Consider the following 57,671-nt stretch of genomic DNA (forward strand, 5'->3'; position numbering starts at 1 on the left):
TGTACAGTAAAAGCGAGGCGGCCAGGTACGGCTTGTGTACAGTAAAAGCGAGGCGGCCAGGTACGGCTTGTGTACAGTAAAAGCGAGGCGGCCAGGTACGGCTTGTGTACAGTAAAGCGAGGCGGCCAGGTACGGCTTGTGTACAGTAAAAGCGAGGCGGCCAGGTACGGCTTGTGTACAGTAAAAGCGAGGCGAAAAGGTACGGCTTGTGTACAGTAAAAGCGGTCAGGTTCCGGTCGGCGCAACGTTAAGGACAACAGCCGGCTTCGGCTCGCGTGCGGCCAAAGGCAGCCGCCCGCGGCTCGGCCAATTGATGGGATGCGAAGGAGGAGCAGACGTGAAGGACCCTTTTTTCTTCCCCGGCTTTTTCACTTCGTTCCATGTGTGGAGCGTCCTGTATCGAAATGCGGACAAAGGCTGGGTGTATCCGAACCATAAGCACCCGCTGTTCGAAATTTTGTATTGCGAGAGCGGCGAGATGAGCGAGTGGGTGAACGGCGTGGAATACCGGCTGCAGGCCGGCGATCTGATCGTCGTCAATTCGGGGGTGCTGCACTATCCCGAGGCGCACGAGGACAGCCGCTACTTCAATTTCCATTTCGACATTGAGCCGCGCGAGGTGCATTCCTTGTTCCACAGGCTGCCGAGGCCGATCGTGAGCGCTGCGCAGCCGCCGGACATTCGCCAGGAGCTGCGCGCCTGGATGGACCGTCTGATCGGCCTGTTTCCGTCGGCGGAAGGGCCTGCCTTCACGCAGAAATTGATGCTGCAGTCGGCTATGCTGCAATTTTTGGCGTTCATGCTGGAGAAAATTGTCATCCCCGATATCGAGAAGGGGGAGGGCGCCACCACGTCGCAGCGGCACATCGCCAGCGAGACCGCTTATTTGCTAGAGACGTGCGGCGGCTCGGAATCCGTGCAAATTTCGGCGCTGGCCGACCGGCTGAATGTGCACCGCAACTACGTGACGAAGTGCTTCAAGCAGGTGTACGGCATCTCGCCCAAGCATTATTTGAACAAGGTCAAGATCGAGAAGGCGAAAAAGCTGCTGCAGGAATCGACGCTGTCGATCGAGGCGATCGCCGAGACGCTTCATTTTTCGTCGGCCGCTTATTTTTGCAAGTTTTTTCGCGCCCATGTCGGCAGCACCCCGCTGCAATACCGCACCGGCGTCAAAGCGTAAGCGCATCCGGTGTCGGCTGAACCAGGGCCGACCGACGAGGCGCTATTCGTTCGCTATAGGCTCCAGCGCGAAATAGAGCTGGGGGCCTTGCCTTAGGTGGGGCCGATCCGCGCTCCTCGCTCCAGGCTGGCTCCCGTGCCTCAGGCTGGGGCACAGGACCCGACCAGCTGTGCGCTTTTCGAGGCGACGCCACGAAGCTCCCATCAGCGGCTCGAACAGGCGCCAAAAGCATCCTGCCGAGTCCGAGACGGAATCCGACCCGCGAGGAGAGTCGCTTATGACGGGCGGTTCCTTCCGCCATCGGTCGCCACCTGCGGTGCCTGAAAATTCAGCGTGTGGATACCGCCGAATTTTTGAGAAGAGCCGTCTATCACGAGCGATTCCTATCGTTATCGGTCGTCACCTGCGGTGCCCGAAAATTCGCCGATGGACTTCGCCGAATTATCAAGATAGCCCCCCGTGCCGCTGGCGCATCACCATCAGATGATGAAAACGGGCCGCCCGCCCTGGGCTATTTTCAAGATAGACCCCCATGCTGCTGGCGCATCACCATCAGATGATGAAAACGGGCCGCCCGCCCTGGGGGTTATTTTCAAGATAGACCCCCATGCTGCTGGCGCATCACCATCAGATGATGAAAACGGGCCGCGCCCCAAGCGCTATTTTCAAGATAGGCGCAAAAGTTGTATTTTGTACAACAAAAACGGGGGGATAACCCCTGTTTGCGACTCAATGTTGTACTTTGTACAACATTTTTGGCAATATTTCCGGTTTTGAAGCCAATCACGCCCAAATTGTTGCACAAAATGCAACATTCTCCTTCCTTTTGTGCGAAGGGGGCAGAAAAAGTTGCATTTTTTGCAGGATTTGTCGCCTCATGTGCCCGAGTGTGCCCAGGGAGGGGACACGCTAACGCGGATTTCGAATGCTGACATGGAACGTCTTTTCATGCTCGTTAGCCCAGGGTGCTGTTTCGCCGGGCTAACGCTAGCCAGAGAGCTTATTTCCCTCGAAACGATCGTTTTGACATTCTAACGCAAGTAAGCAGCCTTACTTCGGCATTTTGAGCGACCAGATTCAGCGTTTCTGGCCAAATAGCGTTACTACGTTTCGTTACATTTTAAAAACGGTGCGATTCAGCAAAATAGCGTTTGTCACGAGCGTTAGAGATTTGAAGCTTCGGCAGGAGCGCAGGAAGGAGCAGCGAGTCCCGGGCTATTTTCAAGATAGGCGCAAATGTTGTATTTTGTACAACAAAAACGGAGGGATAACCCCTATTTGCGACTCAATGTTGTACTTTGTACAACATTTTTGGCAATATTTCCGGTTTTGAAGCCAATCACGCCCAAATTGTTGCATTTTTTGCAGGATTTGTCTCCTCATGTGCCCGGGGCACGGTGAGGGGCAGCGCTAACGCGAAGTTTGAGCGCTCAAGCGGAGTTCAAACGCCACGCGGAATCAAACGCTCAAGCGGAGTTCAAACGCCACTTTCGGAGTTCGACCGCGACGCACAGTTCGACCGCTAAACGTGCAGTTCGAGAGCCTTCGGCTGAGCGTCCCCGATCCGCAAGCCTTCTCTTGCTGATTGTCTTTCGCTAACGCTTGCCACAGGGCTTATTTCATTCGGGCTTGACATTCTAACGCTAGCGAGCGGCCTTAGTCCGCATTTTTGGCTATCAGATTCAACATTTCTGACCAAATAGCGCTGCTCAGTTTCGTTACATTGTTAACGATGGGCGTTTCAGCAAAATAGCATTTGTTACAAGCGTTAGAGATGACTTGCAGTCCGGAAGCTTCCGGAAGACCCGCCTGGTCCGCTTTTAGCTGCTGGGTTTATGCTGCCTGAGACTATGCCCTGCGGCCTTCAGCTCTGATCGCAGCCCCCAAATGCGAAACCGCTGGTGACTCGGAATAAGTCATTGAGCGGTTTTCATAATTTCCGAATGAGCCTGCAATGTGTGCAAAAATGATATTTTTCGATTCTTTTGTAAATTGTTTCACCTTTCCGGGCCGTGATATGATTGGTTTGAAGCGCTTACACAAAAAGACGGCGCAGCGATTCGCAATGCGATGGAGGGGACGCGGGTGAAAAGACATTTTTGCACACTGGCGGCATCGGCCTGGTTGCTATTGGCGGCCGCCGGATGCGGCGGGGATGGGGGCGCGAGTGCGCCGGCCAATCCGGACGCCTCTGGGCCGCACAATGCGCCGCAGCAGGAAGAGCCGGTCAAGCTGCTGATGGCCCAAAAATGGTCGGAAATCAACGAAGCCGATTTTCAAACGTTTATTGTCGAGCCGTTGAAGCAGAAGTATCCGCATATCGAGATTGAGCTGCTGAAGGGAGAAAACATTCCCGAGATGATCGCCGCAGGTCAGGTCCCCGACCTGGTCGCCACCTGGGTGAACCTGCTGCCGGATTACCAGGACCTCGATCTCGTGGAGGATATGACGCCGCTGATCAAAAAGCATAACTTTGACGTGACCCGCCTGGGCGACGTGTACGTGGAGACGATCCGCAAGTATGACAAGGATGGCGGTCTTGTCGCCCTGCCATATGACAGCAATTTTAACGTCATTCATTACAACAAGGATATTTTCGATAAATTCGGCGTCGCTTACCCGAGGGACGGGATGACGTGGGAGGAGACGATCGAGCTGGCCAGGAGCGTCAGCCGGACGGAAGGAGGCATCCGTTACCGCGGTCTGGAAACGGGAGGCTACGGCAACCTGGCGCTACAGCGGGCGCTCCCCTCTATCACGGAGGCGGGCTCGAATCTCGGCGACGAACGTTGGAGAAGCGTGCTCCAGCTTGCCAAGACGATCGAGAAAATCCCGAACAACGAGCCGGTGCCGGACGTCCATCCGCGCAACCAGTTCATCAAGGACCGCAATTTGGCGATGTTCGTGACCGGGTACAATTTTAACCTTCTGAACGGGGAAGCGGCTCGAGGACTCAATTGGGATTTGGCGCAGGCCCCGAGTCTCGCGGATCAGCCGAATGTCGCCGGGATGGTCGACGTGCACGTCATATTCGTCACCAAGACGAGTCCGAACAAGGACGCCGCATTCAAGGTTGTGGAACTGCTGACCTCGGATGAGATTCAGCGGAAAATGACGCGCTCCTCCGGCAAATTGTCGGCGCTGAAGGATACGTCCATCCGCAAGGAGCTGGGCGCCGATATGCCGATTTTGCAGGGCAAGAACCTGGAGGCGATCTTCAAGGGCGAATATATTCCCGCTTATACGTCCGTAAGAAAATATCCGGATGCCGGCAAAATATTGAACGAGGAAGTGGCGAAGTTTTTGCAGGATGAGCAGGATTTGAATACGGCGCTGCGCATTGCCGAGGAGCGTCTGCAAAATCATATTCGACAGATCGATGCGGGAGGCGGAGGCCAATGACGCAGCTGAAGGAAGGCGCAGCGGATCGGCGGACGGCGCTTGTGAACGGAGCTTTATGGACAGACACGTCCGGGCAGCCGATTCACGCACACGGCGGCGGCATGCTTCAGGACGGCGGGTATACGTATTGGTTCGGCGAGGACCGCAGGGGCCACCGCCGCGTGTCCTGCTACCGGTCGGCCAATCTGATCGACTGGGAATTTCGCGGCGACGCGCTGACGTTGCATTCGCCGTTCCGGCCGCTCGAGACGCGCACCGATCCGCGGCTGATTACCGACCCGGATACGGGAAGGGGCGCCAATATCGAGCGGCCAAAAGTCGTTCGCAACCCGCGCACCGGCCAGTATGTGATGTGGATGCATTGGGAGAACGGGAAGGATTATGCCGATGCCCGCTGCGCGGTCGCTACCTGCGATACGGTGGACGGGGAATACGTATACCGCGGCAGCTTCAATCCGGTCGGCCATATGTCCCGCGACTGCACGCTGTTTGTCGACGACGACGGCACGGCGTACTTCATCTCCGCCGCGAGGGATAATGCGGATTTGCACATCTATCGGCTGAGCGAGGATTACCTCGCGATCGACGAGCATGTGAAGACGCTGTGGCCCGGCCAATACCGCGAAGCGCCGGCGATGATGAAGCGCGGCGGCATCTATTTCCTGGTGACGTCGGGCTGCACGGGCTGGCTGCCCAATCAAGGCAAATACGCCTTCGCGGACAGCATCACCGGCCGCTGGTCGCCGCTGTACGATTTGGGCGGGCCGACCACCTTCGATACACAGCCGACATACATCTTGCCGGTTCACGGCAAGGAAGCGACAAGCTGGCTTTATATCGGCGACCGCTGGGACCCGACCGATTACCACCGCTCTTCTTATGCGGCGCTGCCTCTCACGTTCCCGGACGAGAGGACGATGCGGCTCGCATGGGCCGATTCCGTCGCGCCTCACGAAGCGGCAGGCATCATGGCGGCAGCGGCGGGGGAAGGCAGCGGGCGCTGCCGCATTCGCACGGCCTCGCACCGCTACCTGGCTTCGCAAGCGGCCGCAGCCGGACCGGAACCGCAGCGCAGCCGGTCGCCGCAAGCGGCCGCAGCCGGGCCGGAACCGCAGCGCAGCCCGTCGCCGCAAGCGGCCGCAGCCGGGCCGGAACCGCAGCGCAGCCGGTCGCCGCAAGCGGCCGCAGCCGGGCCGGAACCGCAGCGCAGCCGGTCGCCGGAGGCGGCCCTGGCCGAGCCGGAACCGCAGCGCAGCCCGTCGCCGGAGGCGGCCCTGGCCGAGCCGGAACCGCAGCGCAGCCGGTCGCCGCAAGCGGCCGCAGCCGGTCCGGAACCGCAGCGCAGCCGGTCGCCGCAAGTGGCCGCAGCCGGGCCGGAACCGCAGCGCAGCCGGACATCGCAAGCGGCCGCAGCCGGGCCGGAACCGCAGCGCAGCCGGTCGCCGCAAGCGGCCGCAGCCGGTCCGGAACCGCAGCGCAGCCCGTCGCCACAAGCGGTCGCGGCAGGCGCGGCCTCGCCTCCGCAGGGTGCCGCGGTTGTCGCCGCGGCGCTCTCATACGCCGCTTCCGGGCAGCTGTGGACGCTGGAGCCGGCGGAAGGCGATTACGTCTTCATCCGGCACGCGGATAGCGGCGGCTATTTGACGCTGCTGGAGGCGGGGGAGGCGGCGATTTCGCCGGTCGCGCTTGCCATGCGGCGGGATGGCGAGCGGCAGCAGTGGCTTCTCGTCCCGGCCGGAGACGGAGCGCGGCATACGATCCGCAGCCGCGCAGGCGGACTCGCGCTGACGCTGAACCGGGAGCATGACGGGCTGCTGCATGCGGCGGCGCTTCGGGATGACCGGGACGGCCGGCAGGCGCAGACGTTTTTGATCGCCGAACATTACGGAGTGCAATGAAAATAGCGAGCGCATGGGCAGCAATAGCGATGGGAACCGCGATGGCGCTGCTTGATGGTCCGAACCGCTGAAGCCTAGCAGCAGGAGCGTGATGTGCCCCGAAGGGAAACCTTCGGGGCTAGCCTGTTTCCGGCGGGACCTGCGGGCGCGCCTCCCCGGCAAGAGCGTCACAGAAACTTTTTGTTCCCTGCATAACGTCTTTGCGATAAAATAATAGCTTCACCAGATAAAAATGGAGAGGGAGAGCGTTCCCTTCCTCCCATCCGCTTTTTAAGGAGTGAGACGATTGCTGACCGATGTGAAAACGAATTTGAACGATCCGGCGATTTTGGAGCTGCTGGACTACGCCTCGGCCGGGGACGCGGAGCCTTTGGAAAGCACGCTGGACGCCTATCGGAGCCGCGCGGAATGGAAGCTGTACGGATTCGAGGAAGAAGGAGAATGGATCGGGCTTGTAGGCTTTTCCCTGCAGGACGGAAGGCTGGAGCTGAAGCATTTGTGCGTGCACCCGGAATCGCAGGGGCTCGGATACGGAAGAGGCCAGCTTCTGGAGCTGATCGAGCAGTTCGGCCCGAGCGAAATTGTGGCGGAGACGGATGAGGCAGGGGCCGGATTTTTCCGCGGCATCGGCTTTGAAGTCGTTAGCCTGGGGGAGAAGACGCCGGGCGTCGAGCGGTTTCAGTGCAGGTATGTCGTGGACCAGGAAGAAGAATGAAGGCGCATTGCATGGCGGCCGCCAAGCGGGGCCATTGCCGCGCAGCAAGCCGGGAGAGCGGCCGCTGCCGGCCGTTAGCCGCTGCGCCAGACGGCCTCGGCGGCGCGCGCCAGCTCCGGACAATCGGCCAGCCCGCCGTCCAGGAGCTGCTTCAGGCGAAGCAGCCTCTCCTGCGGCAGGTCCGGAATCGCGTCCGCGATCAGCGCCTCGTACCGGACGGCGTAGCTCCGCACTCGCAAGGCCGCTCCCGCCGCGGCCGCCAATAGTTTCCGCCCGTCGGGCATTTCCTGAATGCGCCAGCGGTGCTTCATGATATAGTCGAGGGCGTCGCGCTTCACGAGCTGAGGGGCGATTTTGCAAATTTCCCCGAAGTACCGGATGAAATCCGGCTCGAACCCGCTCGGCACAAGGCTGCTCAGCTCCAGATCCAGGTCTGCGCGCAGCAGCATCCGGTTCAGGCAGAGCAGCTTCAGCACCTTGACCTGATCCCCTTCGATCAAATACCCGATTTCCCTCAGCTTTTCATAGGCAGTCTTGTAATCCCCCGACTTCAGATCGTCCGCCGCCGATTCGATGTCCCGCAGCAGGCCTTCCCGGATGCCCGGAAGCTCATCCTCCAGTAGCCGCTTCAGCATGGACGTCTCCAGCGCCTCGCGAAAGCGGCCGCACCGCAGCAGGCAGGCGTACAGCACGGCGGCGCCTCCGCTCAAGGCGACGGCGGCCGCCAGCTCGATCCCGCTGCGCGCCAGGAAGCATCCGGCCAGCGCGACGGCGGCGAAGACGAGCATGTCTCTAAGCTCGGCGCGGCGGGCGCGGCGGCGGGCGATCGCGCGCAGCGGAACGTAGTTGTCCCCGGCTCCGCAGGACGCGCACGGCAGATCGTGCAGCACGGTGTAAGCGCCGCAGCGGCCGCACTGCCTCAGGCGCTCGAAGCGGTATCGGGTTCGCGCACTCGGGCGAAAGCGGACAGGCAGCCTCTCTGTCATCGGATCTCCTCCCGGTTCAATCGTCTGCGCAGGCGATCGTCGATCTGCTCCAGCGTTCCCGCTTGCTTTCGGTGCAGCACGGCGTGCCTCCAACGTACGACCGCAAACAGCATCAGCATGACAAGAACGACGACAATATTCATGCTTTCACCCCAATGGTCGTGGAATTTCCCTTTATTTTCAAAAAAATTAAGAAAAAAATAAGGTTTGTGAAGTATTATTATAAATATACAGCGTCTATTATTAGTGCTTAGTTGACACGAGTACCTATATTCATACCATCTTTTACGTTTTGCGACAAATAAAAATTCGCGTAAAAGCTATCGCGCGCTGTCGAAAGAGCGGTTGTGAAACATGCAGGGGGTTACGAGATTGATGAGGATGAGAAGGTTGCGCACCATTTCCGCCGCCGCGCTGCTGGCGATCGGGATCGGCGCAGGAGGGAGCCTGGGGAGCAGTTACGGTTCGGGACAAGCATGGGCCGCCGTGCCGGGGCTGCCGCTCGCAGCGGCTGCGGCGCAGAGCCAGGCGCAAGGCGCCGCCGGTTTGGCGGCCAGCGATACGAAGCTCGATGCCGTGCTGGCCGTGGACGTCAGCACCTCGATGGACCAAAGCGACGTCAACAAGGTCAGCTTCGAAGCGATGAAAATGTTCATCGATATGGCTTCCGTCCAGGGGGATAAAATCGGGGTCATCGCTTATACGGACAAAATTTTGCGGGAGAAGGCGCTGCTGAAGATCGGCGGTCCGCAGGACAAGCAGAGCCTGAAAACGTTCATCGACCAGTTGACGAGAGGCCCGTATACAGATATTGCGGTCGGCGTCAGCGAGGCGGTCAAGGTGCTGGAATCGGGAGCCGAGGCAGGGCATGTCCCGCTCATCGTGCTGCTGACGGACGGCAACAATTCGCTTGGCAAAGGGAGCTCGCAGCAGCAGTCCGACCAGGTGCTGGACGACGCCATACAGCGGGCCAAGGAGAAGGGGATTCCGATCTACACGATCGGGCTGAACGCCGACGGCCAGTTGAACAAGCAAGTGCTGGAGCGGATCTCCGGCGAAACCGGCGGCAAGCTGTTCGTGACGAGCACCGCCGATGCGCTGCCGGGCATCTTGAGCGAGATTTACGCCGCCCACCTGAAGCTGAAGGTCGTCCCGCTGCAAGGATTTACGGCAAACGGCGGCTTCCAGGAGGTCAAGGTGCGCATTCCGAACGACAGCGTGCTCGAAGCGAACATTTCCGTCATGTCGGGCAAGCCGGTCGAGCTGCAGCTGACCGATCCGTCGGGCCAAAGCCAAAACTTTCCGTCTGATTCGATCGTCTACAGTGCATCGAGCGCTTATTCGCTGCTCAAGCTGCTTCGTCCCGATCAAGGGGACTGGACGCTGAAGATCAAAGGGGTGCCGAAGGAAAAGGTCGAAATCAACCTGGTATACAATTATGACATTCAGGTCGTATTCGCTGCGCTGCCGTCCTCCGCTTATAAGCCCGGCGACGTCGTCCCGGTGGAGGCCAGGCTCGAATCGAACGGACAGCCGGTGACGGACGCAGAGCTCTACAAGCAGGCAAAGGCGACGCTCGTCGTCGCGGACCAGGATGCGGGAACCGTGAGAGAAGAGCCGCTCGCCCTCTCGGCTGCCGGCATTAAGGGAAGCTTCAAGATACCGGAGCCGCACCATTACGAGCTGAAGGTGAAGGTGGAGGACGCCAATTTCGTCCGGGAGTCGCTGCCGGTAACGATCGCGGCCAAGTCGGGCGGAGCCGGAGTCTCGCCCGCTGCGGACGAAGGGAAGCGGCTCTTGTCGCCGGCCGGCTGGGTCGCTGCCGCCGCGGCCGCGCTGGCGGTGATCGCCGCGCTGGTCATGGCGCTGTCCTATTACCGGAAGGCCAACCGCGGCTTCGTCGGCCAATTGGTCGTCGAAATTACCGATGAGGATACCGGCGAACGGACGAGCCCGCAATACCGCAAGCTGAGCGCCTTCAAAGGCAAGCTCCAGCTGCACCAGCTGCTGCAGCTCGCCCCGGAATTCGCCGAGACGAAGAAGATCGTATTTCGTCCCGCGCCGGGCGACATGCTGACCGTCATCAACGAGGCGGGCTGCGCCATCGAGAAGGGCGGGCGGCTCTTGGACGCCGCAAAGCCCCATCAGCTGCGGGCGAACGACCGCATCAAAATTACGCTGCAAAACGTCAACAAAACGATTACGCTCGAATATTTGAAGTAACGCTTATGCCGAATCGAAGCCGAATTCGCAGCGCCGATCGGCACGCCGCGCCAGGCGGGGCCCGTCATCGCGGCGCGCGTTACCCAAGGAGGATACCTGAAGCATGAAGGCAGTCGTCAGAGAGCATATACAGCAGCTGGACATCTCGCTGGGAGGAGGCATCATCAGCGAGAAAATCCGCGTCGATACGATCGACAATCCGATGCTCGTCATCGGCCTGGGCGGCACCGGCATCGATGCGCTGCTGCGGCTGAAGTACCAGATCAACCGCAGGTTCAAGCTGCCGGAGGACCCTTTTACGAAGAAAAAGAAGGACAAGCCCGACAACGTCGAGTTCATCGCCTTCGAGACGAACGAGCACGACCGGAACAAGAAATACAAGGGCGTCGGCCTCGATCCGATGACCGAATTCGTGCTGCTGTCCAACGCCGAGATCGGCAGCGTATTGCAAAACCGCAGCGTGCTCGAGCCGTATATTAAAGAGTGGCTGTCGCCGGAGCTGACGATCACCGACGGCATCAACGGCGCTTCCGGCGTGCGCCAGGCCGGCCGGCTGCTGCTGTTCACGAAGATCGTGCACGTCGTGCAGACGATCGAGCGCAAGATCAAGACGCTGTCCGTCGGCACCAACAAGAAGCTGATGGTGTTTCTGCTCACCGGCTTGTCAGGGGGCACCGGCAGCGGCTGCTTCCTCGACATCGCCTATATTGTGCGGGGAATTATGGAGCGCGATTTCGGCCCGGCCGGCGTCGACAAGGTGAGTCTGCTCGGCTATTTGTTCGCGCCTGACGTCAACCTCGCGAACAAGAGCCTGACCGAGCATTCGCGCGAATACATCAAGAAGAACGGCTATGCCGCGCTGAAGGAGCTCGACTACTGGATGAACGTCGACGAGCGCGGCGAGCGGTTCAAGCAGCAGTACGCGAACATTCTGAACGTCAACTCGCCGATGCCGCCGTTTAACCTGGCCCATCTGATCTCGGCGACCAATCTGGAAGGGAAGCTGCTGGAGAACGCCTACGATTACTGCATGAACGTGACGGCGGAGAACATTACGAACTTCATGGCCAGCGAGGACAAGCAGTCCGGCGAAGAGTTCGCCATCCACGATTACATCAGCAACATCCGGACGAACATCAACCAGATGCCGAAGGCGTACGCGGCGAACTATCAATACAATATACTGGGAGCTTCCTCGGCGGTGCTGCCGATCGAGGAAATGACGACGTACCTGGCCTTCAAGGTGTTCAAGCGGATGGAGCAGATGTTCGCCGCCGGGCCGCAGCAGGAGGACGTGGAGAAGCTGGCCCGCAAGCTCGGGATCGACCCGGATTCCATTCACCGCGAATTTCACAAGCATGTCCCGGAGCCGCTGGCAGGCTACCAGAACAGCGAGCGGCTCAGCTACCATAACGTCATCAAGCAGCAGATCGTGCATCTGGATACGGAGCTGGAGCAGACGTTCCTGTCGCGAGCCCGCGAGGAATATATCAAAATCCGCAAGCAGCTGCCCGGCCAGATCAAGGAGAAGTTCACGGAGCAGGCGACGAAGCTGTTCCTGCATCCCGAGCACGGGCCGTTTTACGTCTCGCGGCTCATCCTGCAGGACAAGGGCTTCTGCCTTCTGAAGCTGATCTCCTCGTACATCGAATCGCTCAAGGAAAGCTTGTACCGCATTCCGCGCGACATCGAGGCGGCGGAGGAAATATCGCAGCAGAAGCTGGGGGAAGCGCGCAGCGCGTTCATCTCCAAGGACAAGAAGAAGGACGCCTATATCGAAGCGAAAATACAGGAGTACCTGCTGCACGCCGACCGCGAGCGAATGGAGCAGATGATCGAGTTTTACGAGGAACTCTATTCGCTGATTCATCAGGACAATACCCGCATTTATCAGGTATTTACGGAAATATTGAACGAGCTGAACCGCATCTTCGAGAAAAATGGCAACATTCTGCTGAACGGCCAGGAAGAGGTGGATCATCGCGGCAACCGGACGTACTATTGGAACGTGGTCAGCGTGCCGGACATGGCCAAGCTGATCGGCGAGGCGACGGACGAGCGCAACGCCGAGGAGCTGATCCGCGATTTTACGGGCAAGCTGCTCGAGCAGTCGCACCGCTGGATCAAGGAGCAGGAGGTCGACGTGATCAGCTCGGTCTCCGACTTTTTGACAGAGCATTTCGGAGAGCTGATTACGAAGTCGATGGAGGATTACTTGACGATCAAGTACGGGCAGGACGATTCCGTCGAGAAGCTGGTGGAGCAGAAAATCGCCAGCCGCCTGTACGAGGAAGCGAAGCCGGTCTTCCATCTGACCAACAGCTCCGGCCATTTCAATTTCCCGTCGTGGGGCTTCGTCTCGGTGCCGGTCAAAGCACCGGGCATTTTCAAGGGGATACGCAATTTCCAGGATAACGCGATCGCGAACAGCCGCTTTACGATCAAGGAGAGCGAAGTGAGGAACCGGATTTTCTGGCTGAACACGCAGAACGGCATTCCGCTGTTCCTTTATACGCCGCTCAAGGTGTACGAGGAGAGCTACGAACGGACGATTCTCGAGCCGGAAGGCATCGGGCGGCACCTGGTTCAGACGGACAAGATGAACTGGACGTATTTGCCGTCGCCGATCCCGGAAAAATCGTGGGGCGATACGTACGTCAACGAAAGGGTGCGGCGGCACAACCGGGAAGTGCGCGAGCTGTTCGACCGGGCGGTCGCGTACCGCTGCATTCGCGAAAAAACGACAGACAGCGGCACGATCAACCGCTACGAGTGCGTGCTGACGAAGCCGTTCGAGCTGGACGCGTTCATGCAGTCGTTCGATCTGCAGCTGGCTTCGCCGCAGCCGAATCTCGGCGAGCTCAAGCGCTGCGCCGGGGAGCTCGGCAAGCTGCTGCAGGACGGGCTGGAGCCGGAGGGCGTCAAAGATATTTTCGGCAGCGTAAATGAGGAGATGGCGAAGGAGAACTTGATCCGCTCGCCGGAGCTGGCGCAGCGCGTGAAGGAAGAGGTGCGCAAGTGCGACGCCATCGCCCGCGCGATCGCCGAGCTTGAGGAGCGCATCCGCCAGCGTCAGGACGAGGACAGGGCGATTCGCCAATTCATCGAGGCGATGTATACGTCGACGATCCGCAAGCGGGGCGCGCTGTACGTATACGACCACGATCCGGAAGAAGATCCGTGGGAGCCTTTCGTCAACGTGATGCAGATCGGCAAATTCGTCGAGTACGAAATTTACGCCAAAATCCGCGCGCTTCCCGAGAAGCAGCGGCATCAGCTGGAGCGCAAGATCGCCAGGCGCGTGCAGCAGATGACCTCTTCCGAGGAGATCGGCGAGCTGATCGCGGCGCTGTCGGAGATGGCGGCCTCCTATCAGGAAGCCCGTTCGACGCTCGACTACGACCGCGCGGAGCTGGCGAATGGCGAAGAGCTGTACCGCTTCTACAAGCAGATTTCCACGCAGGTTAGCGACATGCTGCGCAGTCTGAAATAAAGGCGGCGGGCCGCAAGGGGTTAACAGAGCATAAAGGGGACGAAAAGGGGACGAACACATATGATGGAACGCTTGCGGAAGGAGGAGGACGCCGCCCGCGCCGTGCGCGAGATGCTTCGCCATTTTGCGGACCTTAGCGAGATCGAGCTGGCGGAGGCGGGCGAGGAAGAGGACGATCTGCGCAGCCTGAACAATCCGCTCGTCTATCTGTTTCTCGGCGATTCGTCGGCCGGGCTGCTGAAGCGGGTGGCGGAGGCGAACCGCCGCCGCTGGCGAAACAGCGGCGGCGTCGGTTACCTTTACGTCGGCGCGGACAACGGCGAGCTGCCGGAAGGGGACCAGCTGTACCGCTGGCAGCCTGCCGCGGCGGGCGAGAGCGGGGACAAGCGGACCGTCCGGCCGGAGCTTAAGCGGCGCATGTACCGCGACGACGACAAGCTGCTCGAGCTGAACGTGACGCTGCGGCGGATGAACGCCCGGATCAGCGAGTTCGGCCGGATGTACGCCAATCTGCAGCGGCTGCATGTCTCGGTCGTCGTCCGCGCGGACGATCCGTACAGCGTGCTGCTGCCGGAGCTGACGGTGCTGATGAAGGCCGTCTTCGGCGAGAGCTTCCGCTCGGTGCTGACGGACGCGTACGTGGTGCTGTCGGAACGGCAGACGGAAGCGGATTACGCCTACCGCGCATCGCTGGGCGTCGCCCTGCTCAAGGAGCTGGACCGCTGCCAGGCCAAGAACTACCGCTTCCAAGCGGAGCTGCAGCGGACGGGAGACGGCATTCGGCTGCCGGTCGAGCACACGCCGTCTCCGCTGTTTGATACCGTCTATCTGCTCAGCGACAAGGACGAGCGCGGCCTGTTCGCAGGCGATCCGGAGCAGGTGTTTTGCGAGATCGTCAGCGGCCTCAGCCTGCTGAAGAACCGCAAGCGCCCGGAGGAGGCCGATCCGGAGGCCGGCAGCTATCATCATCAGCTGTTCAAGCAGGGCATCGCCTCTCCCGACGGGGAGACGCCTACGTACGCGTCGGCCGGGCACGCCAAGGTGAGCCGGCCGAACGCGGCGATCGCGCTCAACGTGCTGTACCGCACCTACAAGCATGTGCTGGAACGCATGCAGGAGCGCAGCGAGGAGGGCGCGCGGGAGGCGGCGGAGCTGCTGGAGCTGGACCCCGGCCAATGGGACCGCCAGCTTCGGGCGGTGCTGCCGGAGCGGGAGCAGGCTCTGGATGCCATGCGCGGCCTGATGCACGGACCGGCGCCGCTCGCGGAGCTGCGGACGATGTCTTTGCGGCAGGCTGAGGCCGCGCTGTACGGCGGGCATGCGGCCGATTTCTTCGCCGCGCAGATCGCGCGTCCGGCGGCCGCCGCGCTGGAGAAGCGGGACGCGCCCGGCAAGCTGGAGCGGCTGCTGGAGGGCCGCGTCGTGGGCGATCCGCTGCACGGCTTCTACAGCGCGTATGTCTGGACGGCCGGCGGCGACGCCGGCGCGCTGCGCCAAGGGCTGCAGGCGCAGCTGAGGCAGACGACCGGGCTCTTGGAGCAGGGCCGCGAAGAGCTGGAGCGGCTGCTGGACGAGCCGGTCGCGGCCCGGCCGTATGCCAGGGGCTCGCTGCTGTCGTGGCTGAAGCCGGCGGCGCCGGTCAGGCAGCTGGCCCGCGAGCTGCTCGGCGAGATCTACGGGCTGCGGTACGAGCTGCTGGAGCTGGAGCTGAAGCAGCGCCTGCTCGCCGGCTGCCTGCGCAAGCTGGAGGAGCTGCACGAGCGGGTAAAGCCGTTCGCCGAGCGGCTTATTCGGCTGGAGCAGACGCTCAAGGAAGCGAGCCGGGCGGGCATATCCTCGCTGCAGGAAGAGGCCGGGCGCAATATCGACGAATATTACGGCCAGGTGGTCAGCGCGCTGATGGAGCAGCTGGAGAGCCGCCGCGGGGAGCGGTTTCTCTTCACGGAGCAGGGGCTCGGCAACGTCTCCATGCTGATCGCCCAAGGCGAGGCGGCGCTGCTGGCCAAGCTGGCGGAGCTCGTCCGCCGGGAGCTGTTCGGCCACCCGCTATTTCGCCGCAGCTTCGAGGACGAGCTGCTGGAGCGGGCCAACGTATCGGCCGGTTACGAGAGCCGCGACCTCTTGTCGAAGGAACAGCTGTTTCGGGATCTGTATGAGACGCTGGAGCAGGAAGCCGCCGTTCGCATCGACGTGTACGGCATGACGCACCGCCACCGGTATGACGAGAAATATTTTATCGGCGACGAGCGGAGCGAATTCATCCGCTACGCGTTCGCCGTCGATCACGGCAGCCGCACGTACAAGCTCGGCTGCGTGCATGAGCGGATGAAGAGCGGCATCGAGAAGCTGAACGTCACGGGCGGCTTCCGCATCTCGGACACGATGTATTACCGCAACGGGCTCAAATATTACGAGATGTACTGCCGGAACGGGTATGAATTCCACGATCGTTCCGGCCAAGAGGGGGATGCCGGTGAAACGGCGTAATGGAAGTGCGCTTATGACCGTCATGAGCGCCGCAGGCGGAGCCGCCGGGTTCGCGCTGGGCGAGCTTGTGCTGCAGTACGCGGACGGACGGTGGCATCCGATCTTGACGATCGGGGTCTATTTCGGCCAGCTGGCCCTGATCGTCGGCCTCTGTTGCCTGCTCGCCGAGACGATCTCGCCGAAGCTGAATGGCAGGCATTGGCGCCAGCGCTACGCGCGGGACAGCTGGAAGCTGCTTGTCCCCGCCACGCTGCTGATGCTGCTGGCCGCCGGAGCGCTGGCGCAGGCTGTCTACGGCCTGGAGATCGGCATCCGCACATCTTCGCCGCCCAAAGATTACGTGCTGCTGATCGATCAGTCCGAAAGCATGGCTTCGACCGATCCGGAGAAGCGCAGCGTGCAGGCGGTCCGGACGCTGCTGGACAAGCTGGAGCCGGATCACCGGGCGGCGGTATTCGCGTTCAACGAGGACGCCAGCATGATCTATCCGCTGACCGAGCTGCAGAACGCCGGCATCCGCGAGCGCATCGGCGCGGCCCTGGAGGAAGCTTACCGGCCTATAGGCAAAACCGATATCGGCGGCGCGCTGAGCGCGGCGATGGAGCATATCCGCGAGCAGCGGATCGCCGGGCGCGGGGTCGCGGTCATTCTCGTGTCCGACGGCTACAGCGAAACGGACGCGCAGGTGCTGGCCTCTTATGTGCAGGAGGGCGTCGCGGTACATACGGTAGGGATCGAATCGGAGGAGCAGGGCGTCCGGCTGCTGCAGCGGCTCGCCGCCGAGACGGGAGGCACGTACCAGGATGCCGGCCGGGCTGAGCGCATCGCGGAGGCGTTCGTCCGCATTTACGCCGACGAGCACCATCGGCTGCTGGTCGCCCCGCGCGCGGACGGCGGCGGACTGCACGGCGCGCTGCGGACAGGCCTCGTGCTGCTGATCGGCCTGCTGTTTGGCTTGGCGCTCGGCATCGTCTTCGACAACCGCTACTTGGCCGCAAGTTTCATGGCCGGCGGCGCCGTCGCCGGTCTGCTGGCCGGCCTGCTGCTCGAGCTCGGGCTGGCGGGCGCAGCCCATCCAAAGCTGTGGCGGCTTGCCGCCGACGTGACGCTGGCGCTCGTGCTGTCGCTGTCCACGCTCATCTTCCCGTACCGCGACGCCGCCGCAGAGCTTGTCCGCCTGCGCGGCAGAGGCGAAGGCGGGGGACTGCCGCGCGGCCGCTTCGGAACGAGGGGCCGCAGCGACATCGGCCCCGGCCGGCAGTTCCGATAACCGCCGGGAGCCGGCGATAGGGCGCAGCCGAGGCGCTGGCTCCCGGCGATCAGGCGGATTCAGAGGGGGCGAGACGTTTTGATATGGGAGGAGCCTGACGAAAGCAGGCGCATTACGAATGCATCCTGCCGGCTGCAGGACGGGATATGCACGGTCACCTGGCAGTGGTCCAGGGACATGGAATTTGTGTATGTGTACTTGTTCGGGGAGAGCGGGGAGCTTCCGCCCGAGCAGCTGTCGCATGTCGAGCTGAAGCTGGTGACGCGGGAGGAATACAAGGCGCTGCAGGGCTATACCGTGCGAATGGAGCGGATCGGGCCGTATGGCTTTCGGATTTTTCCGTGTGTATATCGGGACGGCCGGATTACGCCGGTTCGCCAGCTGGACGAGGACAACGTCGTCCGCTTCAGCGGCGGCAGAGCGCAGATTCATTACTCGGTGCAGTACGCGAGCCGTTGGTTCAGCCCTTACCGCACGGCGCGCATCCGCGTGTTCTGCGAAATTCCGGTGCCCCGGGAAGCGCTCTGCTATGTGAAAAAGCAGGGCTCGCCGCCGCGCAGCCGGGACGACGGTATCGTCTATCCGTTCGTCAGCGATTTTGCGGCGGGAACGACGACGCTTCCCGGCGTGGACATAGGCAAGGACGAGCATATCCGGCTGTTTTTGTCCGACGGAGCGAAATATGGGGGGCTCTACGAGCTGGTGTGCAAATAAGGGGGGAGTCCGTATGCTGCAGAAGCTTAAACAATGGTTTGAGAAAAAGCCGGCGCCCAAGGAACGGCCGCCATATTACAGCATTGTATGTCCGTTCTGCTTCAGCCGCTTCGAGCCGGACGAGGTGGTGTTCCGGGCCGCCCATGTGCGGGAGGACGACGACGATTTCATGCTGCAGGAGGACCGCAAGCTGAACGCCTGGCGGCGCAAGTTCAAGCTGTCCGAGGTGGACATGGAAGCGGTCATCAAGCCGTATACGGTGCCGGAGGAAAACTGGATTTTTTCGCAAAATGTGCTGGTCGGCCTCGTCGACCGCTACGGGATCGCTACCCGCCGGCGGCTGTGTCCGTATTGCCACAACGAGCTGCCGATCTCTGCCGGCAAAGGGCCGAGCAACATCATTTCGATCGTCGGCGCGTCCCAGGTCGGCAAGTCGGTGTATATGACGTCGCTCATACATACGCTGCAGACGTCGACGGCGGCGCATTTCGAGGCGGCTTGCCTGCCGCTTACGGCGGAGAACAGCCGGAAATTCAGGCAAAATTATTACGAGCCGATCTTTGAGCGGGGCAGCATGCTGCCGTCGACGAATCCGAACGAGCAGCAGGAGCCGATTATTTTTCAGTTCGTGTTCAAGGACGACCGGGAAGCGCCGATTACGCTCGTCTTCTTTGACGTGGCCGGCGAGGGCATGGTGGAGCGGGACTACCTCGATATTTATGCCGCGCATATTCAAAATTCGTCCGGCATTCTGTTTCTGGTCGACCCGCTGCAAATCCGCACGATCCGCGACCGGATTCGGCTCAGGGCGGGCGAGGAGCAGGAATTCGCCAGCCGCTACGACGAGCCGCGCGATGTCGTGATCAGCCTGTTCGAAAATTTCATCGCTCACCAGGACAGCGGCAAGACGGACATCCCGACCGCGGTCGTGCTGACCAAGAGCGACATGCTGCGGCATCTGCAGGAGGAGGACGGCGCCTACATTCGGCCGAACAGCAACGTGTTCAAGCCTGTCGTGCATGAAGGCTATCTGAATTTGACGGAGTTCGAGAATATCGACGGCGAAATCCGCCGCTTCATCGAGACGGTCGACCGGCCCTTCAAGGACGCGCTCGACGTCTATTTCTCCGATGTCGCCTTCTTCGCCGTATCGGCGCTCGGAACGAATCCGGTGAACCGTCAGATCGACGGCGTCATTCATCCGATGCGCGTGGACGAGCCGTTCATCTGGCTGCTGCACCGGCTTGACTATGTGGACGGGAGGAGAGCGCCGTGAGCGGTGATCGCCGCATTCAACAACAGTATTACACGCGCGGGAGGGAAGGCGTCTTTCGCTCCAGCGAAGGGTTCGATACGGTGGCCGTGTCGCCGGGCCTTGATCTGACTTTTATCAAATCGACGCTGCAACCGTACTGCGTCTATAAAGCGCCGAAGGAGCTGGCCGAGCGGAGCGAGGAGGACGCTTCGCACTATCCGGCGCCGCTGACGGTCTTTCACGCCAAAGGCGGCGACCTTGTCATCGGCCGCAGCGTCTACGTCGCGGTCGATTTTACCGGCCAGCGCAGCGCGTCGTTCACGCACCAGTTCGTCGTTCCGGCGGAGCGCAAGGAAGCGTTCATTCGCGAGCCGAACCGGCTGTTCCGCGTGCAGGGCTTTCAGGAGCGCTACGACGAGAGCGGCAGCAAGGAGCTGCCCGAGCTGGACGCGATCGCGTATGACCAAGCGTTCGACGCCGCGGAAGCGGACCGGCTGCTGCAGAAGCTCGGGATCGGCGACGTTCGCTTTCGCGAGCTGATTCACGCGATCTGGGTCGCGGTATCCGGCAAGCGGAAGGTCTACATCTCGCTCGGTTCCGCCGCCCGCGAGGCGGCCGAGGATGCGCAGCGTCTGCTGGAAATCGTCTACCGCTGCCTGCCGTACCCGGTGCGGCGCCGGCTCGGGTTCACGACGTTCAGCATCGAGGCGGAGAGCAAGCAGCATTTGCATCTCGTGTTCGTGGAGCGGGGAGGCATTCGCTCATCGGATCGCAGCATCGACAAAGATTTCGTCTTCGATTTCGCGTCGGATCGGTACGCCAATACGGAGCTGCCCGAGCCGGAATCCGCCTTCCTTACGGAGATGTGGGAGCTTAGAACGAAGCCGGAGCGGCTTGCCGATCTGTTCGATTTTTGCGAGGAGGCCTGGCCGGGGGCGAATCAGGCAGGAGCCGGGGGCGGCGGAAGCGGCGGAGATGGCATCGGCGGAACCGGAAGCGGCGTAGGTGGTGTCGGCGGAACCGGAAGCGGCGTAGGTGGTGTCGGCGGAACCGGAAGGGGCAGAGATGGCATCGGCGGAACCGGAAGCGGTGGACGTGGAGGCGAAGGCATGCCGATGCTGGCGGAGTACGATACGCTGGTTCAGCTGTACCGGATGGAGCAGGGAGACCTCGGCGCTTATGCGGACAACCGGAACCGGACGATGCATGTGCTGGCGGATTGCCTTGCGGCGCATTCGGCGCAAGGCGCCAAGCGGCTGAACGGGCTGCTGATCCGGCTGCTCCGCGAGGACGCTGCCAAGCCGGACCTCGTGCCGGATGCGGATTTCGTCCGCAGCCTTGCGCGCTGTTACGAGGCGGCGGAGGACGGCCCGAAGGCGCTGGCCTTGCAGTGCTTCCTCATGTTCATCAAGCGGGCCGCGGCCGCAGTGACCGGCGGCATTTGGCGCGCCGCAGAGCTGATCGACGCGATCAGGGAACGCCCCGCCCTGTTTGCCTCTGTATTCGGCGAGCTGCGCGCTTCCGGCCGGGATAAGGATACGGCGGAAGCCTATATCGCTCACTGCATCGGCAGGTCTTCGTCGGCCGCCGCGCTGCTTAAAGAGATCGACGCATGGCTCGCCTACGGGGGAGCGGAGCTGTTTCAGCCTGCTTTCGCCAATGAAGTGCTTAAGAAATGCGATGCGCTGTTGAAATCGGACCGCTCCAAGCGATGGACGGGCGCGCAGGCGCTGATCGAATATTTTGACCGTCTGCCTGAGCGGGAGCAAAACCGCGACTATGAAGATATTTGCGGGCAGCTGAAGCTTGAGCTGTGCCAGCGGCTGCTGTCGCTCGTCGACATCGGCGAGCTAGGTCTCGACGAGCTGCTGCGGGTCGGCGCTCTGTTAACCGCGAACGGTGAAGAGCTGTGGCGAAGCGCGGACCGGATGACGGCGCAAAAGCTGGAACTGCTGGAGATCGTGTACAACGTGCTGTCCGGCGAGAAGGAGCCGTCGGCGGTCAAGGAGACGCTCGACCGGCTCGGTCCTCTCGACCTTCAGCGCGTGCGCGATCATATAAAGCGGATGCTGCAGGACCGGATCGACCGATCGCAGTTCGGCAAGCTGCCTTACGCCTTCTACGACCCGCAGCCGGGCTCGGCCGGTTATGCGTCCGATTACGATTATTTTGCGCTGCTGCAGTTTATCCGTATGGCTGCCGGTGCGGAGACGGTGTACGATTTTCTCGTATGGTCCGCCGGCGATGCCCGGTTTGCGCGGAATCAGGGCATCGACCCGAACTATCGCGCGGCGATCGGCAAATATTTCGATCTGCTCGACGCCAAAGCGTTCAGGCAGAAAGCGGTGCGTGAGCAGCTGCTCTCCGTCGGCAACGAGGCGTTCGCTGCCCTGTTCGGGTCGATCAAGCGCAAGCAGACCGGACTCAGCCGTTTTATTTCGGTCGTCCGGCTGTTGGCAAGCGTTTCGAGCGCTGCTGCGGGTGCTGCGAGCCGCGGCCAGGCGGGCGGGAAGTCTGGCGGCAAGGCCAGGGGAAAGACGGCGGCAAAGGCAAGCGGGAATGCTGGCGGCGGCAAGGCCAGCGCAAGGGTGAGCGGCGGCAAGGCCAGCGCAAGGGTGAGCAGCGGCAAGGCCAGCGCAAGGGTGAGCAGCGGCCAAGCCGCCGCCCGGCCTGACCGCGTCAGCCCTGCTGCGGGATGGCCCGCTCGTCGGCGCCGCATCGTCCGGCTGGCGCTGCTGCTCGTTATGGCTGTTATTTTGGTGATGCTGGTTAGAATCCCCGTGTCGTACTGGATCGAGAGCTCGAAGCCGCCGGTGCTGACGGTCGACACGCTGCCCGAGACGGTCGATAGCCCGGTGCTGCGGCTGAAGGCCAGCGTGCCCGAAGGCGACTTGAGCGTAAGGCTGTACGTCAACGGCGAGTATGTGTCGAACGGCACGATGGACAAGCCGGTCACTTTGCAAACCGGGGTCAATCGTTTCGAGTTCAAGGCGGTCGACCAGAAGGGCAAGGAATCGGAGCCGGTCGTCAAGCAGGTGACATACACGCCGAAAGGCCCGAAGCTGGAGATCGGCGAGGTGCCGGAGACGACCCAAAGCTCTTCTCTGAAGGTAACTTTTAGCGCAGCCGATCCGTCCGATCCGTCTCCGAAGCTGTTCGTGAACGGAAAACAAGTCGGCAAAGGCAGTGTGACGACGACGATTACGCTGAGCAAGGGAGACAACCGCATCGAGTTTGCCGCCGAGAACAAGGACGGCGAACGCGGCGAGCCGGTCGTCAAAACGGTCCGGTACGAGACAGAGCAGACAGGGACGTCCGGGACTTCCGGGGGAACATCCGATACGTCCGGGGGAACATCCGGGACTTCCGGGTCTACTGGGACATCCGGAACTTCGGGATCTGCAGGTACATCCGGAACTAACGGAACATCAGGAGGATCCGGTACATCCGGAACGTCCGGGTCATCCGGGACATCAGGAGGATCGGGGACATCGGGGACATCCGGGTCTGGCAGCGGCGAGTAAAGTTCATAAGTTTTGGCGAAGGGCGCATGCGGCGTGATTAAGTTTGAACGCCGTTATGCGCCTTTTTGCGGCGGAAGCGATTTATTAGGCGGCGGTTGTTGACTTGGATGCGGGGGGGCGTCTTTAAATGGACATTTACACTGGATTGTATGAAGCGATCGTATGATAATAAAGCTTCGTTTTCCGCGAGAAATAGCGGCTAAGTGGGCGTAGTTAGGCGGATTTTGCAAGGTAAATGTTAGTGCGGCGATGCCTCGATAGTGCGTGTCGGTGTCGAAGGTTAGGCCATGTTGCGAGAGGAAGCTGTGTGCATCGTGTAGCAGAGGGGCAGGGGCGGGCGAAATGGAGCAGGCTGCGGCAAATGTTGCATTTTCTACAACAATTGTGGCTGTAATCAGCGAATATTCGTGCAAATGTTGTAAAAAGTACAACAAAAATGGACGAATTTCGTTCAAATGGGCTTTTAAGGGTGGGATTATTGTACAAAATGCAAGATTTGGGTAGAGATTCTATTAGAACGCTGAAAAAGTTGTACAAAGTGCAGAATTTGATTAGCCATTCTGCCGATAGCGAGTGCGCGAGGTACGCGGCTCATGAATTGGGCAGGCATACGCTCCGTTTATACCAATAGCGAAGGAGGGGGAACATTGCTGTTCCGCCTCCTAAGACTACCGATTGGTGGAACCGTCACAAAATGCGAAAGCTGGAGGGGGCTGTATCGAAACACCGCTACCCGTCAGCGTGAAGCCCCGCCGTCCGCCGCGAGCGCCGCGCCGCGCAGCCGCGAGCTAACGCGGGTCCCCACCCGCGAGTCAACGGCGGTCCCCACCCGCGAGCGCCGCGCCGCCCTTTACAGCAGAAGCTCCAGCATTCCTTCGTTCAGCTCATAAGAGCTCGCGTATTTGCTGCGGACGATCGGGCGCAGTGCCCCGAGATGGACCAAGGCTTGCAGCCGCTTGCGCGCCGTGCGGTAATTGACCTGGCAGGCATCGGCCACATCTTTGGCGCGGATCGGTCTGCCCAGGCTCCAGGCAAGCTGCAGCACATCTTTCTCCGCGGCGGTGATCGGCCCTGCCGAACGGCTGCGAATCAGGTAAGGGCCGATGAGCATCTGCAGCAGCATGATGCACACTTCCGGCCGCTGCTGTACATCGTCGAAGGAAAAATGAATCATTTTCCAGCCCATCCCCGTCAAAAAGGTGTCGCGATTGAGAGCATAGCTGAATTTTTCTCGATCCATCTCCTTTACATGGCTTTGAAATCCGTCGACTTCCAGGCCGAACCGGCCGAACGGCGGAAGGAAGGCAAAATCGAGAAACTGCGACTTGCGGTTCCAATCGTATACCTCGTACTCCGGATGCAAATGCTCGAAGTTGCCGAAGAGCGGCCACCAGACGTTTTGGAGCAGCAGCTTCTCGGCGTAGCGATGTCCCCTCGCCAGCCGGCCTTTGCGTTCCCCCGATCTTAACGACAGGTGACGCTCGATCCAAGCGTTGTGCGCCTGTTCGAAGTCCATGAATACCGCCTCCCAGCGAAAAAATAGAAAAAGAACGCCCTCAGGTACCCAAACGGTATCTTGAGGACGTTCTTCGTCTCTTGTGATTATACCATGAGAAGGGGCAATTCTTTCAATAGAAAAATTTCGCGGAGATCGGGTAGCTATATGAATTCAATCCGTTTAAAAAGCCTGATCGAAGTTAAGTGGTGGAGCGATGACCATTGCAATAAGTCTGAGCGAAGCTAAGTGGTGGAGCGATGACCATTGCAATAAGTCTGAGCGAAGCTAAGTGGCGAAGCGATCACCATTGCAAAAAAGTACGATTGAAGTTAAGCCGTGAAGCGGTCACAATGGAAGAGGCTAGTGGCGAATTTTGGGAGAAATATTGAGAGAAAGGGCATGAAAGATCGCAGCCCGTAAAGCGTACTCGTCTTGCCAATCGAATGATGATCCGATCAACTCGCCGTGGGATAGGATCGTTGATACCGGAGGGATAGGAGCGTTGACAATGAAACGAATGATGTACCGCGGGCAATGGGCGGCCGGCGGAGAGGAAGCGGGGAAGCAGAAGCTTGCCGAAGTGCGGGAGCGGGCGCGGCAGCTTGTGACGGACGGCGAGGTGATGACCTTTGCCGCTTACGAATGGAGGGGCCAGCTCTTTCTCTATTACGAGTGCATCCGGCGGGAGATCGAGCCGGAAGCGGTGTTCGCCCCGATCGAGGCGCATCTGGAGGATTGGCCTGGCAAGCCGCATAAGCGCAAATGGGTGCCGATGATCGACGTGTTTCATTTTAACGAACCGGCGGGATATGAGCATTGGCTGAGGAAGCAGCCGGTCGAGCGGCGGGTGGGCCGGGTGGCGCATCTGAAGCCGGAGATGATGGCCAGCTATATTTACTACCATTATCAGCTGCAGGAAGAAAGGGCGTTCCTCGGGGACAAATATGAGATCATCGCCATGCATGAGAACCTGCTGTTCGGCTATCAGGAATTTCCCCAGGTAATCGAGGAGCCGGTGCTTCCCCAAAAATTGAACACGTCCGGGACACCGGCCGATTGGAACGATTCGCGCATGGATCTTCATTTTCAGCCGTGGGAGGACGGGCATCTGTATTTCAAGCCGATCGATCCGCTCTTTGTGCTGTATTGCGGAGACGACGAATTCAAGTAACGTTCGAAGGAGATGAAGGAGCGATGCAAGTCAACATCAAGGATTACGGAGCGGTCGGGGACGGGCTGACCAAGGATACGGCAAGCATCCAGGCGGCGATCGACGCCTGCGCGGAAGGCGGCGGCGGAACGGTCGTTGTGCCGCACGGCCGCTATTTGTCGGGGACGATTATGCTGAAGTCGAATGTCAATCTTCATCTTGAAGCGGCGGCGGTCATCGTAAGCAGCATGGACGAGGAGGACTTCGCCGTTCCGGCCGGGGACGGCCAGACGTACAGCGAAGGGCAGGGCAGCAGCGCGCTGCTCTGCGCCCGTCACGCCGAGCGCGTCTCGGTGACGGGGCTTGGCAGGATCGACGGCCGCGGCGAGCAGTTTCTGGAACCGGAGGACGAAGACAGCGATCACGTGCTGCTGCCGCTCGGGCCGTTTCGCCCCAAGCTGATCGATTTCGAAGGCTGCACCGACGTCTTGTTCCGGGACGTGACCTTGTACCGGGCCTCGTCCTGGGGGCTGCATCTGACCGGCTGCCGGAGGGTGAATGTGCACGGCATTAAAATTTTGGGACAGCTGCGCGGGCCGAACAACGACGGCATCGATCCGGACTGCTGTCAGGACGTGCATATTTCCGATTGCCACATCGAGACCGGGGACGACTGCATCGTCATCAAGACGACCAAGTACGGCGCGGAACGATATGGCCCCAGCGAGAACATTACCGTCACGAACTGCACGATGACGACCCACGATTCCGCGGTGAAGATCGGAACGGAGACGCATGCCGATATCCGCAATATCGTCGTGCAAAATTGCGTCGTGCGCAATTCCAATCGTGGAATCGGCATCTGGGTGCGCGACGGAGCGACGGTGGAGAACCTTCTGTTCTCGAACATCGTCATCGAGACGAGGCTGTTCAGCGACGAGCGGGAGATTGAGCGGCCTTTGCGCTGGTGGGGCAAGAGCGAGCCGATCTTTATCACGGCCGAGCGGCGCAACGGGCAGTATCATCCGGGCTATATCCGCAATATCCGGTTCGAGCAGATCGTCATGGAGAGCGAAGGCGGCATTTATCTCGAAGGCTCGGAGGAAAGCGTCATCGAGGATATCGCGCTGCGCGGCATCCGGCTGAACATGCGCCGCAAGAGCGGCTATCCCGGCGGGCTCTTCGATACGCAGCCTTCCGTTCGCGGGGTGTTCCCGCACCATGTGCCCGCTATCTTCTGCCGGTATGCGCGGGACGTTGCGCTGATCGACGCGGAGATCGCGTGGGACAGCGAGAGGAACGAGCACTGGAGCAACGCGCTGTACGGCGAAGAGTTGGAACGGCTCACGCTGAAAGGCTTCCGCGGAGCTCCGGCGCGGGAAGGAATGAACGCGGTCGAGCTTAGCGGCGTGCGCGGTCTTTCCGTGGAAGGCTGCAAGGCCGAAGCCGGCACGGAGGCGTTCCTGTCGCTGGAGCGCGTCGACCCGGACGGAATGTTCGTCGTCGGCAACGATTTGGCCCGCGCCAAGGCCGCAGTCCGCTTCTGCGACGGGAGCGAGCCGCCCTATTTCGCCGCGGCGAACCGGCTGCCCGAGTCGGAATAACATAGGAAAATGCGTTAAGCCCTTTTTCCCAGCGGGAGAAGGGCTTTTTGCGCTGTCAGGGGCTTTCGCACGCGGCGCCTGCCGCCGCAGCAAGATGGGCGATACAAATCCCCGGGCTGGAATGGGCCAGCGATCTCGACACATGGTGCTCGGAAACCCAGTAGCGATGGTAGCCGAGCCGGTCGGCTTCCATGGCCAGCCCCGTCGTTTCGCTCAGCGCATCCGATGCGGTCCGCCCTTCGCCGATTTGGGATTGATCCAATATGCTTAAGCGAATCATAGTCGGTTCACCTCTCCATTGAATGTAACAAAATAGAAGCGACTAGTCAAAAGTCACCAACTATACATAATGTGGAGAGGCGTGGGGAAGCATAATCCGGCGCTTCGCCGCGTTATTCCAGAGCAAGCTCCTGCACCGCCTGGACAAACGACTGGCCGCATTGTTCGCAAAAGATCGAGTGGATGCATTGATGCCGATCGAGATCGTTATAGCCGTTCGTCATTTTCAAATCGTCGATGGGGCGGTACGGAGCATAAGGATCGTAGTAATCGCTTAGCCTGCCCCTGTCTTCCGCTGCCTCGCCGCATGCCGGGCAGAGCGGCGCCCATCGTTCCATGCCGTTGCATACGGCGCACACATAGAACACGGCAATCACCTCGCCCTTAGCGTTCCCGAACAGGACAAAATTCACCCATACGCCGAGGCAACGATGACAGCCGCCGAGCCTGATAAGACGGCCAACGTTTTGATCGCTCCCGAGGCGCTGAAAATATTTTTTGGCCATTGACAACCGTTAATATTGTATATATTATATATATACACAAGGTACACTAAATTTATTGAGGTGCAAATGAACATTTTTATTTCCAATTCCTCAAAGGAACCGATATACGAGCAGATCAAGAAGCAGATCAAGCAGAGCATCTACCGCGGCGAGGTGCAGGAGGGCGATTTGCTGCCGTCGATTCGTCAATTGGCCAAAGACCTCCAGATCAGCGTTATTACGACGAAGCGCGCTTACGAGGATTTGGAGCGGGAAGGCTATATTACCTCGGTTGTAGGGAAGGGCTCGTTCATCGCCGGGCAAAATATGGAGCTGATTCGCGAGAAGCGGATTCAGCTCATCGAGGAGCGGCTTACGGAGATCGTTGACGAGTGCAAGGAATTGGATGTCAGCCTGGATCAGCTCAAGGAAATCATCGAGCTATTGTACAAGGAGGAGCGATAACGAATGGAACATGCGGTTCAACTGGATCGTGTCAGCAAGCGTTACCCGGGCTTTGCCCTTCAAGATATTTCTTTGTCGGTCAAGAAAGGGTTTATTACCGGGTTTATCGGACCGAACGGCTCAGGCAAGAGCACGACGATTCGCTGCATCATGAACCTTGTCCGCAAGGACGCCGGCAGCGTGCATATTTTCGGCCGCGATATCGCCCGCCATGAGCGGGAAATCAAGCAGCGCATCGGCTTCGTGTACGACGAAAACTATTTTTACGAAGATTTGACCGTCGCGGAGATGAAAAAACTGATCGCACCGTTCTATGAGCGCTGGGACGACGGGCAGTTCCGAACCTATTTGGAGCAGTTCGAGGTTCCCAAGCGGAAAAAGATCAAGGAGCTGTCCAAAGGGATGAAGATGAAGTTTTCGCTCGCCGTCGCTTTGTCCCATCATGCCGATCTGATCATTATGGATGAGCCGACTTCCGGCCTGGATCCGGTGTTTCGCAGAGAAATATTGAACATCCTGCGCGATTTTCTTCAGGACGAAGAGAAGACCGTTTTTTTCTCCACGCACATTACGACGGATCTGGAGCAGATTGCCGATTATATCGCATTCATTTATAAAGGACGAATGGTTTTTCAAACGGATAAGGAATCGCTGGCGGAATCGTATGGCCTGATCAAAGGCCCCAAGGAGCTGCTGGACGGCGATACCAAAAAATATTTCGTCGGCCTGCGGGTAACGGACAACGGCTTTGAGGGACTGACCGGCGATTTGGCGACGGCCTCCCGGCTGTTCGGAGGGGAAGCGCTGGTGGAAAAAGCGACGCTGGAAGATATCATGTACTATACGGCAAGGGGGAATGACCGTGTATAGCCTGGTGATGAAAGATTTTCGCCTGCTCAAAAAAACGCTCCTGTTCGTGGTTATCTACACGGTAGCGATGACGATCATGCAGCCGCTGCCTCCGGCGGCGACCGCATCCATCGTAGGCTGGCTGCTCATCTTGAACGCCAACCATTTCGATGAGAAAAACAGGAGCGACATGTTCCTGAACAGCCTGCCGGTTTCCCGCAAGCAAATCGTCAGCGCCAAATATGCTTCGTTCTTCGCGTTCGGTCTGCTGTCGGTCGGCGCATCCGCCATCGTCTCGTGGGCGATGCTGTGGTTCGTTGCGCCGGATGACTTCCAGATTGTGCAGTGGCAGGACTTCGTCATCGTCATCTCAAGCGTGATGCTGGCCGGCGCCGTCTTTTATCCGCTGTATTACAAATTCGGCGGCCAATATGTCCGGATTGCGATGCTCGGCCTGCTCTTTCTGGGCATGATTTCGGCTAACATCATTCAATGGCTGGTGACCCAGCGTTTTGCAGGGACGATCGGCGGCGTGCTGCAGCTGCTTCAGTCGACTTCGCTTCCGGTCATGATGTTGTATCTCGCGGCTTTCACGTGCATCGTCACCCTTCTGTCGTGGAAGCTGTCGACGGTCATTTATCAGAAAAAAGACTTTTAATTCATGGCATGAGATGCGGGTTCCGATACGGGGCCCGCGCTTTTTTGTTTTTGTCCGGAAATTGTTAAAAAAATGTTACGACAACCGCCCCGAATATGATATACTTTGCTTGTCGTTTACAAAAAATTAATATGGGTGAAATTATGGGGGAGCTGCAACTTCAGCGCATCCGCCGCATCGGTCTGAAAGCGACCCGGCGCATGCCGCTCTTGCTTTGGTCATTATGGATTGTGCTGCCCGTCGAGCTGCTCAGCCGGGGCCGCCTGAGCGATACGCTCAGCTGGAGCTTTCATGCCTGGCCCGAGCTTGTGCTCAACAGCCTGATCGTTCTGTCCATGCTGCTGCTGCTTGCAGGAGCGACCGGCAGCGTGAGATGGTCGTTCTGGCTCGTTGCATCGGTCTGCTTGCTGTTTGCGCTCATTAGCGGCATCAAGCTGGACATTTTGGGCGTTCCGTTCCTTCCCTGGGACTTGCTGCTGACGAGCGAGACGAAGGATATGGCGTCGTATCTTCGCGGCTTGCTGAACATGACGGTCGTAACATGCATCATCACGTTCATCGCTGTCAGCCTCGTGCTGCTCTACAAGCTTCCCCGCATAGACTGGCGATTGAACTGGAAAAGGCGGATTGTCGTGGTTGCGCTTTCAATCGGGCTGTTCGCATCGGTCTGCAGCAATGAAGGCCTGTCGCTCAAGCGGCTGGCCCATGTCCACAATCTGGCCTGGGATCAGACGGAGAACATCAAGACGAACGGGTTTTTGCTGTCAACGCTCATGAATATGGAATATTTGTTCCAGGAGGAGCCGGAAGGCTACAATGCCGATTCGATCCAGGCGATCGTCTCCTCCGTGCCGAAAGCGGTGCCGGAACCGGGACAGATCAAGCCGAACATCATTGTGATCCTGAGCGAATCGTTCTGGGACGCGACCCAGATCGAAGGGCTGAAGTTCAGTCGCGACCCGCTGCCGTTCTATCATTCCCTGGTCAGCAAATATACGAGCGGCGAGCTGCTGTCTCCGCAGTACGGAGGAGGAACCGCCAATGTCGAGTTCGAGGTGCTGACAGGCAACTCGATGCGCTTCCTGCCGCAAGGCTCGGTGCCGTACAACCAGCACGTTTCGCATCCGATCGACTCCCTGGCCAGCATACTGAGGCGCGAAGGGTACGCCACGACGGCCATCAACCCGTTCCACAGCTGGTTTTACAACAGCAAGCACGTATATCGTCATTTCGGATTTTCGAAATATATTTCGCAGGAATTTATGGAGCCCGATTATGAAGGGCCTTACCTTGCCGACCGCCTCGTCGCCAAATATGTGATCGAGAGCACCGAACGGACGCCGGGGCCGGACTTTATTTTTGCCAATACGATGGAGAACCACTACCATTATTATCCCGGAAAATTCAAGGAAAATACGATCGAAGTCACCGGCGTGACCGGCGAGTCGAAGGGGCTGTTCGAGACTTATGCGCAGGGGTTGACCGGCGCGGACGAAATGCTGAAGCAGCTGGTCAGCCATTACGAACGCAAGGGAGAGCCGACGATCATCGTCTTCTTCGGCGATCATATGCCCAGCCTCGGCGACAATTATAAGGCGTATATCGACAGCGGCTATTTGAAAGAAAACGATCCGGATTTTCTGGAGAAAATGTACCGCGTTCCCGTGCTCGTCTGGAACAATTACTTGCCGGAGCATAAAGACGAGCTGAACATGAGCCCGTCGTTTCTCGGGCCGTACGTGCTGAAGCTGGCGCAAAGGCAGGGCTCCTATTACACGGATTATTTGTACCAGCTGGCGCAAAAGACGCCCGTCATCCCCCCGAAAAATTATTACGCCGAGATGGGGATCAGCGAAGAAGCGCTGAAGGTGTACGAGAAGCTGCAGTACGACATTATTTTCGGCAAGCAGTACGCCTATGGCGATTGGAAGCAGACGATCAGGGATGAGCATTTTGTGCTGGGTCTGGGCAAGATGGTCATCGAGGACGTCAAGCTGGAAGCGGAAGGGGCGGAGCGGCGGCTGAAGGTGATCGGCCGCGAGTTCCCGCATAACAGCATCGTGACGATCAACGGCAATCCGGTCGAGACGGTCTGGAACAATACGCGGGAGCTGAGCTGCAAGATCGATCCGGATAGCGCACAGCGGACGCCATGGAATATCGAGGTGGTCGTCAAGGATTCCAAAGATTTCGTCGTCGCCCGCACGAACGAGTATTCGCAGACGCAGTTCGCCGTATCGGCGCAATCGGAGTGAGCCTGGAAGGGAGAAGCCGCTTTGACGGAGGGGCTTCTCTCTTTGCGTTTATTGAACTATACTAAATGAGGCGTCCCGCGGATACATAAAGGCTTTAGATTACCCGAAAGGAATCCATTGGCCATGAACAAACACGGAATGAGCATGGTTTATGCTTTTCAACTGGCAGTTATATTTATCGGATTTATGATTTTTGTCTATACGCTGGATTGGCGGGGCATTTTCTCCGGTTCATCGGCGCTGTGCACATTCGCCGCCATTGCGGGAGGAGAAGCTTTGGCCTTTTTATTCGCGGCATCCGGCATCGGCATCGCCATGATTTATCCCACCGTGATGGCCTTTATTGCCAAACGCTACCCCAAGGGAAGCGATACCGCCATTACGTTCACCGTTACGCTGATGGGGCTGGGCAGCGTCATTGGCAATTATGCGATCGGCGGTGTCATTGAGCTGGTCAAGCGCTCCTTTGGCGCAGATTCCGCCATCGGATTGCTGCGGGGATTGCAAGCAGGCTATGGCGTTATCGGCCTGTGTGCGGCATTCAGCGCCATCAGCGGCATCATTTTGTTTGTGTACTTAAAAAGACGGCAGCAGCTGATATAACTTATATAATAGAAGCAACCATTCGGGCACGATCCGCATGACTCGCTCGGGTACAGTCGGTCAGGCGGGTCTTGCCGCGGCTTGAAGGATGCTGGCGGGAGGCGAGCACTTGGTTACAATCACTATCGAAATCTACATTCACGCTCCGATTGAGCTTTGTTTCGATCTGGCCCGGGATATCGGAGTGCATACCCGCACGGTATGGAAGCATACGCGAGAAGAGGCGGTGGCAGGAGTGACTTCGGGTCCCATCGGCGAAGGCGAGACGGTGACATTTCGGGCGACGCATTTGGGCGTGCGGCAGCATTTGACTTCGAGAATCAGCGCGTACAAGCGTCCGGTATATTTTGTCGATGAAATGGTGCAGGGCGCTTTTCGCAGCCTGCGGCATGAGCATCATTTCGCACGCCGGGGAGAAGGCACGCTGATGCGGGATGTTCTCGTCTTCGAAGCTCCGCTCGGCCTATTGGGCCGAATTGCCGAAGCGCTTGTGCTGCGGTGGTACATGAAGAAGTTTCTGGAGCATCGCAATCTTCGGTTAAAGGAGTTGGCTGAGGAAAAAGCTTCTGCCACGTCTATTCCGCCCCGCCCTTGACCATACTGGAAAGTAGCACCAGTACGATCACAGGGAGGGGGAAGCCCCATGCTTTCTGTCCATTGGAGAATGGCCGAGCTGTGGACGCTGCAGCAGAGCCGGAAGCTGACGCAGGAAGAGGAGTCCGAGCTATCCATCTGCCTGCAGTACAACGCGATGTTCGCAAGAAGGCTTGCCAGCCTCCACAATATGTCGCTGGCCGCTTCCATGACGCACGATAGCGAATGGCAGCATGAGATATGCGCCCAAATCGAGAAGCTGGAGCGGCAGTACGGATGGGGCTCCTATCCGGGCATCCATCAATAAGGCCCGGGATGGGGGCCTCCATCCGTTGGAGCCGTCAAGATACGAGCTTGAGGCCGACGGCGGCGCCGAGCACCATGACGATGAACAGAATCCGCAGCGCATTTTTCGGCTCGCCGTACAGAACCATGCCGAGGATCGTGCCGCCGGAGGCGCCGATGCCTGTCCAGATGGCATACGAGATCCCCATCGGCAATGTTTTCATCGCCGCGGCCAGCAGCAGGAAGCTGGCGCCGAATCCGGCCAGCAGCAGCACAAAAGTCTGAATGTTGCGGGTTTGATTCAGCTTGTTGATCATCGCTACGCCGAACATTTCGCACATGCCGGCAAGCACAAGATACAGCCACGCCACCTACGATTCAGCTCCTTTCTCTGCGGATTTCGGGGTCACGAGCTTGAGGCCGATCACGCCGGCCAGCAGCACCAGGATGAGGGTGATTTTGAGCGGATTAGCGGGCTCGCCGAACCATACGATGCCGGCGACCACCGTTCCGGCCGTTCCCAGGCCGACGAAGACGGCATATACCGTACCGACGGGCAGCGATCTAGTCGCGGTGACCATCAGGTAGAAGCTGATGACGATGGCCGCAGCGGTGCCGAGCCATGCCCACATGCTGTCCGCGTGCTTGAGCCCGATCACCCAGAGCACCTCGAAGACGGCCGCGACGAATACTTTGCCCCAATGCCATTGGTTCATCGTTTCATTCTCCTTTCTTTAAGCAACCGTAATTACAGGACGCGAGACCGCTTGCGATCGAAAAAAATAAAGCCCGGGAAGCATCGTTAGACGATACCTCCCGGGCTTCTATCCCTCCGTGTTACACGGCCGCGCCGCGCAGTTTCCCTCGGACCAGTCCGGCCGCTTAATGCCAATAAGAGCCGCGGAACCCTAGAAACCTGTAATATGCAATTGGCCTTATTATAAGGCATGGCGAGCAATAACTCAACCCGCGGCGAACGTCTCGGCTGAAGGCATTCGCAGGCGAGCGGATGATGCCGACGAGAGGTGATTTTTACAGTGATATAGTACAAATATGGCAGCATCATCTGGTGCCCGATCCAACGCGGCGGGAGAGGGACGCTGGGAATAACCGTCAAGAGGCCGGCCATTCAGAAGTCGTTCAATGTTAACGAAATATATTGCGAAGGCGTCATCCCTTCAAACTTCTTGAAGCTTTTGCTGAAGTAAAATATATCGTTAAAGCCGACCTTCTGCGCCGTTTCGGTGACAGAATACCCGTCTTTTAACAATTCCTTCGCTTTCCGGATGCGGATGCCCAGCAAATAATGAATGGGCGACACGCCGGTCACTTCCTTGAAAATCCCGCCAAAATAAGACGGGCTGATGCCGACCTTGCCTGCGATGTCCTGGAGCGTGAGCTGCGTATCGAAGCAATCCGTCATGTAATTGATCGCTTTCTCCACTTTGCGCACTTTATCATAGCTGAAGGTCGCACCGCTTTTCCATTGCAGCAGAAGGGTCAGCATTTCCATAAATATGGCTCTTCCCCGCGGCACTTTATTGTAGTTTCCGGATAACCACGTTCTCGTGAAATTCGCAAATAGATCCAGCAAACGGGAGAACAGAAATTCGTCATTGATTTTTTCCACCGTGGAGAAGGGGAGGGGCATGTCCAGAAACTCCCAATCGTTGCCGGACAGTACGGGACAAGTATACAGAAAATCGACCGTAAAGCACTGCATCAGGCGATCCGGGAACGTGTGTCCGAGCCGGAAATCGGACGGTTTATAGTACACCAAATCCCCTCTGGAAACCGTGAAAACGCGATCGTTGCACCTCAGCTCCGCCTCGCCGTCATAAACAAGGATCAGGTTATGCTTATCGTAAACGGTATTTCCCTGGAACTTCCAATTGGCGGTGCATTTGCGGTCGGCGACGTACGTAAATTGCGGAAACATGTTTTCCAGGACGGAAATATTCATCGGATGACCTCTCTGGGACAGTGATATATTACAAATCCAAGTATATTATATATTCCGCCGGGGAGCAATTTTCAATACAATGAAATCAGCCAAGCAATGAACAAGACATGACTTGGGCAGCAAGAAATGAAAGCGTTATTATTTTTTAGGTTCGGAGGGATGGTATGCACCACGATCAAGTTGTGTCGTCGCATTACGCAGCACCCAGAAAGCGCAGCATGTTATCATGGCTGGACGAAAGAATCCGGTTCATCCTGTTAATTCCTGCATTTCTCATTATGACACTCGTCTTCTTGTATCCGGTCGTCTATACGTTTTATTTGAGCTTCCATGACTGGACCTTCTTCACGTTAGACGATCCTCCGTTTGTCGGCCTTCGGCATATTATGCATGTCCTTCAGGACACGGGCTTCTATATGTCGCTGGGCCGCACGGCGATCTATGTCGGCGTCGGCGTCTTCCTGCAGTTTCTGCTCGGTTTTACTTTAGCGTTGGCCGTCAACCGCATCAAGCTCGGGCATGGGATCGCCACGACGCTGCTTGTCCTGCCGATGATGGTGACGCCGGTCGTCGTCGGCCTGATCTGGAAGTTTATACTGGATTATAACTTCGGCATTTTCAATTATGCGCTGACCTTGCTCGGTTTCGGCAAGATCGCGGTATTGAACTCCAATGAGCTCGCGCTTCCTTCATTAATTATGGTGGATACGTGGCAGTGGACGTCGTTTATGTTCATTACGCTGCTCGCCGGTTTGAAATCTTTGCCGGGAGAGCCGTTCGAAGCGGCCAGAATGGATGGTGCTACCGCCTGGCAGACGCTCCGGCATGTGACCTTGCCTTTGATGAAAAGGGTGATCATCGTTTCGTTAGTGCTGCGAACGGCGGGGGCGATCAAGGTGTTCGATCAAATATTCGTACTGACCGGAGGCGGTCCCGGCACGGCAACCGAAACGACCTCGATTCTGCTGCACCGCAAAGCGTTCGTCGATTTCGATTTTGGCTACGCGGCCGCGTTTGCGATCGTGCTCACGGTCTTTGTCGGCATCTTATGCTGGATGGCTATTCGGTCGCTGTATTCCGAAAAATAAAGGGGGGATAGCCGTGCAGCGCAAAAACGTCCTCGCGTACGGTTATGTTGGCATTGCATTGGTCGTGTTCTTGTTTCCGATTTTCTGGGTCATGTTTACTTCGATCAAAACGCCCGTACAGGCATTTCAAATCCCGCCGGTATGGATTTTCAAGCCGACGCTCGAAAATTATGCGATCGTGTTCAGCAGGCAGCCGTTTGTATACTATTTCTTCAATTCGTTCATTGTAACCGCGCTTTCGACAGCGCTTTCAATCGTGAGCGGAACGTTAGCCGGCTACAGCCTTGCCCGTTTTCGCATCAAGGGCCAGAAGTGGGTCACCTTCACCGTGTTTTTTACCAAAATGTTTCCGCCGATCGTCCTGGTCGTTCCGTTCTTTATTATGTTTCGTCAGGTCGGAGGAACGGACAATCTGTGGACGCTCACCTTAGCCTATACGTCGTTTAATTTGCCGTTCGTCATCTGGCTCATGTGGGGCTTCCTGAAGGAGCTGCCCGAAAGTCTGGAGGAGGCGGCTTCGATTGACGGGACGTCGCGCTTCGGGGCGATGTGGCGCATCATGCTGCCGTTAGCGAAGCCGGGTGTGGCGGTAGCAGCTATTTTTTGCTGTATGAACTCCTGGAATGAATTTTTGTTTGCGCTCAATTTAACGGGCACGCATGCCAAGACGCTGCCGGTCATGGCGGCCAATTTTGTGACGCAGGAAGCGATTCTTTGGGGGCCTGTTACGGCCGCCGGCACGATGCTGATGATTCCGATGTTTATTTTTACACTGCTGATCCAGAAGCACCTGGTCCAGGGGCTGACGATGGGCGCTGTAAAATAACCATACATGAAACCTAATAAGGGGGACTCTTCTATGTGGAAAAAAATGATTGCCGCCGCTGCGCTTCCTGCGCTCATCGCCACCGGCTGCGCGCCTGCGCCTTCGACTGATCCGGCTTCCGGTACGGGGCAGCAAAGCAAGGAGGCGATTAACGTCGTAGCTCAGGCAGGCATCCTGTATACGGCCTTGAGCGCGGTAGCGCCCGATTTTGAACGGGAAACGGGCATTAAAGTGAATGTCCAGGAGCTTGGAAGAGACGCCTATATGCAAAAGCTGTCCACCCAGCTGCTTGCGCAAGAGCAGGGTCTCGATGTGGCGTTGGTGCTCAATAACTACGTCGGGCAGTTCGCGGCAGGCGGACAGTTCGAGAATCTGGAGCCGTATTTTGCGAAGGACGGCTCGGGGCTGGAGCGGTTTTTGCCGACTTCCGCCGAATCGGTCAAATACAACGGCAAGCCGTATGCTTTGCCGCTGGAATTAAGCACGATGTTTCTAATTTACCGCAAAGATTTGATTCCGGAGCCGCCGACAACGTGGGAGGAGTACGACCGGCTCGCCGAGCAATTCACGCAGAGCAAAAACCCGGACTCGCCGACGGAGTTCGGGACGACTTTCCAAGGCAAAAGAGGGTATACCCAGCCGAAGGAATGGTACCAATATTTCTGGTCGATGGGCGGAGAGCTGTTCGACGAAAGCAATTGGACGCCGACGCTCAACAGCGAAGCCGGGGTGAAGGCGCTGACGTTTGTCGTCGACAATTACCGCAAGGATAAAGTCGTTCCGCCGGATGCGACGACGTATGAGTTCCCGGAGGTGCTGTCCGCCTTCCAACACGAAAAGGTAGCGATGGCGATCGAATGGAATGCCGCCTATTCCCGCTTGGCAGACGAGAAGCAGTCTCCGAAAGTATTCGATAAGTTCGCGATCGCCGATGTGCCCGGCGGCGTCTCGTTCATCCATTCGTGGTCCATTGCCGTCAACTCGGCGTCCCAAAAGAAGGATGCCGCCTACAAGTTCATCTCCTGGGTCACCAATCAAGGGGCCAAAAAGTACGCGCTCGCCGGCGGGGTGCCCCCTGTGAAGGCGGTGCTGCAGGACCCCGAGGTGATCAAGGCGCGCCCTGAGTTTCCGGCGATCGAGGCCTCCATCAACCGCGCCAAATTAGAGCCGAATTTGCCGGAATGGCCGCGCATTCAGGAGATGATTACCGACGGAATTTCCAAGGCGCTGGCCGGCGAGAAGTCGCCGAAAGAGGCGCTGGACGAGACGAACAAGAGCATCTACGACTTGTTGGAATCGAGAGGATACTATAAAAAGTAATGTTGCCAAACATAGATATGCGAGATTTTATTCGTGACGAGGAGAGAGGAACCATGAAGCGAATTTTCTTTGATACGATGAAAGCCGAGATTACGCGCGTGCTTATGAAGCGAGGCTTTACCGAGGAACGCGCCGGGCAATGCGCGCTGTTGTTTGCCGAAGCAAGCCTGGAAGGCGTCTATTCGCACGGGTTAAACCGGGTGCCGCGTTTTGTCGAGTATATCGATAAAGGCTGGGTCAATATTCATGCCGAGCCCACCCTCGTAGACAAAATAGGGATCATCGAGCGGTACGACGGCAATCTCGGGCCCGGCAATTTGAACGCGCAGTTTTGTATGGGGCGCGCGATCGAGCTGGCGCGCACGGATGGCGTCGGCATCGTGACGATTCGCAATACGAACCATTGGATGCGCGGGGGAAGCTACGGCTGGCAGGCTGCGAATGCGGGGTGCATCGGGATTTGCTGGACCAATACGGAATCGTGCATGCCGCCATGGGGCGCGAAGGAGACGAAGATCGGCAACAATCCGTTCATCCTGGCGGTGCCGAGGAAAGCGGGCAGCATCGTGCTGGATATGGCGATGTCTCAATTCTCCTATGGGAAGCTGGAAGTGACCCGGTTGAACAATGAAATGCTGCCGGTCGACGGCGGATTCGATATCGACGGCAACTTGACGCGGGACCCGGCGGCGATCGAGAAGTCGATGCGCATTTTGCCGACAGGCTATTGGAAGGGCTCCGGGCTCGCTATTTTGCTCGATATGATCGCGGCGTTGCTGTCCGGCGGGTTATCGACCCGCGGGATGGATGAGGCGAAGCCGGCGCCGGGCGTCTCCGGCTACCGCGGTTCCCAGGTCTTCATTGCTCTCGATCCTGCCATTATTTCAGGAGAAGGATTTGCTGAACATTTGGTCAATGAAGCGGTCGAGTATTTGCATCAAGCGGAGCCGGCGGAGGAGAACGGGAAGGTTACTTATCCGGGGGAGCGGACCGTGGAGACGAGGAAGCAAAACTTGGAGCGGGGAATTCCCGTCGACGAATCGATATGGCAAAAAGTGCTCGCTTTATAAATCGCTTTATCATTAGGAGGGAATCCCGTGATCGTCGGAGACATTGCGAATTGGGAGAAGGAACGGCAAGCGTTCTCTCCCGTGTTGCAAAAAGCGGTGGATTATATTCGAGAGACGGATTGGGAGCATGCAGCGCCAGGCAAGTATGAGCTCGACGGAGAAAATATGTTCGCCGTCGTTCAAGAAATCGAAACGGCGCCCAAGGCGAACAGGCAGGCCGAATGCCATGCCAAGTACATCGACGTGCAGTATCTTATCAGCGGGCCGGAGGAGATGATCGGGGTCGGGAGAGCTTCCGCTCGTAACGTCGTCATCGAGAACCAGTTGGAAACGAGCGACTACGCGCTTTACGGGCAAGTGGAGGGCGAATTCGATCTGGTGCTCTATCCGGGCATGTTCGCCATATTTTTTCCTTCCGATGTGCATCGACCGGGCTGCAGTGCAACCGGAGGCACGCGGATCAAAAAAGCGGTTATTAAAGTGAATAAAGCTTTGTTCGGCTGCCGCTGAATCGCAGTGTCTCACTCATTAAGTGACTTCGATGGACGTCTGTCTTAGTCATGGCTAACCCCTCAAGTGGTACCGCGACCCGCTTCTGTCATGGTATAATAGAGACGGAAATCGAGGTGAACGCGAATGGCAGCCAAAAGAAGACCAGCCGCGCCGAAGCCGGCCGCTCAGGACAAAGCAGCGACGCTGAAGGATTTGCTGAGTCCGGAGGTGCTGAGCAAGCTGAAGGCGCAGGCGGATGACTTGAAGGCCGAAGAAGCAAAGCGTAGAGAAGAAGAGAAAAAGCGAGTGGAGGAAGCCCGCCGCGCGGAACGGAAGAGGCTGGAGAACGATTTCGAGTATTTGCTCAACAACAGCAGCATGGACTGGAAAAAATATAAATAAAAAGCTCTGCATAGACAAAAGAGCATCGATGTACCCGGCCAGACTGGCCGGGTTTTTCTTTTGACGTTGCAGTTCGCGAAGAACGTTATCATAAACGGCAGACTCGCCAATCAACCTGCTGGCGCGGGGGAGAGACGGCTTATACGATCGCAACTTTCCATTGACAGAAGCCAAATTCTGTGTCTTAATATCATTAAAATTCTAATTAGTGAATATTGTTCATAATAATGAACAATATTGGAATTGGAGGGGCCCCGGTGTCTATTCATACCAGTATCATTTGTCGAGTGGAAATGGATAAAGCCAAAATTACTTTCGGCGAATTTGCAACAGCCATTAACGCTGCTGGCGGAGATGTGATTGCCGTTGACGTCATCCAAGCAGGCAAGCATAAGACGGTCAGGGACATTACCGTGCAATTGAATGTGGAAATGCATCAACAGCTGATTCATGTCATTCAATCGCTGGAAGGCATAACGGTTATCCATGTTTCGGACAGCACCTTCCTCGCCCACTTGGGCGGAAAAATTCAAGTCGTGCCCAAAGCGCCTATCAAGAACCGCGAGGATTTATCGCGCGTATATACGCCAGGCGTAGCCAGGGTATGCGCAGCTATCCGGGAGGATCCGGCAAAAGCATACACCTTAACCTCCAAGCGCAACACGGTGGCTGTCGTCACGGATGGAACCGCCGTATTGGGGCTGGGCGATATCGGGCCTGAAGCGGCGATGCCGGTGATGGAAGGGAAGGTCATGCTGCTTAAGCAGCTGGCCGATGTCGATGCTTTCCCCATTTGTCTGCAGACGAGAGACACGGAGGAAATCATCCAGATCGTCAAGGGGATTTCGCCTACGTTCGGCGGAATCAATCTGGAGGATATAAGCTCCCCCCGCTGTTTTGAGATCGAACGAAGATTGCAGGAGGAGCTGGATATCCCCGTGTTTCATGACGATCAGCACGGTACGGCCGTCGTGATGCTTGCCGGACTGCTCAACGCGCTTCGAGTGGTGGGGAAATCGATTCGCGATATCAAGGCCGTCGTCTGCGGAGTCGGTGCGGCCGGGGCGGCGTGCGCCGAAATGCTCTTGGCGGCGGGCGTGCGCGATCTGATTGCGGTTGACCGCTGCGGGGCGCTCATCCCGGGCGAGACTTATCATCACCCGACGCTGGACCGCATCGCCTCCAAGACAAATCCTAAATCCGAAGCAGGTACGCTGAGCGATGTGATTCGCGGAGCGGATGTCTTTATAGGCGTATCCGGACCAGGGGCGCTGAAAGTCGAAGATATCGCGAAGATGTCTGCGGACCCGATCGTCTTCGCTATGGCTAACCCTGAACCGGAAATCGACCCGGAGGTAGCCGAGCCGCTGGTGCGTGTGCTTGCTACCGGACGCAGCGACTTTCCTAACCAAATCAATAATGTGCTATGCTTTCCGGGCATCTTCCGCGGAGCATTGGATTGCCGGGCTGCATGCATCAATGAAGACATGAAGCTTGCCGCAGCCAGAGCCATCGCCTCGATAGTGACGGATGAGGAGCTGAATGAACAGTATATTATTCCGAGTATTTTTAACGACAAGGTCGTATCTTCTGTGCGGGACGCCGTGATAGAGGCAGCTATAAAATCGGGAGCAGCCAGGCGCGTGCCTCGCGACTGACCAACGAATAAAAGCGAGCAAAGCACCAAAGGGGCAATAAAGTCCTGAAATCGACCCTCTGTTGCACGATCAAGGACCTTGCCAAAAGGCAAGGTTTTTATGCTTGTTTTACGGAGCGATTTGACTAAGAGGATGAGCCATGATAGGATCAAATGGAAATACGGTTTTGAATAGAAACCGATGTTTATCATCGAGGACGTGTGATTATGGAGCCAAAATATTCCGTCCCCGCGCTGGACCGGGCTCACGCCGTGCTCACGCTGCTGATCGAGGAGCCCTACAAGTGGAAATTGTCCGATCTGTCCAAGCGCCTCGGTATCAGCAAGAGCACGCTGTACTCCCTGCTTCAGACGATGGAACGGCTGCAATGGGTTAATCGCGACCGCAATGAAACGTACGCGCTGGGCAGCGCCGTAGGAGACTTCGGGAGCGCTTATTTTCGCCAATATGATCTCATTGAAGAATTCCGACGCGCCGCGGAGCCGGTTATGCGCAAGCTTCAGGAATCCGTGCAGCTCGCTCGTCTTGACGGCAGCGATGTGTTGTATCTGGCGAAAGTGGAAGCCCCGTCGCCGGTGCAGATGGTATCCGGACCGGGCGTTCGTTTTCCGGCCCATGCAACCGGTCTCGGCAAATCGCTCATGACGGATATGGACGCAGAACAAGTGGAGCGCATCTTTCCTCAGGATGCGCTGCGCAAAGTGACCGTTCATACGATTGGCTCGCGGGAGGCGTTCATGCAGGAATTGGACAAGGTGCGCCGCTACGGATACGCCCTGGATGTGCAGGAAGGCGTTATGGGGTTTTGCTGCGTCGCCGCACCGGTTCGCCGTCGGGGAGCCATCGTCGCTGCGGTCAGCTGCTCGATGCCGATTCATCATTGGGAAGGCAAGAAGAGCGAGGCTATAGAGGAAATTTGCGCATTGGCCAAACGGTTATCGACGAACTTTTAAGGATGCATAGGATGAACGGAGTCCCGCTTCACTTCGGTGGAGCGGGATTTTTTGCGTTTTGTTCGGCTTGCTCGGAAACAGCATTGACACAAACGCAAAAGTGTGGGAAGATGTGATCAGACAATATACAGAATATCGTTCATAATAATGAACGGCGAAATTGAATTTACGCGAGGTGAGGCAATGCAGCCAAGACTCAAGCTGACCACCGATAATATGGAGCAGGATCTGATCGAAATGCTGGGCGATGTGGGCGCCGTGCTCATTGTCGAAGTTGACGGTATCGAGGAAGGCTGACAGGATTAGCGAATCGATCCATTCATTTCCGGTTTTTAACCATATGAGGAGGAGTTATCGATGGAACATTATATTCAAGTAGGCAAGCTGCAGGTTGCATCCGAGCTTTACCGGTTTATCGGCGAGGAAGCGCTGCCGGGAAGCGGGGTCGATGAAGGGCGGTTTTGGTCTGGGTTGGAACGGCTGATCGCCGATTTGGCACCTAAAAATAAGGCGCTGTTGGCCAAAAGGGATGAGCTGCAAAGGCGGATCAACGAGTGGCACCGGAGAAACAGGGAGAACGCTGATTTTCACGCATACAAGTCGTTTTTATCGGAAATAGGGTATTTGGAGCCGGAGGCGGGAGACGTCCAGATTACGACGCAAAACGTCGATGACGAAATCGCGCATCAAGCCGGGCCGCAGCTGGTCGTTCCGGTCAATAATGCCCGCTACGCCCTGAATGCCGCCAATGCCCGCTGGGGAAGCTTGTATGACGCCTTGTACGGCACCGATGCGACGGATGACGGGGACGGCGCTCAGCGAACGGAGGGCTACAACCCGGTCCGGGGCGGGAAGGTGATCGCGTATGCGAAACGCTTTCTGGATCAAACGGTGCCGCTCACGGAAGGATCGCATGCGGATGCCGTGCATTATGCGGTGGAAGACGGGCAGCTGTCCGTTGCGCTAAGCAGCGGGATCCAGGCGGGATTGAAGGAGGCCGCCAAGTTTGCGGGTTATCAGGGACCGCCGGAAGCGCCAACCTCTATCCTGTTTAAAAACAACGGGCTGCATTTCGACATCCAGATCGACCGCGATCATCCGATCGGCCGCACGGATCAGGCCGGCATTAAAGATATTGTCATGGAAGCGGCGCTGACAACGATCATGGATTGCGAGGATTCGGTAGCGGCCGTAGATGCCGAGGATAAAGTGCTGGTCTATCGCAACTGGTTAGGACTGATGAAAGGAACGTTATCCGCCACGTTCACGAAAGGCAATCAGACGATCACGCGGAAGCTCCGGCCTGACCGTGCGTTTACGTCGCCTGCCGGCGAGCCGTTCAGCTTGCGGGGGCGCTCGCTGCTCTTTGTTCGCAATGTCGGGCATTTGATGACGATCGATGCGGTGCTGGATCAGAACGGTCAGGAAATTCCGGAAGGGATATTGGATGCGGCGGTGACCAGCCTGATCGCCAAGCACGATCTGTTGAACAACGGCCAATACCGCAATTCTTCCAAAGGCTCGATCTATATCGTAAAGCCGAAAATGCACGGATCGCAGGAAGTCGCTTTTGCCGGCGAGCTGTTTGATCGGGTGGAAGACATGCTTGGCCTGGAGCGTTATACGATCAAGATCGGGGTCATGGACGAGGAGCGCCGCACTTCTCTGAATTTGAAGGCATGCATCCGCGAAGTGAAGGATCGCATCGTATTTATCAATACCGGCTTCCTCGATCGGACAGGGGACGAGATTCATACCTCGATGGAAGCGGGGCCGATGATTCGCAAGAACAGCATGAAGTCGGCAAAGTGGCTGCAGGGCTACGAGCAATCCAACGTCAGCATCGGGCTCGCCTGCGGTCTGCAGGGCCGGGCCCAGATCGGCAAAGGAATGTGGGCGATGCCCGATCTCATGAAGGACATGCTGAGGCAGAAGATCGCGCAGCTGGAAGCCGGCTGCAACACGGCATGGGTGCCTTCGCCAACGGCGGCTACGCTGCACGCGCTTCATTATCATCAAATCGACGTCAAGGAGGTACAGAACCGGTTAAAGCAAAGCAGCCGGGATTACCGGGACGATATATTGGACATTCCGGTGGATGAGAGCCGCAATTGGAGCCCGGAAGAGATCGCGCAGGAGCTGGACAATAACGCCCAGGGCATCCTCGGCTATGTCGTCCGCTGGGTAGAGCAGGGAATCGGCTGCTCGAAAGTGCCGGATATCAATCATGTGGGATTGATGGAGGACCGGGCTACCCTGCGCATCTCGAGCCAACATATAGCAAACTGGCTGCATCACGGAGTTTGCACCAGAGAGCAGGTCATGGAAACGATGAAGCGCATGGCCAAAGTGGTCGATGAGCAGAACGCCGGCGACCCGGCTTACCGGCCCATGGCCGAAGATTACGATCGTTCGGTGGCGTTTCAGGCGGCCTGCGAGCTGGTGTTCGAAGGTTACCGTCAGCCGAACGGTTACACGGAACCAATCCTGCACCGCAGACGCAAGCAATATAAGGCTTTGGCGAAGGCGTAAACCAAACGATAGATAAGCACGCTTCGGCATTTCGCCGGAGCGTGTTTGCCCCAAAAAGCACAAGGTCGCCGGCAGAGGGCTTGTGCTTTTGCTTTGGATAATGCGCGGCGAGTCGTTTCTCCGCAAAGGGTCGTCAAAGCGCCTGGCAAAAAGTTGGCTGAATACTTGTTCAAGACCAGCGATGTGTTAGCGAAATATGCCTGCAGAATCGGTGCGGATGGCGATGGAAGTCATCGGGGCGCTGCCGATGTTGCTCGCGTACCCGTTCTTCCAGAAATATTTCGTCAAAGGCATTCTGATCGGCGCGGTTAAAGGATGACGGGAGGTCGCAAGATGTGGAGGGGCGTTCTCATTCAATATGGAAATACGCGCCATCTTTGATACAATGAGTGTGGAACGATTCGACTCATCGAGAAAGCGGCCGCAATCGATAGGGGCCGTCTAGGGGGGCGCTCATGATGAAGGAAAACCGCAGGAGACAGCTTTATCAATTGCTGGGGGATTTGCCGCAGGCAACGGATATTTCTGCGGAGTGTATCCGAAACGAGGACAAGGGAGCGTACACGCTGGAGACGCTCGTGCTCCACTTGAACGGCATCGAGCCGGTGCCGGCTTATTTTGCCAGACCAACCTTCGCGGAACCGCCATTCCCGGTCGTGCTGTTTCACCATTCGCATGGCGGCAAATACGATCTTGGCAAAAACGAGCTGATCCACGGCAACGACTATTTGCAAAAGCCCGCTTACGCGGAAGCGCTGACGGCGAATGGTTACGCCGTTTTATGCATCGACGCCTGGGGATTCGGCGAACGGAAGAAAGCCAAGGAGAACGATCTGATCAAGGAAATGCTGTGGAACGGCCAGGTGCTGTGGGGAATGAGGGTGTACGATGCTTTGCGGGCCATCGATTATGTGTGCTCCCGTCCCGATGTGGCTCCCGACCGCATCGCCAGCCTCGGCATGTCGATGGGCAGCACGATGGCCTGGTGGACGGCAGCTCTGGACGAACGGATCCGCGTCTGCGTCGACATATGTGGCTTGACGGACTTTCACACGTTGGTCGAGGAACGCGGTCTGGATCGGCACGGCTTCTATTATTACGTCCCCGGGCTCTTGAAGCACTTCACCACCGCGCAGATCAACGCCCTGATCGCTCCCAGACCCCACCTCAGCCTGGCCGGCCTGGACGATCCGCTGACGCCGGTGAGAGGCCTGGACCGCGTCGATGAGGAGCTGCGAGCGATCTACCAGGAGCTCGGCGCCCCGCAGGCCTGGAAACTGCTGCGTTACCCGGTCGGACACCGGGAGACGGCCGACATGCGCAGCGATGTGCTCGCTTTTTTGGCGGAATGGCTCTCTTGAAAATTCGACGGATCTGTCGGAGAATTTTCGGGCACCGAAGGTGACGCCGATGGCGAAGTGTTGTTGGTCATAGGCGTCTATCTTGAAAATTTGGCGGTATACGCCGACAAAATTTCAATACCGCAGGTGACGACCGATGACGACAGGAATCGCTCGTCATAGGCGTCTCTCTTGAAAATCCGATCATCCAAAGCCGAATCTCCTTCCCGGGATTCGGCTTTGCTGTGTGCGCCCGGCATGGATGATAACCAGGTGATGCAAGCCCGCTACTTTGGCAGCAGGAACGTCGCAACAGCGCGGAGCGCAATCGTTTGACGTAGTGGTCAAAATACCAAAAAAACTACCAAAATACCATAGCGGTTTGCAGGAAAGTGCTAAAATAAGCTAAGCAAGCTCATTTCGAGAATAAGTGAAAAGAATATACGGGGAGGAGTTACTTAGTGAGAAAAACGATAAATCTGAACAGCGAATGGAAGTTTACAAAGCAGAACGAAGCCGAGGCGATCCATCCAGCTTATGATGACGGCAGCTGGGAGCCGATCCATTTGCCCCACACCTGGAATGCCATCGACGGAGCCAACGGGAATGAATATTATGCGGGCGCTTGCTGGTACAGAAAACACTTTGTGGTGGACAGCTTGTCGGCAAGAAACAAAGTCTATCTCGAATTGAATGGTTCGAACAGCATTACGGATGTATATGTCAACGGCCGGCATATGGGACAGCATAAAGGCGGCTATTCCACCTTCAGGTTTGACATCACCGGAGCTGTCGAATTTGGCCGGACGAATGTGCTGGCCGTCAAGGTTGATAATACCGTCGTTGATGACGTTTATCCTCAAAAAGCGGACTTTACCTTCTTCGGCGGCATTTATCGCGATGTCAACCTGGTTGTCGTAAACCCTGTGCACTTTGACCTGATGGATTATGGTTCGAAAGGAATTTACATTGTGCAGGATGAGGTGACGAATGAAAGGGCTTCCTTGACGATCAAAACGAGAATAGCAAATACGAGCGAAGAGGATAAGAAGGTAAGAATCTGGGCCGAAGTGCTGGATGCAGCGGAGCGTATAGCGGCCTACCGTGCCAAAGAAGCGGTCGTGCCTGCGGGCGAAACGATTGAGGCGGAATTGCCCGCCGTCATTGAACGTCCGATTTTGTGGAATGGACGAAATAACCCTTACTTGTATAAAGCCAAAATTTCGCTGCAAAGCTTCAATGATACGATTGACGAGCTGACCATCCCGTTTGGAGTGAGATATTTTAGCGTCGATCCCGAAAAAGGCTTCTTCCTGAATGGCGAGCGCGTGATGTTAAAGGGCGTTGCAAGGCATCAGGACTACAAGGACTTGGGCTGGGCCATTACGGCAAAAGAACAGCGCATCGACATGGAGCTCATCAAAGAAGTTGGAGCCAACTCGATCCGGCTTGCTCATTATCAGCATGATCAATTTTTTTATGACTTGTGCGACCAGGAAGGCATGGTTGTTTGGGCCGAAATCCCTTTTATATCCAAAATGTCGGATTTCGAGCTGGAAGGTCTGAATGCCAAGCAGCAGCTGCTGGAATTAATCAAGCAAAATTATAATCACCCTTCCATTATGTTCTGGGGCGTTCAGAATGAAATCCAAATCGGAGGTGAAAGACCCGAAGCGAGAAGGCTGGTGAAAGAGCTTAATGATTTGGCCAAAAAAGAAGACCCGACCCGCTTGACGACGATGGCGCATACCTCGTTCGTGGAAATAACGGATGATTATAACTTTATATCCGATATCGTAGGGTACAACAAATATTACGGATGGTACGGAAGCACGCCGGAATATTTTTCCGAATGGATCGATGAGTTTCACCGGACGAATCCGGGCGTCAGCTTATGCATATCCGAATATGGCGCCGAAGGACTCGTGCAGTATCACAGCAGCACTCCGCAAGTAAGGGATTACTCGGAAGAGTACCATGCTCTTTTTCATGAGAAGGTGTGGAAAATTTTCGAGCAGAAGCCGTTCCTTATGGGCACCTATGTCTGGAATATGTTTGATTTTGCCGCAAACGTTCGCGATGAGGGAGGGGTGAAGGGGAGGAACAACAAAGGGCTGGTCACTTACGACCGAAAGATCAAAAAAGACGCGTTTCATATGTACAAGGCGCATTGGAGCGATGAGAAGTTTGTGCATATCGCCAGCAAACGTTTTGTTGACAGACCGGAGGATACAATCAGCATTAAAGTATATTCCAACTGTCAGGATGTAACCCTTTATGTGAACGGCCAAGCGATAGGCACTGTCATGAGCGATGACAAAATCTTTATTTTTGAAAACGTCCGGTTGCAAAAGGGAACCAATGTTGTGAAAGCCGTAAGCAGTTCGGCGGGCGAGCTGCTGGAGGATACTGCCGTTTCCAATAAAGTCGCCGAACCGAACGCCAGTTACGAATCTCCGGAAGACGGCATAGGGACGGCTGCCGCCAATTGGTTCCAAATGCCTGACTTAAGCGATGTCGAGATCAAAGAAATCCACATCACCGACGATGTTTATTCGACGAGGTGCAGCTTCGGCGAGCTCAAAGAAAATAAAGAAGCCGACGCTGTGTTAAGACAATATTTGGGCGATTATGACAATCATCCGATGTTCGGAATGAAGCAGCGAATGACGATTGATCAAGTATCTAAAATCGCCAAAGATGTATACAACGATAAATTGATGTATCTGTTAAACGAGAAATTAACAAAAATCAAAAAGTCATAAATCCAGTCCAAGAAAGGGGTTTAGCGGGAAAGGCCAGTGCCAGGCAGCTTTGCGGCACTGGCCTTAACTTATTTCTCTTCTAGAAGATGGTATGTCTCCCGATATTTCCTGGGCGTTGCGCCGACCCATTTTTTGAACACTCTGGAGAAATAGCTTTGATCATTAAAATGCAGCAATGAAGCGATCTCCGATAGCGGCGTTTTGCTGTAAGCCAGTAATCGCTTTGCCTCATGAATTTTGGCCTGCTGGATATAGTCGCTAACGGAAATGCCCACCTCTTGTTTGAACAATACCGACAAGTATTTCGGGCTCAGCTCAACATGATGGGCAATATCATCGTGGTTAAATTCCTGATAAATATGCTTGTCAATATAAGCCTTGCAGGCGGTAATCGTTTGAGAATAACGCCCGTCTCTGATTTCCTTTACTTTTTTGGCGAAGGTATAAGCAACCGTTCTTCCCAGCCTCTTGACATCGTCTAATCGATTCAGCTCCTCTAATTGCAGGATGTAGCGGTCATGCATGGAATAGGCCAGCTCCTCCTGCAGTCCTCCTTCAATCGCTGCCCGCGATACTAGAGTCGTTAAAGCGATGATATGGTTTTTCAGCGAACGAATATAGCTGGATTTGGATAAAATGCTTGCCGCCTCTTCCTCCTTTTTAATGGACGACAGCTTCTTCAATTCTTCCGGCCTTCCTCCTCTTACCAAATCCAATAGCTTCTGTTCGAACAGGCGATAATCTCCTTGCAGCGTTGCGACTTGCGAATGGTCGGAAATCGCTGCATTTACGTCGCTTAGAAATTGATTTTCCATTGCGGGTCCGGAAGACTGAATCGTGATCGTTTCGGGGGAAACGAGCTCGCCGTTGATGAAATCATGGAGGAGCGAGCTTATCTCGGCCAATCTTTTCGTAGGAATGGTCGAGGAAATTGCCGCTTTTCAAGGCGAAGCGATCGGCATCCCGCATAATGTTACGGCAGAGGAAGAGTGGGTCTCCGTCATAGCGAAAGCGGTGGAAATGTTTGGCACCGTAAACGTACTTGTAAACAGCGCGGGAATCAGGGGCAAAGCGGATACGACGGCGGAATGGGAGCGCGTATTGCGAATCAATTTAACGGGAAGCTATATGGGGATGAAGCACGCGGTTCCCGTCATGAAAAGCGCCGGCGGAGGTTCGATTGTGAATATCGCTTCCCTCGCAAGCCTTGTCGGCGGCGGATTGAACGGTTATACCGCATCCAAGGGCGGCATCCGGGCCATCTCCAGAGCGGCTGCCGTCGATTACGCCAAGGACAACATCCGGGTGAATTCGATTTATCCCGGTTTGATCATGACGCCGATGACCGAAGGGATTCTTCATCATGAACCGCTGAGAAAGCAGTTCGCGGAGAGAACGCCGCTTTCCCGTTTTGGAACCGCGGATGATATCGCTTACGGCGTTTTGTATTTGGCATCGGAGGAAGCATCGTTCGTCACGGGGAGCGAACTGGTTATCGACGGAGGCACGACCGCTTTATGACAGCTTCCACAGCAACCAACAGCAGTTCGGTCAAGAAGCTCCCTATACTTACGATAACGATTTTGGGCGCTTTCTTTACGATATTTAACCAGACTACAATGACTGTAGCCCTGCCCACATTGATGGATGCTTTCGGTGTACTGCCGGCAACGGGCCAATGGCTTACCACCGGTTATATGCTTGTGAACGGCATTTTCATCCCAATAACCGGATATTTGATGAGACGCTTTACGACGCGGGAGCTATTCCTGGGGTCCATGTCCGTCTTTCTCATTGGAACGATCGTCGCAGCGGCCGCTCCAAGCTTTGCTGTCCTGCTTGCCGGGAGACTGATTCAAGCTGCCTCCACAGGAATTACGATGCCATTGCTGATGAATGTGGTGTTATCGTTGTTCCCTCCGGAGAAGCGGGGCACCGCGATGGGGACAGTCGGATTGGCAGTTATTTTCGCTCCCGCAATCGGACCTGCTCTCGTGGGTTATGTCCTTGACATTTTCCCGTGGCAAGCGCTGTTTTACGGAATGATTCCTATTATCGCCGTCATCATCGTAATTAAACGGGGACCTGCCGCCGATTATACGGAAGAGAAAGACAAGCGAGCTGCAAGTGCTTGAACGCCCATTTGAAAGCGCTTAATGACGAAAGGGGTTACAAACAGGGGAGCGAGCAAGCTGGATTTTATCGACCATCGTCATGTTTTTTACGACTCACCTGGTTCCAAGCAGCATGAAACTGATTTACTTTATTGTTGTTTATGCCTTTTATGTCCTGGGTTATACGTTTGCATCCATTTCGAAATGGTCCGGTCTCGCCATCATTACCAACGATCCGAAGCAGCGCCCCGTTTTGGGGGGGATCGAAGCCGCTTATACGACGGTTTTTCTATCTCTTTTCTCCATGTACAATTCGCTGTATTTGGTACCTAAGTACGGCGGTTTCAACAATCCGGACTTTTTTCATGAGCTTGTTCTCACTGTCGTGGGGGCGGCAGGCATATTGTATGCCCTGTGCGTTGCGGCGATTTGGTCCAAGGACCGGATGGAGACCATAACGGCTGCCACGGGAAGTGCGCAAAAGGTTCGTTTAAAAGACATGTGGCAAGTTCTGAAAGGCAACCGTGCCTTGCAAATATTCGTTTTGTCGGTAACGTCGGATAAGCTGGCGATGCAGACGCACTCAAATCAGGTTGTTATCGTCATGCTGTATGGCATTATTATCGGCAACTTTGCCATGTCCGGCCAAATGGCGATGCCTGCAATCATCGTCAACCTTCTCATGATCTTCTTCGGAATCAAATGGGCAAGAAAAGTCGGAACGAAGAGGGGCTATGTCGCAGCAACATGGGGATGCATCATCACCTACGTATTGCTCTTCTTGCTTCTGTGGTTAGGAGACCCGTCGCAAATCGGGTTTGACAAGCTTGGCTTTATGACGATTGCTTTCGTTTTACTGATGTTGTTGAGTGGATCGTTTATTTTTCTGTCGACAGGCCTCGTTTCTCCATTGATCCCCGATATTGTCGATTACGAAACGTATAGAACAGGGCGTTTTGTGCCGGGGATCATATCGACGACATATTCGTTTGTCGATAAAATGGTTACTTCGCTGGCACAAACCATTGTCGGTTTGACTTTGGCTGCCATCGGATTCAAGGCGGCATTTCCCGACGTGAATACGCCTTACTCCGAGGCCATTTTTTGGGTGACAATGTTTCTGTATATAGGCACCGTCCTGATCGCATGGACGATCACGATCGTTGCCATGAAGTTTTATCCGCTGACTAAAGAAAAAATGATAGAAATTCAAGCTGAATTGACGGCCAGACGAGAAAAAAATGCCGAGCTTCATGCAGATCCGGTCATCAATACGGCAGATCCCAAACCAGCACCGCTCAAATAACGCAGCTTGCAGGCGGCAGACTTCCCAAGAGGCAGCCAGGCGAATCAAGCCTGACGGTTTTTATGGGAAGTCTTTTTTTGCGCTGCGCGGATGGCGAAGCGGCTATGAAGGCGAAGCTTTGCATACCGCATCGCGATATTGCCGCGGGGTGACGCCGATCTTTTGCTTAAACAGCCGGTGAAAAAATTTCAAGTCGGCATATCCGACCGCTGCGGCGATCTCCCCCACGCTACTGCGGCTTTCGGCCAGCAGCCGGCAGGCGGCGTCCATGCGGATGCTCTGCACGTAGCCGGTGAAGCTCATGCCGGTCTGGCGCCGGAACAGACGGCTGAATTGCCGCTCGCTGAGGTTCGCTTTGGCGGCAAGCTCGCCAAGCTTGAGCCCGGCGGCATAATGGCGGTCGATGTAGGCGATCGCTTCGTCGACGGTCAGCCACTGCGGCCGGCCCCCGCCGGGGGTGCCGATCTTTAGCCGGTGCCGGTACAAGCCGGTCAATATCCGCACGACGAGAGAAGCCAGCACGGCCAAATAGCCCGGCGGCTTGGCCGAAAATTCCCGATGCATCTCGCGGAACATGGCGTGGTAATCGCCATATGCGTCTTTCATCGAGAACCATGGCAGCCGCTCGTCGGCAAACCATTCGCAAATGTCCGAAGCGTGCGGAAAGCCGCCGCGCAGCTCCGTTAAATACGATAGCGGGAACAAGCAGTTATATACGATAAGCGGGCGGTCTTTCTTCGGCGTCCTGGGCCGAAACACATGGCTGCGTCCGACCGGAATGAAGAACAGCGTTCCGTGCTCGACAGGGACGGTATCGCCTGCGATATAGTGGACGCCCGCTCCTTCGCTGACGTACGTGATCTCGACAAATTCGTGGGAATGCTCGATCAGGTCGAACGACTCGTAAGCTCGGTTTACAAAGATGGGCACACCGGGCTCGAAGAAGCTTTCGCCCGACATGACAAAAGTGCTCCGTTTGACGCTCATGCTTGCCGCTCCTTCCGCCTATGGCACGGTCACGCTCTCATCGTACGAAATCGGCAGCGAAATGTCCAGATCAGCCTATAAAAATGTCGGAAATATCCCCTGCCAGAGCTTGCTTCCCCCCGTACAATGAGACGTAACGGTGCCGCTTGCAAGAAGGCATACGATGCATATTCGGGAAGGAGACATGCGAAGATGGCAATGCTGCAGGTTGCGCATCTCAAATGCGAATACCGGAACAATCCGGTCGGTCTTGGAGTCCGGACGCCCCGCTTCAGCTGGCAGCTGCGGTCCGATGCCGTGCATGTGATCCAGCGCGCTTACCGCATTCAAGTATCCGGCAGTTTGACGGCGTTCGATGAGAACAAGCTCGTATGGGATACCAGCGTGGTGGAATCGGACCGCTCGGCATTGGTCGAATATGGCGGGCAGCCGCTGCAATCCCGCGGCCGCTACTTCTACCGCGTGAAGGTCTGGGATCAGGCAGGTCGGGAATCGGACTGGAGCGAACCGGCTTGCTGGGAGATGGGGCTGCTGAGCCCTGCCGATTGGTCGGCGGCCTGGATCACGCCGGATGCCGCGGCGATCGATCCGCAGGCGGAGGAAGTGTTCCTGCTGCGAAAAAGCTTCGCCGTTCGCAGCGGCGTCCGTCGGGCGACCATCTACGCGACAGCGCTTGGCCTGTACGAGCTGGAGCTGAACGGCCGGCGTGTCGGCGATTGGCAGTTTACCCCTGGCTGGACGAGCTACCGCAGCCGGCTGCAGGCGCAGGCCTACGATGTGACGGAGCTGATTCATGCCGGCGAGAGCAATGCGATCGGCGCCTCGCTGGCGAACGGATGGTACAAGGGCTTCCTGGCCTGGAACAATAAGCGCAACATCTTCGGCGATACGCGCGCGCTGCTGCTGCAGCTGCACATCGATTACGACGACGGAACGGCGGAGGTCGTAGCGAGCGACAAGTCGTGGCGCGCATCGACAGGACCGATTCTGATGTCCGAGCTGTATCACGGTGAAATTTACGATGCCCGCCTGGAGAAGACCGGTTGGTCCGCCGCTTCGTACGATGACCGGAGCTGGGCCGGTGTCAGCGAACTGACCCATTCGAAGGACATCCTGGTGATGCAGGAGAATGAACCTGCGCGCATCACGGAGCGGATCAGGCCGATCGCGCTGCTGCGGACGCCGGCCGGCGAGACGGTGATCGATATGGGGCAAAATATGGTCGGCCGCCTTCATCTCCGCCTCGATTTGCCGGCAGGCACCGCCATCGCGCTGCAGCATGCGGAGGTGCTGGATCGGGAAGGCAATTTCTATACCGGCAACCTGCGCAGCGCCAGGCAGACCGTCCGGTACGTGTGCAAGGGCGGCGGCGAAGCGTATGAGCCCCATTTCTCGTTCCAGGGCTTCCGCTATGTCAAGGTGGAGGGCTGGCCGGAGGATGTGCCGCTGGATCTGGAGCGGATCACCGGACATGTCATTCATACGGATATGGCGCCGTCCGGAACGTTCGAATGCTCCCATCCGCTACTAAACCGGCTGCAGCAAAATATCGTCTGGGGACAGCGCGGCAATTTCCTCGATGTTCCGACCGACTGCCCGCAGCGGGATGAACGGCTCGGCTGGACCGGCGATGCGCAGGTGTTCATTCGCACGGCGGCGTTCAACTATGGAGTGGCGCCGTTCTTCGCCAAGTGGCTGCGCGATTTGAAGGCCGACCAGCGCAGCGACGGGGGAGTGCCGTTCGTCATTCCGGACGTACTGGACGAAAAATCGCACTCTTCCGCGGCTTGGGGCGACGCGGCTGTCATATGCCCCTGGACGCTGTACTTGTGCTACGGAGATCAGCGCGTGCTCGAGGAGCAGTATGACAGCATGAAGGCATGGGTCGAGTATATGCGCGCACAAGGGGACGATGAGCATCTGTGGAATACCGGCTTCCATTTCGGCGATTGGCTCGGCCTCGACGCCAAGGAAGGCAGCTACGTCGGAGCGACGCCGAAGGACTTGATCGCCACCTGCTTCTATGCCTACTCTACCGGCTTGTTCGCGCAAGCGGCGGAGGTGCTCGGCCGCAAGGAGGACGCCGAGCAATACCGCAAGCTGTATGAGCGCATCGTGGCGGCATTCAAGCGGGAGTTTGTGACCGCCAGCGGCCGGCTTGCCGCCCATACCCAGACGGCGCACGTGCTGCCGCTCATGTTCGGGCTCGTGGACGGCCCGGTGCGCGAGCGGCTGGCGCGGACGCTGGCCGATTACGTAACGGAGCAGAAGTGCCATCTGACGACCGGCTTCGTCGGCACCCCTTACCTATGCCACGCGCTGTCCGAGAACGGCTACCACGAGCTTGCCGTAAAGCTGGTGCAGCAGGAGGATTATCCGTCCTGGCTGTATTCGATTCACCAGGGGGCGACGACCATATGGGAGCATTGGGACGGAATCAAGCCGGACGGAACGTTCTGGAGCGACGACATGAACTCGTACAACCATTACGCTTACGGCTCGGTCGGAGATTGGCTGTACCGGGTGGTGGCAGGACTTGACCTGGACGAGTCGCAGCCGGGATATAAGCGTATCGTATTCCGGCCGCACCCGGATTCCGGGCTGACCTATGCCAAAGCGTCGTATGAGTCGGCATACGGGTTGATCCGCAGCGAATGGAGCATCGATGATGGAGGCGCTGTCGTATATGAATTCGAGCTGCCTCCGAACACGACGGCCGAAGCGCGGCTGCCGGGAGGGACGCAGGCCACCGCTGCGGTCAACGGCGGCTCCGCAGAGCAGGCGGAAGGCGTGCTTGCCGTTCGGGAGCAGGATGGAGCATTGATCCTGGAGCTTGGTTCCGGGACGTATCGGGTCGTCGTTTCGGGGTAGGCATGGCCATTGGGCAATTGGGTAATAGGATAAACGGGGCAAACAGGACTCACAGGACAAACGAAAGGTAAAAACAATAAGGGAGCATTGCCTGGACGGCATCGCTCCT

Annotated in this window: 44 protein-coding genes, 3 pseudogenes and 1 riboswitch; of the genes and pseudogenes, 37 read left to right on the forward strand and 10 right to left on the reverse strand. The window is 57.3% G+C overall.

Annotated features, from left to right (window positions below; translation table 11 throughout):
• Window positions 1-337 precede the first annotated feature (337 nt).
• The 5 genes from F591_RS0113465 to F591_RS0113490 all read left to right on the forward strand — a co-directional run bounded on the left by F591_RS0113465 (window position 338) and on the right by F591_RS0113490 (window position 7,198).
• Window positions 338-1,183: an AraC family transcriptional regulator gene (locus F591_RS0113465; protein ID WP_019535135.1), complete on the forward strand. Its 846-nt coding sequence runs from the start codon at window positions 338-340 to the stop codon at window positions 1,181-1,183.
• Between the two features lie 459 nt (window positions 1,184-1,642).
• A complete protein-coding gene (locus tag F591_RS32290; RefSeq protein ID WP_156829559.1) occupies window positions 1,643-1,960 on the forward strand; it encodes a hypothetical protein in 318 nt (105 codons plus the stop codon).
• Window positions 1,961-3,268: 1,308 nt separating this feature from the next.
• Entirely contained in the window at window positions 3,269-4,585 is a 1,317-nt protein-coding gene (locus F591_RS0113475) for an ABC transporter substrate-binding protein (protein WP_019535137.1), read from the forward strand.
• Window positions 4,582-6,483: a family 43 glycosylhydrolase gene (locus F591_RS32000; protein WP_051109190.1), complete on the forward strand. Its 1,902-nt coding sequence runs from the start codon at window positions 4,582-4,584 to the stop codon at window positions 6,481-6,483. The genes F591_RS0113475 and F591_RS32000 overlap by 4 nt, the downstream gene beginning before the upstream one ends.
• A 277-nt stretch (window positions 6,484-6,760) precedes the next feature.
• Complete coding sequence (locus F591_RS0113490; protein ID WP_245581042.1) at window positions 6,761-7,198, forward strand: GNAT family N-acetyltransferase; 438 nt, start codon at window positions 6,761-6,763, stop codon at window positions 7,196-7,198.
• A 74-nt stretch (window positions 7,199-7,272) separates the two neighbouring features.
• Here the strand turns inward: F591_RS0113490 and F591_RS0113495 are convergent, their stop codons facing one another.
• Together F591_RS0113495 and F591_RS31440 are read right to left on the reverse strand one after the other, a co-directional pair.
• The gene (locus F591_RS0113495; RefSeq protein WP_019535139.1) at window positions 7,273-8,184 is read right to left on the reverse strand and encodes a hypothetical protein; all 912 of its coding nucleotides are present in this window, start codon (window positions 8,182-8,184) and stop codon (window positions 7,273-7,275) included.
• Entirely contained in the window at window positions 8,181-8,327 is a 147-nt protein-coding gene (locus F591_RS31440; protein ID WP_019535140.1) for a hypothetical protein, read from the reverse strand. The genes F591_RS0113495 and F591_RS31440 overlap by 4 nt, the downstream gene beginning before the upstream one ends.
• 232 nt (window positions 8,328-8,559) lie before the next feature.
• On the opposite strand from F591_RS31440, the gene F591_RS0113505 reads away from it, so the two are divergent.
• From F591_RS0113505 to F591_RS32295, 7 genes are all read left to right on the forward strand, one after another.
• Window positions 8,560-10,407, forward strand: coding sequence for a vWA domain-containing protein (locus F591_RS0113505; protein ID WP_019535141.1), 1,848 nt, complete (start codon window positions 8,560-8,562; stop codon window positions 10,405-10,407).
• A gap of 103 nt (window positions 10,408-10,510) precedes the next feature.
• Window positions 10,511-13,900, forward strand: a complete 3,390-nt coding sequence (locus tag F591_RS0113510; RefSeq protein ID WP_019535142.1) for a tubulin-like doman-containing protein — start codon at window positions 10,511-10,513, stop codon at window positions 13,898-13,900.
• 60 nt (window positions 13,901-13,960) lie between these two features.
• Window positions 13,961-16,387 carry a hypothetical protein gene (locus tag F591_RS28065; RefSeq protein WP_019535143.1) on the forward strand — a complete coding sequence of 809 codons (2,427 nt, stop codon included), beginning with the start codon at window positions 13,961-13,963 and terminating at the stop codon, window positions 16,385-16,387.
• Window positions 16,374-17,657 (forward strand): vWA domain-containing protein, encoded by a 1,284-nt coding sequence (locus F591_RS0113520; RefSeq protein ID WP_026326596.1) that lies wholly within the window; start codon window positions 16,374-16,376, stop codon window positions 17,655-17,657. The genes F591_RS28065 and F591_RS0113520 overlap by 14 nt, the downstream gene beginning before the upstream one ends.
• Before the next feature lie 78 nt (window positions 17,658-17,735).
• The gene (locus F591_RS0113525; RefSeq protein WP_019535145.1) at window positions 17,736-18,371 is read left to right on the forward strand and encodes a hypothetical protein; all 636 of its coding nucleotides are present in this window, start codon (window positions 17,736-17,738) and stop codon (window positions 18,369-18,371) included.
• Between the two features lie 13 nt (window positions 18,372-18,384).
• Window positions 18,385-19,647 (forward strand): TRAFAC clade GTPase domain-containing protein, encoded by a 1,263-nt coding sequence (locus F591_RS0113530; protein ID WP_019535146.1) that lies wholly within the window; start codon window positions 18,385-18,387, stop codon window positions 19,645-19,647.
• A complete protein-coding gene (locus F591_RS32295; protein ID WP_019535147.1) occupies window positions 19,644-23,150 on the forward strand; it encodes a GAP1-N2 domain-containing protein in 3,507 nt (1,168 codons plus the stop codon). Before F591_RS0113530 ends, F591_RS32295 begins: the two co-directional genes overlap by 4 nt.
• 850 nt (window positions 23,151-24,000) lie before the next feature.
• Here the strand turns inward: F591_RS32295 and F591_RS0113540 are convergent.
• Entirely contained in the window at window positions 24,001-24,666 is a 666-nt protein-coding gene (locus tag F591_RS0113540; RefSeq protein WP_019535148.1) for a PDDEXK family nuclease, read from the reverse strand.
• Window positions 24,667-25,156: 490 nt separating this feature from the next.
• Here F591_RS0113540 and F591_RS0113545 point away from each other — a divergent pair, with 490 nt between their 5' ends.
• Complete coding sequence (locus F591_RS0113545; RefSeq protein WP_019535149.1) at window positions 25,157-25,819, forward strand: hypothetical protein; 663 nt, start codon at window positions 25,157-25,159, stop codon at window positions 25,817-25,819.
• A gap of 23 nt (window positions 25,820-25,842) precedes the next feature.
• Entirely contained in the window at window positions 25,843-27,402 is a 1,560-nt protein-coding gene (locus tag F591_RS28075) for a glycoside hydrolase family 28 protein (RefSeq protein WP_019535150.1), read from the forward strand.
• An 85-nt stretch (window positions 27,403-27,487) separates the two neighbouring features.
• Here the strand turns inward: F591_RS28075 and F591_RS0113555 are convergent.
• Window positions 27,488-27,682 (reverse strand): annotated as a pseudogene (locus tag F591_RS0113555) (LLM class flavin-dependent oxidoreductase); the annotation flags it as partial.
• 112 nt (window positions 27,683-27,794) lie between these two features.
• Window positions 27,795-28,094: a hypothetical protein gene (locus tag F591_RS0113560; RefSeq protein WP_245581043.1), complete on the reverse strand. Its 300-nt coding sequence runs from the start codon at window positions 28,092-28,094 to the stop codon at window positions 27,795-27,797.
• 159 nt (window positions 28,095-28,253) lie between these two features.
• Between F591_RS0113560 and F591_RS0113565 the strand changes: the two genes are divergently transcribed.
• The 7 genes and pseudogenes from F591_RS0113565 to F591_RS28090 all read left to right on the forward strand — a co-directional run bounded on the left by F591_RS0113565 (window position 28,254) and on the right by F591_RS28090 (window position 33,897).
• The gene (locus tag F591_RS0113565) at window positions 28,254-28,631 is read left to right on the forward strand and encodes a GntR family transcriptional regulator (protein ID WP_019535153.1); all 378 of its coding nucleotides are present in this window, start codon (window positions 28,254-28,256) and stop codon (window positions 28,629-28,631) included.
• Between the two features lie 3 nt (window positions 28,632-28,634).
• Window positions 28,635-29,501 carry an ABC transporter ATP-binding protein gene (locus tag F591_RS0113570; protein ID WP_019535154.1) on the forward strand — a complete coding sequence of 289 codons (867 nt, stop codon included), beginning with the start codon at window positions 28,635-28,637 and terminating at the stop codon, window positions 29,499-29,501.
• Complete coding sequence (locus F591_RS29610) at window positions 29,494-30,138, forward strand: ABC-2 transporter permease (protein WP_019535155.1); 645 nt, start codon at window positions 29,494-29,496, stop codon at window positions 30,136-30,138. Before F591_RS0113570 ends, F591_RS29610 begins: the two co-directional genes overlap by 8 nt.
• Window positions 30,139-30,281: 143 nt before the next feature.
• Window positions 30,282-32,393: an LTA synthase family protein gene (locus tag F591_RS28085; protein WP_019535156.1), complete on the forward strand. Its 2,112-nt coding sequence runs from the start codon at window positions 30,282-30,284 to the stop codon at window positions 32,391-32,393.
• Between the two features lie 219 nt (window positions 32,394-32,612).
• Window positions 32,613-32,996, forward strand: a pseudogene (locus tag F591_RS0113585) (MFS transporter); the annotation flags it as partial.
• 109 nt (window positions 32,997-33,105) lie between these two features.
• Window positions 33,106-33,591, forward strand: coding sequence for an SRPBCC family protein (locus tag F591_RS0113590; RefSeq protein ID WP_019535158.1), 486 nt, complete (start codon window positions 33,106-33,108; stop codon window positions 33,589-33,591).
• Between the two features lie 48 nt (window positions 33,592-33,639).
• On the forward strand, window positions 33,640-33,897 hold the full coding sequence (locus F591_RS28090; protein ID WP_051109191.1) for a DUF7667 family protein: 258 nt from the start codon (window positions 33,640-33,642) through the stop codon (window positions 33,895-33,897).
• A 34-nt stretch (window positions 33,898-33,931) separates the two neighbouring features.
• On the opposite strand, the gene F591_RS0113600 is transcribed toward F591_RS28090, so the two are convergent.
• The 3 genes from F591_RS0113600 to F591_RS0113610 form a co-directional block, all read right to left on the reverse strand.
• A complete protein-coding gene (locus tag F591_RS0113600) occupies window positions 33,932-34,246 on the reverse strand; it encodes a DMT family transporter (protein ID WP_019535160.1) in 315 nt (104 codons plus the stop codon).
• A complete protein-coding gene (locus tag F591_RS0113605) occupies window positions 34,247-34,591 on the reverse strand; it encodes a DMT family transporter (RefSeq protein ID WP_019535161.1) in 345 nt (114 codons plus the stop codon).
• Between the two features lie 95 nt (window positions 34,592-34,686).
• Window positions 34,687-34,798, reverse strand: a riboswitch (guanidine-I (ykkC/yxkD leader).
• 206 nt (window positions 34,799-35,004) lie between these two features.
• Entirely contained in the window at window positions 35,005-35,838 is an 834-nt protein-coding gene (locus F591_RS0113610; protein ID WP_019535162.1) for an AraC family transcriptional regulator, read from the reverse strand.
• Window positions 35,839-36,056: 218 nt separating this feature from the next.
• On the opposite strand from F591_RS0113610, the gene F591_RS0113615 reads away from it, so the two are divergent.
• The 12 genes and pseudogenes from F591_RS0113615 (at window position 36,057) to F591_RS0113675 (ending at window position 50,284) form a co-directional block, all read left to right on the forward strand.
• Complete coding sequence (locus tag F591_RS0113615) at window positions 36,057-36,926, forward strand: carbohydrate ABC transporter permease (protein WP_026326599.1); 870 nt, start codon at window positions 36,057-36,059, stop codon at window positions 36,924-36,926.
• Window positions 36,927-36,939: 13 nt separating this feature from the next.
• On the forward strand, window positions 36,940-37,752 hold the full coding sequence (locus F591_RS0113620; protein ID WP_019535164.1) for a carbohydrate ABC transporter permease: 813 nt from the start codon (window positions 36,940-36,942) through the stop codon (window positions 37,750-37,752).
• A gap of 33 nt (window positions 37,753-37,785) precedes the next feature.
• On the forward strand, window positions 37,786-39,072 hold the full coding sequence (locus F591_RS0113625; RefSeq protein WP_019535165.1) for an ABC transporter substrate-binding protein: 1,287 nt from the start codon (window positions 37,786-37,788) through the stop codon (window positions 39,070-39,072).
• A gap of 53 nt (window positions 39,073-39,125) precedes the next feature.
• The gene (gene yiaK, locus F591_RS0113630; protein WP_019535166.1) at window positions 39,126-40,142 is read left to right on the forward strand and encodes a 3-dehydro-L-gulonate 2-dehydrogenase; all 1,017 of its coding nucleotides are present in this window, start codon (window positions 39,126-39,128) and stop codon (window positions 40,140-40,142) included.
• A gap of 27 nt (window positions 40,143-40,169) precedes the next feature.
• Window positions 40,170-40,652, forward strand: a complete 483-nt coding sequence (locus F591_RS0113635; RefSeq protein WP_019535167.1) for a NanQ anomerase/TabA/YiaL family protein — start codon at window positions 40,170-40,172, stop codon at window positions 40,650-40,652.
• 126 nt (window positions 40,653-40,778) lie between these two features.
• Window positions 40,779-41,036 (forward strand): YqkE family protein, encoded by a 258-nt coding sequence (locus tag F591_RS0113640; RefSeq protein ID WP_019535168.1) that lies wholly within the window; start codon window positions 40,779-40,781, stop codon window positions 41,034-41,036.
• Window positions 41,037-41,329: 293 nt separating this feature from the next.
• Window positions 41,330-42,694, forward strand: coding sequence for an NAD-dependent malic enzyme (locus F591_RS0113645; RefSeq protein WP_019535169.1), 1,365 nt, complete (start codon window positions 41,330-41,332; stop codon window positions 42,692-42,694).
• A 206-nt stretch (window positions 42,695-42,900) separates the two neighbouring features.
• Window positions 42,901-43,647 (forward strand): IclR family transcriptional regulator, encoded by a 747-nt coding sequence (locus F591_RS0113650; protein ID WP_019535170.1) that lies wholly within the window; start codon window positions 42,901-42,903, stop codon window positions 43,645-43,647.
• Window positions 43,648-44,004: 357 nt separating this feature from the next.
• On the forward strand, window positions 44,005-46,179 hold the full coding sequence (locus tag F591_RS0113660; RefSeq protein ID WP_019535172.1) for a malate synthase G: 2,175 nt from the start codon (window positions 44,005-44,007) through the stop codon (window positions 46,177-46,179).
• Between the two features lie 196 nt (window positions 46,180-46,375).
• Window positions 46,376-46,498: pseudogene (locus F591_RS32300) on the forward strand (carbohydrate ABC transporter permease); the annotation flags it as partial.
• 139 nt (window positions 46,499-46,637) lie between these two features.
• Entirely contained in the window at window positions 46,638-47,540 is a 903-nt protein-coding gene (locus tag F591_RS0113670; protein ID WP_026326602.1) for a dienelactone hydrolase family protein, read from the forward strand.
• Between the two features lie 440 nt (window positions 47,541-47,980).
• Window positions 47,981-50,284: a glycoside hydrolase family 2 protein gene (locus tag F591_RS0113675; RefSeq protein WP_019535176.1), complete on the forward strand. Its 2,304-nt coding sequence runs from the start codon at window positions 47,981-47,983 to the stop codon at window positions 50,282-50,284.
• Window positions 50,285-50,352: 68 nt separating this feature from the next.
• Here the strand turns inward: F591_RS0113675 and F591_RS28095 are convergent, their stop codons facing one another.
• Complete coding sequence (locus F591_RS28095) at window positions 50,353-51,099, reverse strand: helix-turn-helix domain-containing protein (RefSeq protein ID WP_083935473.1); 747 nt, start codon at window positions 51,097-51,099, stop codon at window positions 50,353-50,355.
• A 55-nt stretch (window positions 51,100-51,154) separates the two neighbouring features.
• On the opposite strand from F591_RS28095, the gene F591_RS28100 reads away from it, so the two are divergent.
• From F591_RS28100 to F591_RS28105, 3 genes are all read left to right on the forward strand, one after another.
• Window positions 51,155-51,805, forward strand: a complete 651-nt coding sequence (locus F591_RS28100; protein ID WP_083935476.1) for an SDR family NAD(P)-dependent oxidoreductase — start codon at window positions 51,155-51,157, stop codon at window positions 51,803-51,805.
• Complete coding sequence (locus F591_RS0113690) at window positions 51,802-52,419, forward strand: MFS transporter (RefSeq protein ID WP_019535179.1); 618 nt, start codon at window positions 51,802-51,804, stop codon at window positions 52,417-52,419. Before F591_RS28100 ends, F591_RS0113690 begins: the two co-directional genes overlap by 4 nt.
• Window positions 52,420-52,498: 79 nt before the next feature.
• Window positions 52,499-53,704, forward strand: coding sequence for an MFS transporter (locus F591_RS28105; protein ID WP_019535180.1), 1,206 nt, complete (start codon window positions 52,499-52,501; stop codon window positions 53,702-53,704).
• Window positions 53,705-53,806: 102 nt separating this feature from the next.
• Here the strand turns inward: F591_RS28105 and F591_RS0113700 are convergent, their stop codons facing one another.
• Complete coding sequence (locus tag F591_RS0113700; protein ID WP_019535181.1) at window positions 53,807-54,691, reverse strand: AraC family transcriptional regulator; 885 nt, start codon at window positions 54,689-54,691, stop codon at window positions 53,807-53,809.
• Between the two features lie 192 nt (window positions 54,692-54,883).
• Here F591_RS0113700 and F591_RS0113705 point away from each other — a divergent pair, with 192 nt between their 5' ends.
• A complete protein-coding gene (locus F591_RS0113705) occupies window positions 54,884-57,562 on the forward strand; it encodes a glycoside hydrolase family 78 protein (protein WP_019535182.1) in 2,679 nt (892 codons plus the stop codon).
• Window positions 57,563-57,671: the final 109 nt, after the last annotated feature.

The sequence above is a fragment of the Paenibacillus ginsengihumi DSM 21568 genome (assembly GCF_000380965.1).
Taxonomy (GTDB): Bacteria; Bacillota; Bacilli; order Paenibacillales; family NBRC-103111; genus Paenibacillus_G; species Paenibacillus_G ginsengihumi.

What these genes read in the sequence shown, in the direction of transcription:
- F591_RS0113705 (WP_019535182.1), top strand. Translation starts at nt 54,884, where the DNA reads ATGGCAATGCTGCAGGTTGCGCATCTCAAATGCGAATACCGGAACAAT.
- F591_RS28095 (WP_083935473.1), bottom strand. Translation starts at nt 51,099, where the DNA reads ATGGAAAATCAATTTCTAAGCGACGTAAATGCAGCGATTTCCGACCAT.
- F591_RS0113540 (WP_019535148.1), bottom strand. Translation starts at nt 24,666, where the DNA reads ATGGACTTCGAACAGGCGCACAACGCTTGGATCGAGCGTCACCTGTCG.
- F591_RS0113645 (WP_019535169.1), top strand. Translation starts at nt 41,330, where the DNA reads ATGGATAAAGCCAAAATTACTTTCGGCGAATTTGCAACAGCCATTAAC.
- F591_RS0113605 (WP_019535161.1), bottom strand. Translation starts at nt 34,591, where the DNA reads ATGAACCAATGGCATTGGGGCAAAGTATTCGTCGCGGCCGTCTTCGAG.
- F591_RS0113510 (WP_019535142.1), top strand. Translation starts at nt 10,511, where the DNA reads ATGAAGGCAGTCGTCAGAGAGCATATACAGCAGCTGGACATCTCGCTG.
- F591_RS0113625 (WP_019535165.1), top strand. Translation starts at nt 37,786, where the DNA reads ATGTGGAAAAAAATGATTGCCGCCGCTGCGCTTCCTGCGCTCATCGCC.
- F591_RS0113565 (WP_019535153.1), top strand. Translation starts at nt 28,254, where the DNA reads ATGAACATTTTTATTTCCAATTCCTCAAAGGAACCGATATACGAGCAG.
- F591_RS32000 (WP_051109190.1), top strand. Translation starts at nt 4,582, where the DNA reads ATGACGCAGCTGAAGGAAGGCGCAGCGGATCGGCGGACGGCGCTTGTG.
- F591_RS0113505 (WP_019535141.1), top strand. Translation starts at nt 8,560, where the DNA reads ATGAGGATGAGAAGGTTGCGCACCATTTCCGCCGCCGCGCTGCTGGCG.
- F591_RS28105 (WP_019535180.1), top strand. Translation starts at nt 52,499, where the DNA reads ATGTTTTTTACGACTCACCTGGTTCCAAGCAGCATGAAACTGATTTAC.
- F591_RS0113690 (WP_019535179.1), top strand. Translation starts at nt 51,802, where the DNA reads ATGACAGCTTCCACAGCAACCAACAGCAGTTCGGTCAAGAAGCTCCCT.
- F591_RS0113615 (WP_026326599.1), top strand. Translation starts at nt 36,057, where the DNA reads ATGTTATCATGGCTGGACGAAAGAATCCGGTTCATCCTGTTAATTCCT.
- F591_RS0113660 (WP_019535172.1), top strand. Translation starts at nt 44,005, where the DNA reads ATGGAACATTATATTCAAGTAGGCAAGCTGCAGGTTGCATCCGAGCTT.
- yiaK (WP_019535166.1), top strand. Translation starts at nt 39,126, where the DNA reads ATGAAGCGAATTTTCTTTGATACGATGAAAGCCGAGATTACGCGCGTG.
- F591_RS28085 (WP_019535156.1), top strand. Translation starts at nt 30,282, where the DNA reads ATGGGGGAGCTGCAACTTCAGCGCATCCGCCGCATCGGTCTGAAAGCG.
- F591_RS0113530 (WP_019535146.1), top strand. Translation starts at nt 18,385, where the DNA reads ATGCTGCAGAAGCTTAAACAATGGTTTGAGAAAAAGCCGGCGCCCAAG.
- F591_RS28075 (WP_019535150.1), top strand. Translation starts at nt 25,843, where the DNA reads ATGCAAGTCAACATCAAGGATTACGGAGCGGTCGGGGACGGGCTGACC.
- F591_RS0113610 (WP_019535162.1), bottom strand. Translation starts at nt 35,838, where the DNA reads ATGAATATTTCCGTCCTGGAAAACATGTTTCCGCAATTTACGTACGTC.
- F591_RS0113700 (WP_019535181.1), bottom strand. Translation starts at nt 54,691, where the DNA reads ATGAGCGTCAAACGGAGCACTTTTGTCATGTCGGGCGAAAGCTTCTTC.
- F591_RS28100 (WP_083935476.1), top strand. Translation starts at nt 51,155, where the DNA reads ATGAAATCATGGAGGAGCGAGCTTATCTCGGCCAATCTTTTCGTAGGA.
- F591_RS0113570 (WP_019535154.1), top strand. Translation starts at nt 28,635, where the DNA reads ATGGAACATGCGGTTCAACTGGATCGTGTCAGCAAGCGTTACCCGGGC.
- F591_RS0113670 (WP_026326602.1), top strand. Translation starts at nt 46,638, where the DNA reads ATGAAGGAAAACCGCAGGAGACAGCTTTATCAATTGCTGGGGGATTTG.
- F591_RS31440 (WP_019535140.1), bottom strand. Translation starts at nt 8,327, where the DNA reads ATGAATATTGTCGTCGTTCTTGTCATGCTGATGCTGTTTGCGGTCGTA.
- F591_RS0113495 (WP_019535139.1), bottom strand. Translation starts at nt 8,184, where the DNA reads ATGACAGAGAGGCTGCCTGTCCGCTTTCGCCCGAGTGCGCGAACCCGA.
- F591_RS0113545 (WP_019535149.1), top strand. Translation starts at nt 25,157, where the DNA reads ATGAAACGAATGATGTACCGCGGGCAATGGGCGGCCGGCGGAGAGGAA.
- F591_RS0113650 (WP_019535170.1), top strand. Translation starts at nt 42,901, where the DNA reads ATGGAGCCAAAATATTCCGTCCCCGCGCTGGACCGGGCTCACGCCGTG.
- F591_RS0113640 (WP_019535168.1), top strand. Translation starts at nt 40,779, where the DNA reads ATGGCAGCCAAAAGAAGACCAGCCGCGCCGAAGCCGGCCGCTCAGGAC.
- F591_RS28065 (WP_019535143.1), top strand. Translation starts at nt 13,961, where the DNA reads ATGATGGAACGCTTGCGGAAGGAGGAGGACGCCGCCCGCGCCGTGCGC.
- F591_RS28090 (WP_051109191.1), top strand. Translation starts at nt 33,640, where the DNA reads ATGCTTTCTGTCCATTGGAGAATGGCCGAGCTGTGGACGCTGCAGCAG.